Raw genomic sequence first — 56,196 nt, 5'->3', positions numbered from 1 at the left:
GAACAGGCCGCCGACATTGATGCCCGCATAGAAGAGGGTGAAACCCGAATCGCGGCGCGGATCGTCTTCGGCGTAGAGCTTGCCGACGATCGTCGAGATGTTCGGCTTGAGGAAGCCCACGCCCATGATGATCAGCGCGAGCGATCCGTAGAACACCTGCAGCGCGCCGGCGTCGCGCACCATCACGCCATTCACCATGCGCGCCTGGTCGCCTTCGACCGCCATGCCCAGGTGCCCGAGGCAAAGCAAAATGCCGCCGAGCACGACCGCCTTGCGCATCCCGAGCCAACGGTCGGCGAGCAGGCCGCCGATCACCGGCACCGCGTAGACCAGGCCGCCGTAGGCGCCGATCAGGTCGTAACCCGCGTCGTCGTCGAAGCCGTGGTGCTTCAGCAGGTACAGCAACAGCAGCGCCTTCATCCCGTAGAACGAGAAGCGCTCCCACATCTCGGTGAAGAAGCAGACGAAGACGCCCTTGGGGTGCCCGAGGAAGTCCTCGCTGCGCGGAATGTCGCTGTAAGCGGTGACGGACGACGACATCGCGCTGGCTCCCCCCGGGGCCGGACAGGCGAGGCGAGTATAGGCTGCGGGCCCCGCAAGTCGGTCGCGCTGGACGGATTGGCGCCCCGTCGCTTACTTTCGGCGTTTTCGTGGCCCCGGGGACTTCCGATGAACCAGCCTGCGGCCGTGCCGCAATTGACCTTCCGCGCCGTCTTGCTCGCCATCGTGCTGGCGATGATCCTGGCCGCGGCCAACGCCTACCTCGGCCTGTTCGCCGGCCTGACCATCGCGACCGCGATTCCCGCGGCGGTGGTGTCGATGGGCGTGCTCCGCCTGCTCGGCGGCGGCACGATCCTCGAGAACAACATCGTGCAGACCGGCGCGTCCGCCGGTTCGTCGATCGCGGCCGGTGTGATCTTCACCATTCCCGCGCTGATCATCCTGGGCTATTGGGATGACTTCCGGTACTCGTGGGTGCTCGCGATCGCAGGCCTCGGCGGCCTGCTCGGCGTGCTGTTCTCGGTCCCCCTGCGTCGTTCGATGATCGTCGACGATCCGCTCCCGTTCCCCGAGGGCAAGGCCGCGGCCGAAGTGCTCAAGGCCGGCGAGAACCCGGGCCCGGGTTTGAAGATCCTCGGCATTTCCGCCGCACTCGGCGGCATCGTGAAGTTGTTCGCCGAAAGCGGCCTGCGCCTGATTCCCGACAACGCGGCCGGCGCCGGCTTCTTCGGCAAGTACCTCGGCTACATGGGCACTGGCCTGTCGCCGGCGCTGCTCGGCGTGGGCTACATCGTCGGGCTCAACATCGGCATCGTGGTCGTGTCGGGCAGCATCCTGTCCTACAACATCGCGATCCCGATCTACCACGCGTTCTTCCTCGGAAGCGATCCGGCGATGGCCGCGGCCGTCGCGGGCCAGAGCGCCTTCGACACCGCCGGGATCCTGCGCGGCGAGCGCATCCGTTACCTCGGTGTCGGCGCGATGCTGGTCGGCGGCATCTGGACCTTGTTCTCGCTGCGCAAGTCGCTCGCCTCGGGCATCAAGAGCGGCATCGCCGCGGCCCGCAAGGGCAGCGGTGCGATCGTCGCGGAAACCGAACGCGACCTGCCGATGAAGTGGATGCTCGTCGCGCTCGTACTCTTCGTCCTGCCGCTGCTCGGTCTGTACCAGGCGATCGTGTCGAACTGGGGCGTCAGTATCCCGATGACGCTGATCATGATCGTCGCCGGCTTCCTGTTCGTGTCCGTATCGGCCTACCTTGCCGGTCTGGTCGGTTCCTCGAACAATCCGGTGTCGGGCATCACGATCGCGACGATCCTGTTCGCATCGGTCGTGCTGATGCTGCTGCTCGGTCGCGATTCCCAGATCGGCGCGGTCGCCGCGATCATGATCGGCGCGGTGGTTTGCTGCGCGGCGGCGGTCGGCGGCGACAACCTGCAGGATCTCAAGGCCGGCTACATCGTCGGCGCGACGCCGTGGAAGCAGCAGCTCATGCTCGGCATCGGCTCGTTCTCCTGCGCGCTGATCATGGCCCCGGTGCTGAACCTGCTGTCCCAGGCCTACGGCATCGGCCCGGCGACGCCGGAGCATCCCAACTCGCTCAACGCACCGCAGGCCACGCTGATGGCGTCGGTGGCCAAAGGCATGTTCGGCGGCGAATTGCCCTGGAACATGATCATCGCCGGCGGCGTCATCGGCGCGATCATCATCGCGATCGACGAGGTACTGAAGAAGCGCGGTTCGCACTTCCGAGTGCCCGTGCTCGCCGCGGCGATCGGCATCTACCTCCCGCTCGAACTCATGGTGCCGATTTTCCTCGGCGGCCTGCTGTCGTGGTTCGTCGAGAAGCGCCTGCACATGCATGCCGACACCGAGGAAGGCCGCGACCGCATCCACCGCCCGGGCGTCCTGTTCTCGGCTGGCCTGATCACCGGCGAAGCGCTGATGGGCATCCTGATCGCGGTCCCGATCGTCGTGAGCAGCCGTGGCGACATCCTCGCGCTGCCCGAGACGCTGCGCACGGGCGAAGGCATCGCGCAGCTCATCGGCCTGGCTGTGCTGGCGTTCGTCGCCTGGCTTCTGTTCCGCACCGCGATTCGTTCGCACGCACACACCTGATCCACGGAGTCTTTTAGATGAAGTCTGTCCATTCCATCCTCGCGCTGGCGTTGCTCGCCGCATTGCCCGCGCTCGCTCACGCCGAGCGCGGCTTCGAAGTGCGCGATCTCGCCAAGCTCGATCGCGTGTCCGCACCCGTGTTGTCGCCCGACGGCCGCAAGGTCGTGTTCGCCAAGCGCGTCGTGGATTTCGCGGCGAACAAGAGCGCGACGTCGCTGTGGATCGAAGACCTGTTCGCACGCGACGCCGCGCCGCCGGTGCGCCTCACGCCCGAAGGCTGGAGCGTCAACTCCGCGACCTTCTCCGACGACGGCACGCGCGTGTACTTCCTCAGCGCGAAGGGCGGCTCGATGCAGCTGTATTCGATCGCGGTCGCCGGTGGCACGCCGGTGCAGCTGACGGACCTGGCCGTCGATGTCGGCGGCTACGTCGTTTCGCCCGACGGCAAGCGCGTCGCGCTCGCGCTGGAAGTGTTCGCCGACTGCAAGGCCGACCTGCAGTGCAACGTCACGCGCAGCAAGGAGCGCGAAGAGCGCAAGGCCTCGGGCGTCGTGTTCGACCGCCTCTTCATCCGCCACTGGGATGCCTGGAACGAAGGCAAGCTCAATCGCGTGTTCGTCGCGCCCTTCGCCGCCGATGGCGCGAAGATCACGCAGGCCACGCTCGTCGGCAGCGATGTGATCGGCGACGTGCCGTCGCGTCCGTTCGGCGACACGAGCGAGATGGCGTGGTCGCCCGACGGCAAGTCGCTCGTGTTGTCCGCGCGCAAGGCCGACAACGTCGAACCGTGGTCGACCAACTTCGACCTGTACATGGTCAACGCCGACGGCACGGGCGCCGCGAAGAACCTCACCGCCGCCAACAAGGCGTGGGACACCAACCCGGTGTTCGCCAACGACGGCAAGACGCTGTACTACCGCGCGATGAAGCGCCCGGGTTTCGAAGCCGACCGCTTCGCGCTGATGGCGATGGATCCTGGTACAGGTAGCACCCGCGAGATCGCGTCGAAGTGGGACGCCTCCGCGAACGGTATTTTGCTTTCAGAAGACGGTAAGTCCATCTACACCACCGCCGAAGAACTCGGCCAGGCCCCGCTCTTCTCCGTCGACATCGCGAGCGGCGAAGTCACGTCGATCATCAAGGACGGCACCGTGACCGCGGTCGATCTCGCCGGCCCGACGCTCGTCTACACGCGCAACTCGTTGCAGTCCGGCGATCAGTTGTTCGCCGCGCAGCCCGATGGTGCGACGCCGCGTGCGATCACGCAGAGCGCCGGCGAAATGGTGCCCGACGTGAAGTTCGGCGAAGCCACGCAGTTCAAGTTCGCCGGCTGGAACAACGAGACCGTGCACGGTTACGTCGTGAAGCCCTGGAACTACCAGCCGGGCAAGAAGTACCCGGTCGCGTTCCTGATCCACGGCGGCCCGCAGGGCAGCTTCGGCAACGGCTGGAGCTATCGCTGGAATCCGCAGACCTACGCCGGCCAGGGCTACGCGGTGGTCATGATCGACTTCCACGGTTCGACCGGTTACGGCCAGGCCTTCACCGACGCGATCAGCCAGCATTGGGGCGATCGCCCGCTCGAAGACCTGCAGAAGGGTTGGGACGCGGCGCTCAAGCAGTTCGACTTCCTCGACGGCTCGAAGGCCTGCGCGCTCGGCGCGTCGTACGGCGGCTTCATGGTCAACTGGATCGCCGGCAACTGGAATGCGCCGTGGAAGTGCCTGGTGTCGCACGACGGCGTGTTCGACCAGCGCATGATGGGTTACGCGACCGAAGAACTGTGGTTCAGCGAATGGGAAAACGGCGGCACGCCGTTCGAGCATCCGGAAAACTACGAGCGCTTCAATCCGGTCAACCACGTCAAGGATTGGAAGAAGCCGATCCTCGTGGTGCATGGCCAGTTGGACTTCCGCATTCCGGTGGAGCAGGGCATCGGCGCATTCACCGCGGCGCAGCGCCAGGGGATCGAGTCGAAGTTCCTGTACTTCCCCGACGAGAACCATTGGGTGCTCAAGCCGCAGAACAGCGTGCTCTGGCACGACACGGTCAATGCGTGGCTGAAGCAGCATATCGGCCAGTAATCCGGCCGATTCGACCGACCAAAGGCCCCGCGGTTGCGGGGCCTTTTGTTTTCACGCAGCCTCGACGGTGGCCACACGAGCGTGGCCGCTCCGACTAGGGGAGGCGGCATGTACGAGATCGACCACGGGGGCGAGTTCAAGGCGTATCGCGGGCCGGACCGTCGGAAGAACGTCGAGCGGCGCAAGTCGAACGATCGCCGCGAGATGATCCGATTCGAGCCGGACAAGGCCGACCGGCGTTGCGGCAAGGATCGAAGGAAGGCGGCGGCGTGGGGGACGATCGCGTCGCGCACCTGACGTGCGCGACGCTTCAAACCGTCTTTCAGTACTCGAACACGCGCGCGCACGGCGTCGGATTGACCACGCCGGCACCGTTGTTGAGTGCATCGAGGTAGTTCTTCAGGACTTCCTGTTCCGCGCGATCGGGATGGCCCGACGGCGTGTACGGGCTGTCGGCAAGCGAGGCGTTCGCCACCGCGATCAACTCGTTGATCGTTCCACCGAAGGGCGCGTAGATGCGCGTGCCGTCGACGAATCCCGCTTCGACGTTGAGCCGCATCGCCGCCAGGTGCGTCGACAACTTCCACGCCATGTTGGTCGCGTTGCTGTCGAGCAGCCACGTGGCGAACTGCGGGTGGTTGGTCGGATCGAATGCGCTGCCGCTCGCGCCGACGAGATTGAGCGCCGACAGGATCGCGAACTCCGGTGCGAGCGAGCCGCCGTCCATCAACGTCGCCAGGCCGTTCTTGTTGTGCCAGTACCCCGGCGTCTTGCCGCCGCTCGGCTTGGTGCAGTAGTTGCCGAACGTCAGTTGCGTCGTCTTGCCGACTTGCACGGCGATGCCGGTCTGCGGGTTGATCGGATGGCCCTGCGCATCGACGGGCGCGGACTGCACCCAGTTGCCGCCGAGCGGGGTGGCTTCGGACACGATGTAGTCCGTGCCGATCGGGATGTTCGAGAACTGCGCGTAGCCGAAGCTGTCGGTCGGCAGCACGCCGAGCGTGCCGAGCGATGCGGAGCCGAGCGTCATCGGCCAGCCCGCAAGGCGGACTTCACCGACGTCGTGCACGCCGTTGGCGTTCTTGTCGTAGAACTTCTTGACGATGATCGTGCCGGTCGAGCAGTAGCAGGCCCACGCCGTGCCGGTCGCGAGTGCCGCGACGACCAAAGCTGTGAGAAGCGGCGTCGTGCGAGACGCCTTTCGAGTCCGTTCCATGTGTCCACCCCTTGGGTTGTTGGTCGGGGAGGTCTCCCCGTCGCAACACACTCAACGGATGAGGTTGGACCAAACCGGACAGCCGCTTGTCGCGGCGAAAAATTTCACGCGACGCTCACGTCAACAGCAGCGCGAACGCCCTTTTCCGTAACGCGCCTGCATGCGTTCGATCGCGAAGGCTTCGCGCGTCATCGGTGTCGCATCAGGGTGCTGCGCGCGCATGTGCGCGACGTACGCGTCGTAATCGGGTAGCCCGATCGCCAGGCGCGCGGTGGCGGTCGCGGCCGACCACGCGTCGCGCAATTGCTCAACGAGTCGCGTCGAGCGCCACATGCGGCGTCTCCATCGCGGTCGGCGTGCTGCTGCGACGCGCACGCAAGGCGGCGCGCACCGCGAACACCAGCGTGAGCACCACCACGCCCATGAACAACGCGCACAACGCCGCGTCGACCTGGTAGTTGAAGATCACGCGGCGCATTTCGTCGAGCGACTTCGCCGGCGCGAGCACCTCGCCACGCGCCAGGGCGTCGCCGAAACGGCGCGCGTTGGCGAGGAAACCGATCTTCGGATCGGCGTGGAAGAGTTTTTGCCAGCCCGCGGTCAGCGTGCAGACGAGCAACCACGTCGTCGGCACCGCGGCGACCCACAGGAACCGCTCGCGCTTCATCTTCACCAGCACGGCGCACACGAAGATCATCGCCAGGCCCGCGAGCATCTGGTTCGCGATGCCGAACAACGGCCACAGCGTGTTGATGCCGCCGAGCGGATCGACGACGCCCTGGTAAAGGAACCAACCCCAGCCCGCGACCGCGAGCGCGGTACACACCAGGTTCGCGGTCCAGCTCTCGGTGCGCTTGAACGAGGGCACCGCCAGGCCGACGAGATCCTGCAGCATGAAGCGCGCCACGCGCGTGCCCGCGTCGATCGTCGTGAGGATGAACAAGGCTTCGAACAGGATCGCGTAGTGGTACCAGAAGGCCATCATCCCGGTGCCGCCGGCGATGCCGTGGAGGAGTTGCGCCATGCCGACGGCGAGCGTCGGTGCGCCACCGGTGCGCGAGAGGATGGTCGTTTCGCCGATCTCGCGCGCGGTTTGCGTCAGCACGTCCGGCGTGACGACGAAGCCCCATTGCGCGATCGCCTGCGCGGCCGATTCGGCCGTCGTGCCGATCGCGGCGGCCGGTGCGTTCATCGCGAAATACACCGCCGGGTCGAGCACGCAGGCCGCCACCAGCGCCATCACAGCGACGAAGGCTTCCATCAACATGCCGCCGTAACCGATCGCGCGGATCTCGCGTTCGTTCGAAATCATCTTCGGCGTGGTGCCGGAAGCGATCAGCGCATGGAAGCCGGAGATCGCGCCGCACGCGATGGTGATGAACAGGAACGGGAACAGGGCGCCGGCGAACACGGGGCCCGTGCCGTCGACGAAGCGCGTCACCGCGGGCATCTTCAGTTCGGGCATCGCGACCAGGATCGCGACGGCGAGCAACACGACCGTGCCGATCTTGAGGAACGTGGAGAGATAATCGCGCGGTGCGAGCAGCATCCACACCGGCAACACCGCGGCGATGAAGCCGTAGGCGATCAGCATCCACGCCAGGGCCTTGCCGTCGAAGGTGAACACCGGCGCCCATTCCGGCGACGCCGCCACGTGCCCGCCGAGCCAGATCGACGCGAGCAGCAACACCAGGCCGATGATCGAAGCTTCGAGGATGCGCCCCGGGCGAAACCACCGCAGCCATGCGCCCATCAACAAGGCGATCGGAATCGTCATCGCCACGGTGAACGTGCCCCACGGGCTTTCGCCGAGCGCTTTCACCACGACGAGCCCGAGCACCGCGAGCAGGATCACCATGATCGCGAGGATGCCGATCATCGCGGTGACGCCCGCGGCGGCGCCGAGTTCGGTGCGGATCATCTCGCCGAGCGAACGCCCGTCGCGCCGCACCGAAAGGAACAGGACCATCATGTCCTGCACCGCGCCGGCGAGCACGACGCCGAACAGGATCCACAACAGGCCGGGCAAGTAACCCATTTGCGCGGCGAGGACCGGGCCCACGAGCGGACCCGCGCCGGCGATCGCGGCGAAGTGATGCCCGAACAACACCGACTTCTGCGTCGGCACGTAGTCCAGGCCATCGTTGCGGCGCCATGCGGGCGTCGCGCGCGTGGGATCGATGCCGAGCGCCTTCTCCGCGATGTAGCGCGCGTGGAAGCGATAGCCGATGAAGAACACCGACACCGCGGCCGACACGATCCACAACGCACCGACGGATTCGCCGCGCGACAACGCAAGCGTCGCCAGGCAGAACGTTGCGAACAGCGCGAGCGCGCCCCAGCCGAGCCAAGCCATCTTCCGCATCGCGTGCTTCTCCCCGGCGCGGCCTACAGCCAGCGCACTTTCTTCAGGTAACGGTACAGCGCGATCACGACCACGCCGACGACGCCGACCAGGATCGCGTAGCTCCAGCGGCCGTGCAGTTCGGGCATGTGGCCGAAGTTCATGCCGTACCAACTGGCGATCAGCGTCGGCGCGGCGAGCAGCGCGGCCCAGCCGGCGAGCTTCTTCACCACCTCGCCCTGGTTCACGGTGACCAGCGAGAGGTTGACGCTCATCGCGGCGGTGAGCATCTCGCGCATGGTGTCGGTGGATTCGTTCACGCGCATCGCGTGGTCGAGCACGTCGCGGAAGTACAGGCGCACTTCGTCGGGCACCAGCGCGCCGTGCATGCGGGTGAGTTGCGCGAGGATGTCCTGCATCGGCGAGACCGCCAGGCGCAGTTGCGTGAGTTCGCGCTTGAGTTCGTAGAGCTTGATGATCGTGTCGCGGCGGAAGGTCTCGGCGAAGATGTCCTGCTCCAGCGCGAACAGCGAATCGCGGAAGCCTTCGACGATGGGCTGGTAGTTGTCGACGACGAAGTCGAGCACCGCATACAGCCCGTAGGCGGGGCCGAGCGCGAGCAGTTCGGGTTCGCGCTCCACGCGCGCGCGCACCGGCGCGTACGACAGCGATGCGCCATGGCGCACGGTGACCAGGTACCGCGGCCCGAGGAAGGCGTGCGTTTCGCCGAAGCGGATCTTGTCGTCGACCAGTTGCGCGGTGTGGACCGCGACGAAGATCGAATTGCCGTAGGCCTCGATCTTCGGGCGCTGGTGCGCGTGCAGCGCGTCCTCGACCGCGAGCTCGTGCAGGCCGAACTCTTCCTGCAGTTTCTCGAGCAGCGTGTCTTCCGGTTCGTACAGGCCGACCCAGACGAAGCTGCCGTCGTCGACCGACAGCACGTCGCTGATTTCATCGAGCGAGATGTCGCGGCGCTGACCGTGGCGATCGTAAGTCGCGCAGTTGATGACGCAGGGAGGCATGGTGGCGGGCGCGGTCATGCCCGCATGCTGCCTCAAGCGCGCCGGGCGGGAAAGGCCAGCGCGGCGTGGATGGGCAGCAGCAGCGCGATCCACGGGGCCTGGAACTGCGCGCCCGCGGGCAATTGCAGGAAACAGGCGAGCACGCCGCCGGCGACGATCGCGATGCGGACCCACTGGTGGAAGCGCGTCGTCGCACGCCCGCGCAGCAGCGCCCATGCGCCCGGGAGCAGCAACAGGCAAAGCGGCGAGAACAGCAACAGGTTGTGGTTCGCCCAACCCGCGATGTGCGCCGTGCAGCACCAGAGGAAGGCCATGACCAGGCCGAGCGCGCCGCACGCGGACCACAAGGGCAGCGCGACGGCGCCGAGGACGCGCGGCTTGTGCGTCATCAACCAGCGCAGGCCGATCGCCAGCAGCAGGCCCGCGATCAACCACGGCCACCAACGACGCTGCGCATCCGGCGGTTCGGGCGGGAGGCGATGCGGCAGCAGTTGCGTTTCGGCGAGTACGAGCGGACGCCCTTCGCTGTTCTTCATCTCGCGCAGGCTCGCGGCCAGGCGCATCGGCACGAAGGCGTCTTCCCAGCGCGAGAGCGGTCGGTCCGCGTACGGGCCCAGGCCGATGTCGAATCCGAGCCACATCCACGACGCGGGCGAGGCCAGGCGCACCGATTCGCTGCGGAACGTATCGCCCGCCGAACGCACGGCGAGCTGCTTGCGCAAGGCGCCGCCCATCGCGCGATCGAGCGCATCGCGCACGCGCGTGGAGCAGTTGTCGGTGAAGTAGTCGTAGCGGTAGCGCGCGTTTTCCGGGCGCGCGTTGAGCGCGAGCGCATCGGCGAGCGCGGTCGCCTGCGCGGGTGGCAGGTCGAGCCATTGGATCGATACGCCGCGGCCCACTTCGCGGTAGTAAGTCAGGTCCTCCGACATCGGCAGCACGGCGAGCAGGTAACGCATGTCGCCCTGCACGAAGCGGCCGATGAAGCCGGGTTCGCCCGGATCGAAGAAGCCGAAGTTGTAGGACAGCGGCGCGGGCGCATCGGGATCGTCGACGACGATCGCGTTGTGGCCGAAGCGTTCGAAGAAGATTTCGCCGGGCTGCATCGTCATCACGCCGATGCGCGGCGTGGCGGCACTCGCCGCCGTGGCGAAGAGCCACAGCAGCAAGGCGATCAGCGCGAATGCGCCCTTATGCGTCCGCATGCACGCTGACGTGGAGGGCATGCAGGCGGCGTGCGTCGGCCCGCGCGACGCGGAAACCGAAACGGCCCAGCGTGAGTTCCTCGCCGGCTTCGGGCAAATGCCCGATCGCCGCGGTGAGCAGGCCGCCGATGGTGTCGTATTCGTCGTCGTCGAAATCCGAACCGAAGCGTTCGTTGAAATCGGAGATCGGCGTGAGCGCGTCGACGACGAAGTGGCCATCGGCCTGCGCGGAGATCAGCGCCGTTTCGTCGACCGCTTCGTCGTGCTCGTCGTCGATGTCGCCGACGATCTGTTCCAGCACGTCCTCGATCGTGACCAGGCCGGCGACGCCGCCGTACTCGTCGATCACGATCGCCATGTGGTTGCGCGACTGGCGGAACTCGCGCAGCAGCACGTTGAGTTTTTTCGACTCGGGGATCAGCACGGCCGGGCGCAGGAATTCGCGCACGCTGTTGCGGGCATGGTCGTTCGCGTGGGCGTGTTGGGCCACGACCACGCGCAGCAGGTCCTTGGCGAGCAGGATGCCGAGGATCTCGTCCTTGCCTTCACCGTGGACCGGGAAGCGCGAATGGCCCGATTCGACGACCAGGCGCATCAGCGTTTCGAGCGAGGCGTCGGCCGAGAGCGCGACCATCTGGGCGCGCGGGATCATCACGTCGCCCACCGTCAGGTCGGACACCGCGATGGCGCCTTCCATCATCCGCAGGGTGTCGGCCGCGATCAGGCCGTCGGCCTGCACGTCGCGCAGCAGCTCGACCAGATCCTCGCGGGTGGTGGGTTCGCCGGACAGCGCGGCGGTGATGCGATCGAGCCAGGTGCGGCGGCTCTTGTCTTCGGTTTGCGGGGGACTGTCGTCGTCGGCCATGGGGGTGGGGAAGAACGCTCCGGAGACGTGGAGCGACCGTAAGGCGAGTCTAGCGCAGGCGGGGGTCGGGCCGGTGAATCGCCGCTGGAAGCCGCGATCAGCCTTCGGCGTAGGGGTCTTCGATGCCCATTTCGGCGAGGATTTCGCGCTCCAGCTGCTCCATGCAATCGGCTTCGCGGGCGTCTTCGTGGTCCCAGCCGAGCAGGTGCAGCGCGCCGTGGACGGTGAGATGGGCGTAGTGGTCGATCAGCGCCTTCTTCTGTTCGCGCGCCTCGCGGGCGATGACCGGCGCGCACAGGACGATGTCGCCCAGCAGCGGAAGGACCACGCCTTCGGGCAATTCGGCCGGGAAGCTCAGCACGTTGGTCGCGTAATCCCGCCCGCGGTAGTGGCGGTTGAGGGCGCGGCCTTCCTTGGTGCCGACGATGCGGATGGCCAGGTCGGCCTCGCGGATGCGGCCCTTGAGCGCGGCGGCCACCCACTTGCGGAAGCTCACCGCCGCGGGCAGGCCGAGGCGGGGCAGGGCGTATTCGACCGAAACGTCGAGACGAACGGGACCTCGTGTCATCGCATTCCGTCGCGTGCGCGGGAGGGGCGCGACATCTTATCCCCGTACGCGTTCAGGCGTTGGCTCCGGTCGACGTGTCGTCCGCGTCGCGTGCGTCGTAGGCATTGACGATGCGCGCCACCAGCGGATGGCGCACGACGTCGCGCGACTGGAAGAAGGTGAAGCTGATGCCGTCCACGGCACGCAGCACGTCGACCGCATCGCGCAGGCCCGACTTGATGTGCTTGGGCAGGTCGATCTGCGTCAGGTCGCCGGTGACCACGGCGGTCGAGCCGTAGCCGATGCGCGTCAGGAACATCTTCATCTGCTCGATGGTGGTGTTCTGCGCCTCGTCGAGGATCACGAACGCATCGTTGAGCGTGCGACCGCGCATGTAGGCCAGCGGCGCGATCTCGATGACGTTCTTCTCCAGCAGCTTGACCACTTTTTCCACGCCGAGCATTTCGTACAGCGCGTCGTAGAGCGGGCGCAGGTAGGGATCGACTTTCTGCGTCAGATCGCCGGGCAGAAAGCCCAGCTTTTCGCCGGCTTCCACCGCCGGGCGCACGAGGATCAGCCGCTGCACGCGCGATTCGTTCAGCGCTTCGACCGCCATCGCCACCGCGAGGAAGGTCTTGCCGGTGCCCGCGGGGCCGACGCCGAAGTTGATGTCGTGCGTGGCGATCGCGTGCAGGTACTTGGCCTGGTTGGCGCCGCGGCCGCGAATCGTGCCGCGCTTGACGCGAATCGCCACGTCCTGCGGTTCGATGTCGGGCGTGGCCTGGTCGTCGGCGTTCACGGCGTTGAGGCGCACGTTGATCGCGTGGCCGTCGAAGCGCTCGTCGCCGGCTTCGGCGTAGAGCGCGCGCAGGAATTTTTCGGTGCGCGCGACCGCCGGTTCGGGGCCGGTGACGCGGAAGATGTTGCCGCGATTGGCGATCTCCACGCCCATGCGCAATTCGATCTGCCGCAGGTGCGCGTCGAAGGCGCCGGCCAGGTTGGCCAGGCGTTCGGTGTCGTCGGGTTCGAGGATGAAGTCGCGATGCGAGGGGTCGTTCATGCGGGGAAAGGGTAGCGCGCTCGCCGTGCGACGCGCGATGAACGCCGCCGTGCGTGGATAAGTAGGTCAAAAAAGACGGCCGTCCGATGCAATGCAATGCGTGGTCCTGATCAGGGCCCGGGCGACCGCCCGTCGGCCATCGCTTGCGTTAATTAATTACAGAATTAATATTGCCCCCCTATGACGCCGTTGCCTGCCAAATCCCGCCGGAAACCCGCCCCCAAAACGTCGGAAGTCGTTGAAACGGCAGAGCTTCCCGCCGCGCGTGGCCGCAAGCCCGGCAGCCGCGCGGTCGGCCGCCCGACCGGCGAAGGCGGCGATCTGCGCGCCCGCCTGCTCGATGTCGCCGTCTCCTGTTTCGCGCGCCAGGGCATCGCCGCGAGCACGCTGCGCGAGATCGCCCAGGAAGCGGGCGTGAACCCCGCGCTCGTCCACTACTACTTCGGCGACAAGCTGCAACTGCAACAGGCGGTGATCTCCGAACGCCTGATGCCGGTGTTCGCCGAAGTGCGCAACGCCACGCTGCAGGGCGGCGACGACATCTCGAGCGTGATCGCCGGTTTCGTGCGCGGCATGTGCGAGACCGTCGACAAGCATCCGTGGCTGCCGCCGCTGTGGGTGCGCGAAGTGTTGTGCGAAGGCGGCGCGCTGCGCGAGTTGCTGTTCACGACCATGGCGCCGCAGATGCCGCAGATCCTGGCGGCGAAGTTCGCGCAGGCGCAGGCCGACGGCCAGCTCAATCGCGAACTCGATCCGCGCCTGCTCGTCGCATCGCTGATCGGATTGACCCTGTTCCCCGCCGCGGGCGCGCCGATCTGGCGCCGCCTGTTCGACGCCGACGACATCGACGCCGTCGCCATGAAGAACCACGCCATCGCCCTGCTGGACACCGGCATCGGCGTCCCCTGACCACGAGCCCGCCCCATGACCCTCCGCCCCCGACTGCTCGTCCTGTGCACCTTCGCCGTCCTCGCCGCCTGCCGTAACGACGCTCCGCAAGCGCTCGGCACGCTCGAATACGACCGCATCACCTTGCCCGCGCCCGCGGCGGAAAAGATCGTCGCGATCGGCGTGCGCGAAGGGCAGCAGGTCAAGGCCGGCCAATCGCTGCTGCAACTCGAACTCGACCGCACGCGCGCCAGCACCGAAGCGATGCGCGCGCAGGCGGCGCGCCAACGCGCGACGCTCGCCGAGCTCGAAGCCGGCCCGCGCGCCGAAGAGATCGCCCGCGCACGCGCCGAACTCGCCGCCGCCCGCGCGCAGGCGAACGACACACGCATCTACTACAACCGCGTGCGCCAGTTGGGCGCGCAGCAGTTGATGGCCGCCTCCGACATCGACCGCGCACGCGCATCCGCCGACAACGCCGCCGGCACCGCGCGCGCATTGGAAGCGGCGCTGAAGGAACTGGAAGCCGGCACGCGCATCGAACAGATCGCGCAGGGCGAAGCCGCGCTGGCCGCATCGGAAGCCGATGTCGCCGCGCAACAGGTCACGTTGGGCAAGCTGTCGGTCGTCGCGCCGCGCGACGGCCTCGTCGACAGCATTCCCTACAAGCTCGGCGACCAGGCCGCGGTGGGACAGCCGCTCGCGATCCTGCTCGTCGGCCAACCGTTCGCGCGCGTGTACGTGCCCGAACCGATCCGCGCGAATGTCGCCGTCGGCACGAAAGCCAAACTCTTCATCGATGGGAAAGACGACGCGATCCCCGGCACCGTGCGCATGATCCGCACCGAGCCGACGTTCACGCCGTACTTCGCACTCATCGGAAAGGACGCCGCGCGCATGTCGTACATCGCCGAAGTCCTGGTCGACGACAAGAACGCCAAGCTCCCCGCGGGCCTGCCGGTGCGCGCGGAGTTCGCGGAGTGAGCGCGCAACCCGCCGCCGCGCAGGGGACCGCCGACCTCGCGATCCGCGCGCGCGGCCTGACCAAGCGCTTCAAGCAACTGGTCGCCGTCGACCACGTCGACCTGAGCGTGCCGAAGGCGAACGTCTACGGCTTCCTCGGCCCCAACGGCTCGGGCAAGACCACGACCATCCGCATGCTGTGCGGCCTGATGACGCCGACCGAAGGCGAGATCGAAGTGCTCGGCCTGCACCTGCCGAAGCAAGCCGAAGAACTGCGCCGCCGCATCGGTTACATGACGCAGAAGTTCTCCTTGTTCGACGACCTGAGCGTGCGCGAGAACCTGGAATTCCTCGCCGCCGTGCAGGACCTCCCGCGCGCGAAGGCGCGCACGCGCATCGACGAACTGATCGAGCGTTACCACTTCTCCGATCGCCAGGAACAACTCGCCGGCACGATGAGCGGCGGACAGAAGCAGCGCCTCGCGCTTGCCGGCGCCGTGATCCATTCGCCCGAATTGTTGTTCCTCGACGACCGACCAGCGCGGTGGATCCCGAATCGCGCCGCGACTTCTGGGAAAAACTCTTCGAGCTCGCCGATGGCGGCACCACCATCCTGGTCTCCACGCACTACATGGACGAAGCCGAACGCTGCCATCGCATCGCGATCCTCGACCGCGGCGTGCTCGTCGCCGACGGCAGCCCGGCCGAACTCACGGGCGCGATCACCGGCCGCACGCTCGCCGTGCAATCGAACACGCCGCGCCGCGTTCGCCGCGCGCTGATGGACGTGCCGGGCGTGATCAGCGCCGCGCAGGTCGGCAATACGCTGCGCGTGCTCGCCACCCAGGGCGACATGGTCGATCGCCTGCAACAGGCGATCGCCGCCGCGGGCCTGCACGGCGAGATCACCGAGTCCGAACCGAATCTCGAAGACGTCTTCGTCTCCGCCACGCGCAGCCGCGAAGCGGCGCAGACCGGAGCCGCCGCATGAGCTTCCGCCGCCTGTTCGCGATCATGGTCAAGGAGTTGCGGCAGATGCGCCGCGACCGCATCACGCTGGCGATGATCGTCGGCATCCCGGTGATGCAGTTGGTGCTGTTCGGCTACGCGATCAACTTCACGCTGCGCAATCTGGACACGGCGATCGCCGACCAGGCGAACACCGCCGGGTCGCGCGCGCTGATCATGGACCTGCAGAACACCGGCGTGCTCAACCCCGTGCGCGATGCGAGTTCGCCGCAGGAATTGATGACGATGCTCCGTCGCGGCGAGATCAGCGTCGGCGTGGTCGTGCCGCCGGATTTCGAACGTCGCCGCATCGACGGGCGCGAAGCGGTGCAGATCCTCGTCGACGGCAGCGACACGGCGGTGCAGGGCGCGGCCGCGCAACTCGCGCAAACGCCGATCGACAGCGCATCGACGGTGGACAAACCCCCTGCGCAGATCAGCGTCGTCGGGTTCTACAACCCGGAGCGTCGCTCGGCGATCAACATCGTGCCCGGCCTGATCGGCATCATCCTGACGATGACCATGGTGATGTTCACCGCGGTGTCGTTGGTGCGCGAACGCGAGCGCGGCAACATGGAGTTGCTGATCGCAACACCGGTGAGCAGCAGCGAGTTGATGATCGGCAAGGTGCTGCCGTTCGCGGGCATCGGGTTCATCCAGACCACGCTCGTGCTGATTCTCGGCGCGTGGCTGTTCGAAGTGCCCGTGCGCGGCTCGCTGCTGGACGTCTACATCGCCGCGGTGCTGCTGATCCTGGCGAACCTCTCGCTCGGCCTGATGATCTCGACGAAGGCGCAATCGCAGTTCCAGGCGATGCAGATGACGTTCTTCGTCTTCCTGCCGTCGATCCTGCTGTCGGGCTTCATGTTCCCGTTCGCGGGCATGCCGAAGATCATCCAGTGGCTGGCCGAGGTGTTGCCGCTGACGCACTTCCTGCGGCTGGTGCGCGGGATCATGTTGCGCGGCGCGAGCCTGTGGGAGCTGTGGCCGTCGATGCTGGCGCTGATCGCCTTCACCGCCGTGATGATGACGGCGGCGATCCTCCGCTTCCAGAAGAAGCTCGACTGAGCGAGCGTTACGTCCGGACGCGCGCGCGCAAGGAATTCGTCATCGCTTCGGTGATGACGACATCGACGAACTGCCCGATCAGGCGCGGGTGGCCGGCGAAGTTCACGGAGCGCATGTTCTCGGTCTTGCCGGTCAACTCGTTCGGGTCTTTTTTCGACGGGCCTTCGACGAGCACCGTCTGCACGCTGCCGACCATCGCCTGCGAAATCTGCGCCGCGTGCACGTTGATTTGCGCCTGCAGGCGCTCCAGGCGCGCGTGCTTCTCCGCATCGGTCGTGTCGTCCGACAGATCGGCGGCCGGCGTGCCGGGACGGCGCGAGTAGATGAAGGAGAACGACTGGTCGAAGCCGACGTCTTCGATCAGCTTCATCGTCTTCTCGAAATCCGCGTCGGTTTCGCCGGGGAAGCCGACGATGAAGTCCGACGAGATCGAGATGTCCGGGCGTACCGCGCGCAGCTTGCGGATCTTCTGCTTGAACTCCAGTGCCGTGTAGCCGCGCTTCATCGCCGCGAGCACACGGTCGCTGCCGGCCTGCACGGGCAGGTGCAAATAGTTCGCCAATTGCGGGACGTCGCGATACGCCTCGATCAGCGAGTCGGAGAACTCGAGCGGATGCGAGGTGGTGAACCGAATGCGGCCGATGCCGTCGATGCCGGCGATCGTGCGAATCAGCAGGCCGAGATCGGCGATCTCGCCGTCGCCGAAGGGACCGCGGTAGGCGTTGACGTTCTGCCCGAGCAGGTTGATTTCGCGCACGCCCTGCGCGGCGAGTTGCGCGACTTCGACGAGCACGTCCTCGAACGGCCGCGAGACTTCTTCGCCGCGCGTGTAGGGCACGACGCAGAACGAGCAGTACTTCGAGCAGCCTTCCATGATCGAAACGAACGCGCTGGGGCCTTCGGCGCGCGGCTCGGGCATGCGGTCGAACTTCTCGATCTCCGGGAAGCTGATGTCGACCTGCGGCTGGCCGCTCGCGCGGCGTTCGCGGATGAGCTCGGGCAGGCGATGCAGGGTTTGCGGGCCGAAGACCAGGTCGACGTAGGGCGCGCGCTTCACGATCGCCGCGCCTTCCTGCGACGCCACGCAGCCGCCCACGCCGATCAGCACGGGCTTGCCGTCCTTCTTGAGCGCCTTCCAGCGGCCGAGCTGGCTGAAGACTTTTTCCTGCGCCTTCTCGCGGATCGAGCAGGTGTTGACCAGCACGACGTCCGCTTCCTCGACGTTGTCCGTCAGCTCCAGGCCTTCGGTCGCGGCGAGCACGTCGGCCATGCGGGCCGAGTCGTACTCGTTCATCTGGCAACCGTGGGTCTTGATGAAGAGCTTGCCGCGCGGGGCGGGGCGGGGGGCGTCGGCGGCGGGCGCGACGTCCGGAAGGACAGTCAATTCGGTCATGTCAGGTCCGGGAGGGCGGCGGTTAGTCCGCGCCGGCAGGTGGGTCGTGTGAAGGGGCGAAGTCTAACGCGCTGTTCTCACGTCCGGTTCGCGACGGGGGTCTCGTTCACATCGATCAAGGGTCTGTTCATATGAATCAAGAACTTGTCAAGCCTCACATTTGAGAGCAGCATGCCGGCCATGACTAGGGGATGGGGATTCTCGCGCGGCCTCGCCGCACTCGTATTCGTCGTCGCGGCCTCCGCGGCGATGCCGGCGTTCGCGGGCACGCTTTACCGTTGCGACACGGCCGACGGCGCGCGCAGCTACGTCAGCAAGCGCATCCCCGGCGCGAAGTGCACCGTCATCAGCTACGCGAAGTCCTCGCACGCGCCGGCCGCACCGCGCGCCGCGGCGGTGGGCAGCGCGACGACGCCGAGTTCGGTCGCCGGTTCCCCGATCTCGGAAACCGTGTCGACCAACGCCGTCGCACCGACCCCCGCGCCCGCCGCACCCGCGCTCAAGCCCTACCACGCGCCGCGCCTCGTGCAGGGGCAGGTGTATTCGTACATCCAGGATGGCGTTCGCCATTACACGAGCAAGGCGCCCAAGGGCGTCGCGGGCGCCACGTCGCTGCGCACGATCCGCTACAGCTTCATGGAGACGTGCTACGCCTGCGGCACGCGTCCGGGCGTCAACTTCAATACGCTGCGCCTCAACACCGATGCCTACGCGGCTGAAATCCGCGCGGCCGCCAAGCAGCACGGCGTGGACGAGGCGATCGTCCGCGCGATCATCCATGCCGAGTCGGCCTACAACCCCAATGCGCTCTCGCGCGTCGGCGCACAGGGCCTGATGCAGCTGATGCCGGCCACCGCCCGCCGCTTCGGCGTGGGCAACGCCTTCGACGCCAGCCAGAACATCTCCGGCGGCGTGCAGTACCTGGCCTGGTTGCTCAAGCGCTTCAAGGGCGATCTCACCCTGGCCGCTGCCGGTTACAACGCCGGCGAGGGCGCGGTGGACAAGTACCGCGGCGTTCCGCCGTACAACGAGACCCGCCGCTACGTCGAGCGCGTCTCGGTGCTGGCCGACCGTTACCGCGGAGCCATCGCCAGCAGCGCGCTGGCCACCAAGTAATCCCGGCGCCGGCACGGCCGGCGCGCGCCCCGGTCGACGATACGATTGTCGGCCGATTAAGCGTTCCGTTACACTTCCCCGTCTTTGTTGGCCCCCTCCACGCACGCTGCGCGAGGACGGCCAGTGCATCGGTTCAGCGTCTTACTGCGGAGTGTCGGATGGCCAATGTTGGAGTAGGGGTCAACGATCCCGCTCATGTCCACGACGGGGAACCCGTCAACCAGGGCCGTCGCCGGTTCCTGACCGCCACCACGGCCGTGGTCGGTGCGGTCGGTGTCGGCTTCGCGGCCGTGCCCTTCATCAAGTCCTGGAACCCGAGCGCGCGCGCCAAGCTCGCCGGCGCCCCGGTGACCGCCGACATCAGCGCACTGGCCGAAGGCACGCGCATGGTGCTCGAGTGGCGCGGCCAGCCGATCTGGATCGTCAAGCGTTCCAAGCAGATGCTCGACATCCTGCCGACGCTCGATCCCAAACTGCTCGATCCGACGTCCGAGAACCTCGACCAGCAGCCGGCGTACGCGCGCAACGAGCTGCGTTCGATCAAGCCGCAGATCTCCGTCCTCGTCGGCCTGTGCACCCACCTGGGCTGCTCGCCGGAAATGAAGGCCGAGATCAAGCCCGAGCCGTTCGATCCGGAATGGAAGGGCGGTTACTTCTGCCCGTGCCACAAGTCGCGCTTCGACATGGCGGGCCGCGTGTTCGCTGGCGTGCCGGCGCCGATCAACCTGCTCGTGCCGCCGCACCACTACGAAACCGAGACGTCGATCGTCATCGGTGTCGATCAGAAGGCAGGGGCATAAGCCATGGCCAATCTCCTGACGCGGACCGCGAACAACGTGATGGACTGGGTCAACGCGCGCGCGCCCGGCATGATGCCGGTGTACCGCAAGCACATGACCGAGTACTACGCGCCGAAGAACTTCAACGTCTGGTACTACTTCGGCTCGCTCGCGATGGTCGTGCTGGTCAACCAGATCCTGACCGGCATCTTCCTGACGATGCACTTCAAGCCGTCCGCGGCCGAAGCGTTCTCGTCGGTCGAATTCATCATGCGCGACGTGGAGTGGGGCTGGCTGATCCGGTACATGCATTCGACCGGCGCCTCGCTGTTCTTCATCGTCGTCTACCTGCACATGTTCCGCGGCCTGATGTACGGCTCGTACCAGAAGCCGCGCGAACTGGTGTGGGTCATCGGCATGGTGCTGTACCTGGTGCTGATGGCCGAAGCCTTCATGGGCTACGTGCTGCCGTGGGGCCAGATGTCGTTCTGGGGCGCGAAGGTGATCATTTCGCTCTTCGGCGCGATCCCGGTCATCGGCAACGGCCTGACCGAATGGATCATGGGCGACTACCTGCCCGGCGACGCCACGCTCAACCGCTTCTTCGCGCTGCACGTGATCGCGCTGCCGCTGGTGTTGCTGCTGCTGGTCGTGCTGCACCTGGGCGCGCTGCATGAAGTCGGGTCCAACAACCCCGACGGCGTGGACATCAAGAAGGGTCCGAAGGGCAATCGCTGGTCCACGACCGCGCCGGCCGACGGCATCCCGTTCCACCCGTACTACACGACGGGCAAGGATCTGTTCGGCGTCGGGTTCTTCCTGATCCTGGCGGCCTTCATCATCTTCTTCGCGCCGACCTTCGGCGGCTTGTTCCTGGAGCACGACAACTTCACGGAAGCCAACCGCCTGGTGACGCCGGAGCACATCAAGCCGACGTGGTACTTCACGCCGTACTACGCGATGTTGCGCGTGATCCCGTCGTGGTTCGCCATCAAGCTGTGGGGCGTGCTGGTGATGTTCGCCGCGATCGCCGTGCTGTTCCTGGTGCCGTGGCTCGACAAGTCGCCGGTGAAGTCCTACCGCTACCGCGGCAAGCTGTCGTGGGCGATGTTGCTGATGCTCGCCGTGTGCTTCGTCTGGCTCGGCAAGATCGGCGGCGGCCCGGGCACGGACCCGTCCGAAGTGATCATCGGCCGCGTGCTGACCTTCCTGTATTTCGTTTTCTTCATCACCATGCCGATCTGGACGAAACTGGATCGGACCAAGCCGGTGCCGGAACGGGTGACGATGCATGACTAACTTCTTCGTCCGCGCCGGCAAGGCCGCGGTGCTCGCCGCGGGTCTGCTGACCGCTTCGCTCGCCTTCGCAAACGAAGGCGGCAACCTGCAGCAGTCGGGCGTGCGCCTCGACGATCGCGCATCGCTCCAGCGCGGCGCGCAGCTGTACATGAACTACTGCAGCGGCTGCCATTCGCTGAAGTACCTGCGTTATTCGCGCATGGCCGAAGACCTCGGCCTGTCCGAAGACGACGTGCAGGCGAACCTCAACCTGACGGGCGTCAAGGTCGGCGAGACCATCGGCACGTCGATGACGGCGGCGCACGCGCAGCCGGCCTTCGGCAAGATGCCGCCGGACCTCAGCCTGATCTCGCGCGTCCGCGGCAGCGACTGGATCTACACCTACCTCAAGTCGTTCTACCTCGACGAAACCCGCCCGGTCGGCTGGAACAACACGCTCTTCCCGAACGTGTCCATGCCCAACCCGCTGTGGGAAATGCAGGGCCTGCAGCACGCCGTGCTCTCCAAGCCGAACGAAGCCGGCGAGCAGCACGTCGAGCGCCTGGAATTGCGTTCGCCCGGCACGCAGTCGGCCGAGCAGTTCGACCAGAGCGTCCGCGACATCAGCGCATTCCTCGAGTACGCCGGCGAGCCGGCCGCCCTCAAGCGCCAGAGCCTCGGCGTGTGGGTGGTCCTGTTCCTTGCGGCATTCACGTTCCTCGCGTATTTGGTCAAGAAGGAATACTGGAAGGACGTGCACTAAGCGCGCGCGGCCGGATCCGACCCCTGCCCTGACGGGCAGAGTCTGATTCGGCCACCGGAAGCAGGCGCCAGGGGTGGCGACTTTTTCCGGAACCGGCGCTAGGCTCGGGAAGTCGTGGCGACCGTCCGCAAGGGGTGGGCGGCGCCAAGCCGACGTACGGGATCTCCCTGTGGGGTCCCGTCCGCGATCGGCGCTGCGATCGATGGAGAGATCGATGATGGCCGCGAGCCCGCGTATGCGTAATGCCCTGACGTTGTTCTCGTCGACCGACGACGTGCTGTGCCACCGCGTGCGCCTGGTCCTGGCGGCCAAAGGCGTCACCTACGACCTGATCGCGGTCGATCCGCAAAATCCGCCGGAAGACCTGATCGACCTCAATCCGTATCACTCGGTGCCGACCCTGGTCGAGCGCGAGCTGGTGCTGTACGCGGCGTCGGTCGTCACCGAATACCTCGACGAGCGCTATCCGCATCCGCCGCTGATGCCGGTCGACCCGCTCTCGCGCGCCCGCCTGCGCCTGGCGATGCTCCGCCTGGAGCACGATTGGGTCCCGCAGGTGCAGGCCATCCAGCTGGGCAACCGCCAGCAGGCCGAAGCCGGCCGCAAGCGCCTGAAGGAACTGCTCACCGCCTCGGTGCCGCTGTTCAAGGCCAGCAAGTTCTTCCTGAATCCGGAAATGAGCCTGGCCGACTGCGCGATGGCCCCGATCATCTGGCGCCTGGAGGCGCTCGACATCCCGCTGCCGAAGGACGGCAAGGTGATCGAGGATTACGGCAACCGCATCTTCCGCAATCCCGGCTTCCTCCGCAGCCTCACCGACCAGGAAAGGAAGTTGCGCGTCGTCCCGGCCTGAGGACGTACGAAGCGGCTAGACTCGATTCATGGAAGACGAACGTACCGGCACCGGCGACTCCGGCCCTTCGATGACCAGCCACCGCCCGTACTTGTTGCGGGCGCTCAACGAATGGATCGCCGACAACGGCATGACGCCGCATCTGCTCGTCGATGCGACGCGCTCGGGCGTGCAGGTGCCGCCGCAGGCGGTGAGCGATGGCAAGGTCGTGCTCAACATCGCCGAGCGTGCCGTCGCACGATTGCTGATCGACAACGATGCGGTGACCTTCACCGCGCGCTTCGGTGGCGTGAGCCATCCGGTGATCGTGCCGATCCACGCGGTGCTTGCGATCTACGCCCGCGAAACAGGGCAGGGCATGGCGCTGCCCGACGATCCCTCCGGCCCGCACGACGAACCCACGCCGCCGCCGACCGATGCGACGCCCGAAACGCAAGGGCAGTCGCCGCCGCGTCGCGGCCACCTGCGGGTGATCAAGTAACGCTCAGTGCAATTGGATGACGTTCGCCGCCCGCGTCGGGCCGACGAACGACACCAGCCGACCCTTGCGCAACACCAGCCGGCCGATGTGCCGGTCGCTGCCGTCGTAGGAATACTCGAAACGGAACGTGCGCTCGAACCCGAGCCACCCGTCTTCGCCGCGCTGCAGCCGCAAGCCCGATGCATGCACCGATTGATCGAGCCATTGCACGCCCGCGGCACTGCAGGCGTCGCGCCCGAGCGCTTCGGCGCGTTCGGCCGCCGCGCGGCCCGCGCTCCAGTACGCGAAGGCGAGGCCTGCGACGATCATCACAACTAGAAGACTTCCCATCCCCCTAATGTGACGGCGCGCTGGCGGCCCTGCAAGGCTGCAGGCGGGGGAATTCAAATGACGTCACACACGCAGGACGCGATGGAGCCACACGCATGAAACTCGTCTTCCCAGGCGGCGAACACCCGCAGGTGTTGCTCGGCCCCGGCGTCAATCGCGTGGGGTCCGATCCGCAGGCGACCATCGTGCTCGATCGCCCCGGCGTGCGACCGCAACATTGCCAGCTGCATGTGACGCCCAGTGGCGTGATGCTCGACGTGCCGCAGGGCACGACGGTGTCGGTCAACGGCCGCCAGGTCGATGGCCTGATCGCATTGCGGCCCGGCGACAGCGTCGCGTTCGACGGTGTCGAAGCCAAGCTCTCGTCGATGGAAGCGCCGGCCGCCGTGCGTCATCGCGCGGGCATTCCGGGTCGTTTGCCGGAATCGGCGAACGACGATCCGGGCGCGACCGCGGTGCGCCCCGTGCTGCCGCGTTACGTGTTGCGCGGTGTCTCGGGCGAAGCCTTCGGTCGCACCTATGCCGTGCTCGGCAGCACCACGGTCGGCCGCGCCGACGAATGCAACATGCGCATCGACGAACCCGGCCTGTCGCGCATGCATGCGCGCCTGTTGCCCACCGACGACGGCGTGCTGCTCGAAGACCTCGGCTCGACCAACGGCAGCTTCCTCAACGGCAAGCGCGTGTTGCGCGGTGAAGCGCGCATCGGCGACGAGATCGGTTTCGACACGCTGCGCTTCCGGCTGATCGCGCCGGGCATGGCCGAGACGCACCACGACGAAGTCGCGGCGGATGCATCGACGCCGAACCGGATGTGGATGCTGATCGCGGGCATCGCGGTGGTTGCCGCGGCGGTGCTGGTGTTCGCGTTCCGCTGAGCGGGTTCTAGCCGCGCCGGCCCAACTTCATCGACAGGTCGATCGCGCGGACGTGCTTGGTCAGTCCGCCGATCGAGATGCAATCCACGCCGTCCTGCGCGATCGCGCGCACGGTGTCGAGGTCCACGCCGCCCGAGACTTCCAGCGGAATGCGCCCCGCCGCGCGACGCACGGCTTCGCGGCGCGTGTCGGCATCGAACTCGTCGATCAGGATGCGCGTGCAACCTTCGCGCAGCGCTTCGTCCAACTGCTCCAGCGTTTCCACTTCCACGATCAGCGGCAGCGACGGTTGCGCGGTGCGCGCATTGCGGATCGCCGCCGTCAGCGAACCCGCGGCACGCACGTGGTTTTCCTTCAGCATCACCGCGTCGAACAGGCCCATGCGATGGTTGACGCCACCGCCGACGTGCACCGCGTACTTCTGCGCGACGCGCAGGCCGGGGATCGTCTTGCGCGTGTCGAGGATCTTCGCGCCGGTGCCGGCGACCGCGGCGACGTAGTCGGCCGTGACGGTGGCCGTGCCGCTCAGCGTCTGCAGGAAATTGAGCCCGGCGCGTTCGGCCGACACCAGCGCGCGTGCGCGGCCTTCGAGCGTCGCGACCACCGTGCCGGCGCGCACGCGGTCGCCTTCGGCGACGTGCCAGGCGATCGCCACTTCCGGGTACAGCGCGCGATGGCACGCATCGAACCACGGGCGCCCGCAGACGACCGCCGATTCCTTGCACAGCACGTACGCGGTGTCGCGGATGTCGGGGAGCAGGGCGGCGGTGACATCGCCCGTGCCGAGGTCTTCGGCCAGCGCGCGCGCGACGTCGGCCTCGACGATGGCGCTCGGCGGCGGCGCGACGTCGATCATGCCGGCGGGAAGTCGGCCACCTGGCCGGTGCCGATCGCCTCTTCGGCCAGCAGCACCGGGATGCCGTCGTCGATGCGGTAGACCAGCTTGCGGTCGCGGGTGACGAGCGCTTCACGCAGCGCCTCGGTCTGCGGCTGGCCGTCGGCGCGCTGGATGCCGCCTTCGGCGATCACGGCGTTCAGCGCCGCCAGGCCGCGCGCATCGAGCATCGCCAGCGGCTGGCGCGTGATGGGGCAGGCGAGGATGTCGAGCAACTTGCGATCCATGGGCGCGCGCGGGGCAGGGTTTCGTAAGGCCCGCTAGAATACCCCCCTTCGCAGAAGGCGCCAGCCGCACGGGAACGCCATGGCCTCAAGGGAAGACGCGGGCAACGCCGCGCCGCTGGTTGGCATCGTCATGGGCTCGCGCTCGGACTGGGAGACGATGCAGCACGCGGCACAGAAACTCGAAGCGCTGGGCGTGCCGCACGAAGTGCGCGTCGTCTCCGCGCATCGCACGCCGGACGTGTTGTTCGACTACGCCGCCACGGCGCAGCAACGCGGGCTGCGCGCGATCATCGCCGGCGCCGGCGGTGCCGCGCACCTGCCGGGCATGCTCGCGTCCAAGACCGCGGTGCCCGTGCTCGGCGTGCCCGTGCAGAGCAAGGCGCTCAACGGCATGGACTCGCTGCTGTCGATCGTGCAGATGCCGGCCGGCATTCCGGTGGCGACGTTCGCCATCGGCAACGCGGGCGCATCGAACGCGGCGCTGTTCGCCGCCGCGATGCTCGCCACCACACACCCGGCCATCGGCGCAGCGCTCGAGCAGTTCCGCGCGCGCCAGACCGACGACGTCGCCAACAACGACGATCCGCGAAAGTAGATTCGAATGACGACCGTAGGCATCCTCGGCGGCGGCCAGCTGGCCCGCATGCTCGCTCTTTCCGGCGCGCCGCTCGGCCTGCGCTTCCTGGTGATGGACACGGTCGCCGATGCGTGCGCCGGGCAGTTCGCGCCGATGATCGTCGGCGACTGGCGCGACGAACGCGCGTTGTCGGAGTTCGCATCGAAGATCGATGTCGCGACGTTCGATTTCGAAAACGTCCCCGCCGAATCCGCGCAATGGCTGGCCGAACGCGTGCCGGTGTTCCCGAGCCCGCGCGCGCTGGCCGTCGCGCAGGATCGCCTCGCTGAAAAGACCTTGTTCCGCGAACTCGGCATCCCGGTGCCGCCGTTCTCCGCGATCGATTCGCGCGAAGGCCTCGACGCCGCGCTCGCGACGATCGGCACGCCGTGCATCCTCAAGACGCGTCGCCTGGGCTACGACGGCAAGGGCCAGTTCCGCCTGAAGTCGCTCGCCGACGCCGACGCCGCGTGGGATGCGCTCGGCGGGCAGGCGCGCACGGTGGGATTGATCCTCGAAGGCTTCGTCGCGTTCGACAAGGAAGTGAGCGTGGTCGGCGTGCGCGGTCGCGATGGCGAATTCCGCGCGTGGCCGCTGACGCAGAACTGGCATGTCGACGGCGTGCTGTCCGCGAGCCTGGCGCCCGCGCCGGTGTCGCAGGAATTGGAAGACAAGGCGATCGCGCATGCGCGCGCGCTGGCCGATGCGCTGGATTACGTCGGCGTGTTCGCGCTCGAGTTGTTCTGCCGCGATGGTGAGTTGCTCGCCAACGAACTCGCGCCGCGCGTGCACAACTCCGGCCACTGGACCATCGAAGGCAGCGAGACCTCGCAGTTCCAGAACCATCTGCGCGCAGTGCTCGGCTTGCCACTCGGCGCCACGCGCATGGTGGGTGAGGCGTGCATGCTCAACTGGATCGGCACGATGCCCGATCCGAACGCCGTGCTCGCAGAACCCGGCGGCCACTGGCACGACTATGGCAAGGAAGCGCGCGCCGGCCGCAAGGTCGGGCACGCGACGCTGCGGGCGAATACGCCGCAGGAACTTGCGCAAACGCTTGCGCGCGTCGGAAAAAAGCTGGGCCGCGAATCCCAGGTCGAACCCGTGATCGCGGCCCTGCGTTGATGTCGCAACCGGTGCGGCTTTAGCGCATCTGGCTCGAAACGAAGTCCCAGTTCACCAGGTTCCAGAACGCTTCGACGTACTTCGGACGCGCGTTGCGATAGTCGACGTAGTACGCGTGTTCCCACACGTCGCACGTCAGCAGCGGCGCGTCTTCGCCGGTGATCGGCGTGGCGGCGTTCGGCGTGCTCGCCAGCGCGAGCGAACCATCGGGGCGCTGCACCAGCCACGCCCAACCCGAACCGAAGGTCTTGATCGCGGTATCGGTGAACTGCTCCTTGAACTTGCCCACGTCGCCGAAGGCCTTGGCGATCGCATCGGCCAACTTGCCCTGCGGCTCGCCGCCGCCGGCGGGCTTCATGCAGTTCCAGTAGAAGGTGTGGTTCCAGACCTGGGCGGCGTTGTTGAACATGCCTCCCTGGGACTTGCGCACGATCTCCACCAGGTCCATCGACTCGAACTCGGTGCCGGCGATCAGCTTGTTGAGGTTGTCCACGTAGGCCTTGTGGTGCTTGCCATGGTGGTAATCCAGCGTTTCGGCCGAAATGTGGGGTTCCAGCGCGGTGCGGTCGTAGGGCAGGGGCGGCAGCTCGATCGCCATGACGGACTCCATGTGGGGGGCGGTGAAGACTTACAATTCTAGCCCCACGTCGCGTCAACGCTTTTACGGAGCCACCATGTCCCTGCAGTCCGTGCCCATCCAGGAGCGCATCCGGGCCGAAGTCACCGGCCATCCCATCGTGCTCTTCATGAAAGGCACCCCGCAGTTCCCGATGTGCGGCTTCTCCAGCCGCGCGGTGCAGGCCCTCAAGGGTGCCGGCGCCTCGCAGCTGCATACGGTCAACGTGCTCGAGGAGCCGGAGATCCGCGCCAACCTGCCGCGTTACTCGGATTGGCCGACGTTCCCGCAGTTGTTCATCAACGGCGAGCTCATCGGCGGGTGCGACATCACGTGCGAACTCGCCGAGGCCGGCGAGCTGGCGCGGATGATCGCCGAAGCGCAGAAGGCGTGAGTTTCCCCATCGAACACGCGCCGCTGGCCGGACGCGTCGTCCTGGTGACGGGCGCGCATGGCGGGCTCGGCACGGCGGCGTCCAAGGCCATCGCGCAGGCCGGCGCCACGGTGGTGCTGCTCGGTCGCAACGTGCGCCAGATGGAAAAGCTGCACGACGCGATCGCGGCGATGGCGAAGGCGCCGGTGCTGTATCCGCTCGATCTGGAAGGCGCATCGCCCGATGATTTCGCCGAACTCGCGCATCGCGTCGACGACGCCTACGGGCGCCTCGACGGCATCCTGCATTGCGCCGCCGATTTCCGCGGGCTGACGCCGCTGGAACACACCGAGCCGGCCGCGTTCGCGCGCGCGATGCACGTCAACGTCACCGCGCCGGCGTGGCTCACGCAGGCGTGCCTGCCGGTGCTGCGCAAGTCGAACGACGCCTCGGTGGTGTTCGTCGTCGATGATCTCGAGCGCGTGTCGAATGCGTATTGGGGCGCGTATGGCCTGGCGCAGCACGCGCGCGTCGGCCTGGTGTCGATGCTGCATGCCGAACTTGCGAACTCGCCGATCCGCGTCGCCGGCCTGCAGCCGGGCCCGATGCGCACCGGCTTGCGCGCGCGGGCCTTCGTCGACGACATGGATCGCGACGCGCGCGATCCCGCATTCGCCGCACAGGCTTGCGTGGAATTGCTGTCGCCGATGGGCGTGGCGTTCAACGGCGAGATCGCGCGGGGCGCGACCGGTTCGCTCGAATGACGATTGCGTCGGCCGCACTGCTGCTGTTCCTGATCCTCGATCCGCTCGGGAACATCCCGGTGTTCCTCGGGCTGCTCAAGCCCCTGACGCCCGCGCGTCGCCGCGTCGTGCTCGCGCGCGAGTTGCTCATCGCGCTGGTCGTGCTGATGCTGTTCCTGTGGGGCGGCAAGTACGCGCTGGAGTTGATGCACCTGCGGCAGGAATCGGTGTCGATCGCCGGCGGCATCGTGCTGTTCCTGATCGGCCTGCGCATGATCTTCCCGCCGCCGGAAGGCCTGATGGGCGACCTGCATGGCGGCGAGCCCTTCATCGTGCCGATGGCGATCCCGCTGGTCGCAGGGCCTTCGGGCATGGCGGCGGTGATGCTGATGGGCAGCAACGAACCCACGCGCCTGCCCGAATGGAGCCTGGCGCTCCTGATCGCCTGGGGCGCCACGGCCGCGATCCTGTTCTCGGCGACCGTCGTCTACAAATGGCTCGGGACCAGCGTGTTGATCGCGCTCGAGCGCCTGATGGGCATGCTGCTCGTGGCGATCTCCGTGCAGATGTTCCTCGACGGGCTGGGCACCTACGTGACCAGCACGATCAGCCCGGGGGCCTGACCCCCGGCGCGTGGCCTTTCGGTGGCGCCGATCCCTGAAAGATTCAGGCCGGCGCACCGCCCCGACACTGTCCCGCAGCCGTCATTTCCCGGTCATCCGCGGAATCTATGGTGTTAAACTGTCGTTAGCCCAAGCGGTCCACGCGAAGGGCGGGGCACCCCCAATCTGTTGGGTCTCAGGCGCGCATATGGACATGCGGGCGTGGGACTGCGTCTGTTCAAAAAACTCCCATCCAAGGTGATCCAAGATGACTGATCGAAATCGCGTCCGGCTGTCGAAGCTGTCGGTTGCGCTGATCGCGGCCCTCGCAGCCGCGCCCGTGTTCGCACAGAGCACGTCCGCCGGTGTCGGCGGCCGCGTCGTCGATGCCTCCGGCCAGCCCGTCGCGGGCGCCGAAGTCACGATCGTGCATGCCGAATCGGGCACGGTCAGCAAGGCGGTCACCGATGCCAACGGTCGTTACGCAGCGCGCGGCTTGCGAGTCGGCGGCCCGTACACGGTCACGGTCAACAAGGCCGACGCCGGCACGAAGACGCAGCAGAACGTCTACCTGCCCCTGGACAAGGTGGCGCAGGTCGACATGTCGATCGCCCCGCAGGAACTCGCCGCCGTCACGGTGACGGGCTCGTCGGTCATCCAGCCCGACAACAAGGGCATCTCCACGACGCTCTCGCGCGAAGACATGGACCGCATGCCGGCCCCGGATCGCTCGATCCAGAACATCGTGCGTGCCGATCCCCGCGTCGTCATCACCGACCGCGACCGCGGCGCGTTCTCGGCCAACGGCCAGAACTTCCGCTACAACAGCATCACCGTCGACACCGTAAACGCGGGCGACCCCTTCGGCCTGAACGACAACGGCCTGCCCACCAAGGGCACGCCGATCTCCCAGGACGCGATCCAGGAATACAACATCTCCACCGCCAACTACGACGTGGCCACGCGCCGCGGCGTGGGCGCGACGATCAACGCCGTCACCAAGTCGGGCACCAACGACCTGCACGGCTCGGCGTACTTCGTCTACCAGAACGCCGCGAGCATGGTCGGCGACAACGCCTCGGGCAAGGGTTGGGAAGGCTACGACAAGGACCGCACGTTCGGCCTGACCGTCGGCGGCCCGATCGTCAAGGACAAGCTGTTCTTCTTCGTCTCGGCTGAGAAGCAGAAGAAGGACGGCATCGGCTCGATCACCGGTCCGGCCGAATCGGCCGCCACGCTGAAAGTCCCCGGCATCTCGCAGGACTTCATCAACGGTGTCACCGCCGCCGCCACCGCCAAGGGCATGACGCCGGGCGACAACGGCGAAGCGCCGGACATGGAGACCGACCGTTACCTCGCCAAGCTGGACTGGAACATCAACGACGCGCACCGCGCCTCGCTGCGCCTGAGCCAGACGAAGGAATTCGAACCCATCGTCGTCAACGGCACGGTCACCGGTTCCAACCCGCGCCTCGCGCTGTCGTCGAACTGGTACACGCTCGACAAGAAGTCCACCGCCTACGCGCTGAGCTTCTACGACGACTGGGCGGACAACTTCAGCACCGAAACCTCGATCGCCTACAGCGAGTTCAACCAGGACCGCGACCCGATGGTCGGCGGCCACCAGCCGTCGGTGCTCGTGCGCACCGGCACGGGCAACAGCGGCCCGGGCATCTTCCTCGGCACCGAACCGCCGACCCATGCCAACCGTTTGAACGTCAAGACCTGGAACGCGTACTTCGCCGGTAGCTACTACCTCGGCGACCACGTGCTCAAGGGCGGCGTGGATTACCAGAGCGACGAGCTCTACAACCTGTTCCTGCAGAACTACAACGGCGCGTACGAGTTCAACGGCCTGCAGAACTTCATCGACGGCAACTACAACCGTTACCAGCTCGCCACGCCGGCGCCGGGTTACGACTTGAACAACGTCGCCGCGGTGCTGACCACCAAGCAGTACGGCCTGTTCCTGCAGGACACCTGGCAGGTCAACGACCGCCTGTCAGTGCAGTACGGCCTGCGCTACGACATCCCGCAGATCAACGACACGCCGACGTTCAACCCGTGCTTCGCCGCGGCCCCGGGCACCACCGGCGACCTCGGCCCGTGCGGCCTGCGCAACAACCCGGCGAACCCGAATGCCGCCGTCGGCGGTTACGGCTTCAGCAACCAGGGCACGATCGACGGCAACGACATCCTCCAGCCGCGTGCGTCGTTCAACTTCATGATCGACGACAAGTCGCAGATCCGCGGTGGCGCGGGCCTGTTCGTGTCGAACACCCCGGCCGTGTGGCTCGGCAACCCGTTCTCGAACAACGGCGTCGCCGTGGCGACCTACGACGTGGGCGCGTTCGACCCGACCACGCCGAACGTCACCCCGCCGTTCAACCCGAACGGTTCGACGCAGACCCCGCCGGACGTCGCGCTGACCAAGCCGGGCCTGGGCCGTTCGACGATGTCGCTCGCGATCGTCGATCCGAACTTCCAGCTGCCGACCGTCGCCAAGTACACGCTGGGCTACGACTACCAGCTGCCGTTCCTGGATTCGGTGTTCACGGTCGAAGCGCAGCACATCGACACGATCAAGGGCATCAAGTACGACAACATCAACCTGGGTGCGCCGACCGGCGTGCTGCCGGATGGTCGCCTTGCGTACCAGCAGACCCCGAACGGCACGACCACCGGCACGTCGGGTGCGAACCCGGCGCGTTGGAACGCCAACCCGTCGTTCGGCCAGAACATCCTGCTGACCAACACCGACAAGGGCTACGCCGACAACCTGACGTTCCAGTGGCGCAAGCCGTTCGCGAACGACTGGTCGGCGTCGGTGTCGTACACCCTGGCGCAGGCCAAGGACGTCAACCCGGGCACCAGCTCGGTCGCCAGCAGCTCCTACGGCAACCGCGACTGGATCAACCCGAACGACGACTACCTGGCCACGTCGAACTACTCGATCCCGCAGCGCCTGCTCGCCACGTTCGCGTGGGAACACGCGTTCTTCGGTGAGTACGCGACCAAGTTCTCGGCGATCTACGACGGCCACTCCGGCGCGCCGTACAGCTGGGTGTTCGGCAACGACGTGAACGGCGATTCGTCGTTCCGCGACCTCGCCTACATCCCGATGAACCGCGACGAAGTCACCTTCATCGCCGGCACCTCGCAGGCTTCGATCGATTCGTTCTTCACGTACATCGCGAACAACGACCAGCTCGTGCGCCAGCAGGGCAGCATCTTCGACCGCAACGAAGGCCGCGCCCCGTGGGTGAACCAGCTCGACCTCTCGTTCGCCCAGGAAATCCCGGGCTTCGGCGAAGGCCACAAGGGTGAAATCCGCCTCGACATCTTCAACTTCTTCAACCTGCTCAACAAGGATTGGGGCGTCGAGCACCGCGCCAGCTTCCCGCTGGAACGCACCCTGGCCAACGTGTCGAACGTGACGCCGGACGGCAAGTACGAGTACGACATCCGCCCGTACCTGGATGCCAACGGCAACTACGCGCCGACCGCGCTGCCGGTGAACGAGAACTTCGCGCCGTCGCAGCGTTGGGCCGCCAACGTGACCCTGCGTTACGAGTTCTGATGCGTTAGACCGCAGTACACGTCGTGAAGGAAACGGCCGGGGAAACCCGGCCGTTTCCGGTTTTGCGCTACCCTTTCGGCATGAACGAAGAAGCCCGGAACATGCTCCCCACCGTCAACGCCCGCATCTATCCGCGCGGCGGCCTCGACGTGTTGTCGCGCGCCGAAGTCGCGCGCCTGCGCGATGCCTCCTCCGGCGGCATGCACGACCTGCTGCGCCGCTGCGCGCTCGCCGTGCTCACCAGCGGCAGCGCCTCGGACGATCCGCGCGCCGCGCAGGAGCTCTATCCCGATTTCGACATCCAGGTCCTGCAACAGGACCGCGGCGTGCGCATCGACCTGCACCACGCACCGGCGATGGCCTTCGTCGATGGCGAGATCATCCGCGGCGTCGCCGAATTGTTGTTCGCCGTCGTGCGCGACCTTGCGTACACCGCGATCGAACTCAACGAGCGCGACCTCGACACCGGCGATGCGATCACCGACGCGGTGTTCGGCCTGCTGCGCAACGCGCGCGTGCTGCATCCGACCGAACCCAACCTCGTCGTGTGCTGGGGCGGCCATTCGATCGGCCGCGACGAATACCTGTACACCAAGCAAGTCGGCTACGAGCTCGGCCTGCGCGGCCTGGACATCTGCACGGGCTGCGGCCCGGGTGCGATGAAGGGCCCGATGAAGGGCGCGACGATCGCGCACGCCAAGCAGCGCCGCCGCACGATGCGTTACATCGGCATCACCGAGCCCGGCATCATCGCGGCCGAATCGCCGAACCCGATCGTCAACCACCTGGTGATCATGCCGGACATCGAGAAGCGCCTCGAAGCCTTCGTCCGCATGGGCCACGGCATCATCGTGTTCCCCGGTGGCGTGGGCACGGCGGAGGAAATCCTCTACCTGCTCGGCATCCTGTTGCGCGAAGAGAACGCGGACCTGCCGTTCCCGCTGATCCTCACCGGCCCGACCGCGGCCGCGCCGTATTTCGAACAGATCGACCAGTTCCTGCGCCTGACGCTCGGCGAGGCCGCGACCTCGCGCTACGAAATCATCGTCGGCGACCCGGTCAAGGCCGCCAAGCGCATGGCGGCCGGCGTGCGCAAGGTGAAGGACTACCGCATCGCGCAGAAGGATTCGTTCTTCTTCAACTGGGCGATGAAAGTGCCGCTGGAATTCCAGAAACCCTTCGTGCCCACGCATGAAGCGATGGCCGCGCTCGACCTGCACCACGGCCGCAAGCCGCACGCGCTCGCCGCCGATTTGCGCCGCGCGTTCTCCGGCATCGTGGCCGGCAACGTCAAGGAAGACGGCATGCGGCGCGTCGAGCAACACGGGCCGTTCGAAATCCACGGCGACCGCGACATGATGGATGCGCTGGATGGCTTGCTGCGCGCGTTCGTCGAACAGCGCCGCATGAAGATCGCGGGCGAATACCGCCCGTGCTATCGCGTGGTGACGTAACTACTTGCGCCAGCAGTAGTCGGCGTCGCCGGTGCTGACGCCCTTGGTCACGACGCCCGCGACCATCGTCATCGTGAAGTTGCCGCACTTGGGGTCGGAGGCCATCTCGCCCTTGCGCGTGGCCGTGAGCGTGTAACCGGTGCCCGTGTTGCCGGACACGCTGACCGTGTAGTGCTTCAGCCCGTTGTTGTAGGCGGTGGTGTTGGCCGCGCTGCCGGTGAGGTCGTTGAGCACGCCGTAAGTGGGATGGTCCGCGCGCCAACTTTCCTGGCGCAACTGCATGTCGCCGAGCGCCTGCGCGGCCTCCGCGCGCTTTCCCTTGCGCGTCTGCTCGGTGTACATCGGCAGCGCGATCATCGCGAGAATCGCGACCACCGCGACGACGATCATCAACTCGATCAGCGTGAATCCGACTTCGCGACGCATCGCGGTGCGCTCCCTGGCAGGCGTGCGAACGATGCTACGCCTGCCCATTCGCTCGCCCGGAACCGTTGGGGCCCCCATCCGTTCCCGCTCGTCGGTCTGGGCTGGCATGCGCGCCGGAACGCCGTGCTACACCGACTCGCCATGGACAACACGGAGGAGGCACGGATGCCTCGAGACAAGCGCGCCCGGCGGGCGCCCGGATTCACGCTGGTCGAACTCATCGTCGCGATGACGGTGTTCGCGATCCTCGCGACATTGGCGGTGCCTGCGTTCACGGTTTACTTCGAAAAGGCACGGTTGCGGGGCGCCGCGGATGCCGTCGTCGCGCTCGTCGCGGAAGCCAGGCTGGCGGCGGTCACGCAGGCGCGCGCGGTCTCGGTTCGGTTTTCGGGGCAGGGTGCGCAGTGGTGCGTAGGCGCGCGCGAGGCGTCGTTGCCGTCGGTTGGGATGCCGATGACGGGGCTCGATGCTTGCGACTGTCTTGCCGGCGGCGACACATGCGTGGTGGATGCGCGGCGTGCGGTGGTGGCAAGCGCGCTGCATCGCGGGGTCCTGCTGCCTTCGCCGATGGAGGCATTCGCGTTCGATGGGGCGACCGGCATGCGCGCCGGCGACGCTGACGCAGTGCGCCTGGTTTCGCGCAGCGGGCGCTTTGCGCTGCGCATCGCGATTTCGCCGCTCGGGCACGCATCCGTATGCAGCAACAGCGGCACGATTGCCGGAATCCGGTCATGTTGACGCGCGGCTTCACGCTGGTGGAGTTGCTCGTTGCGCTGGCGCTCGGGCTGCTGGTGATCGCGGCGGCGCTCGGCTTCTTCCTGCAATTGGTGCGCGCCGGGAGCGAGACCGTGTTGTCCACGCGCCTGCAGCAGGAGTTGCGGACGACGATGGGCTTGATCGTGATGGAAGTGCGGCGCGCGCGTGGACCCGGAACCGAGATTGCCGTATCGCCCGGTTGTCTTCGTGGCGCGGGCGTCGCGATCCGCGAGCATGCGGGCAAGATCGAATTGCGCCGTGGGCCCGGAGTGGATTGCGGAAGTGCGGGCCTGGTCGTCGGCAGCGATGCCGTGCGTGTGACCACGCTGCGTTTCGTCCACGACACGACCGTGAACGATCGTCGCGTCGAGATCGCGCTGACTGCCACGTTGCGCAATCCGCCGGCGTTCCTGTCCGGGCGCGAAGCCACGCTGCGGCACGTCGTCGCGCTGCGTTCGAACGGAGGTTGAGCGATGCGACCTTCGAAAGGCAATGCGCTGGTGGCCGCCATCGTGGTGTTGTTGCTGGCGAGTGTCGTCACGCTGATGACGCTGCATGTCGGCGTTTTCGAACAGCGGGCGTCGGGAAATGGCGTGCGGTCGCGCGTGGTCGGCGAACTCGCAGAGGCGGCTGTCGCGCAAGGCGTCGCGTGGCTCAATGGGGATCCGACGCGATTGGCGCACGGCTCGCAGTGGCAGCCGTGCGCAGGCCTGGCGCAAGCGGTGGCGTTTCCGTGTGGTGCGATTCCGGATGCTTCGCGGCGTGCGTCGATGTACTACTGGACGGAGTCCGGTGGCGATCGTGACAGCGACGGGGTCGTGGATGTGTTCGACGAACGCATGCTGCCGCTGGTCGATGGACGTATCGCGCAGGTGGGTGCGTTCCAGCGCATCGCGTATGGCGCAGGCGTCGTCCTGTGCCGCGTCGCTCGGGAAGATGCGGCGCGCTGCACGACGGAACCGGCCGACGCGGGCGAGGACTTGCAGTACACCGTCGTCGGTGTCGCGCGGCTACCGGATGAAGGTGCGCGCGCGACAGTCGCGCAGACGTTCGCGCGCGTTGAAGTCGTTACGCCGAACCTGCGCATGCCGCCGGTCGTCGCAAGCGGTACGGTCGACCTGCGGGCGCCGCTGCATGTCGTCGCCAATCCCAACGCAGGAGGCGCGGGTGTTCCCGTGTCCGCGTGGAGTCGCAAGGACGTGCGGAAATCCGTGGCGAACACCTGCCACGCCGGCGAGTTCTTCGATGGCGGTGCGCCGGCGCTGGAGGACGGCGTCGCGACCTGCGACACCTGCCGATGTCCCGCCGACGGCAGCCTCGTCGACAGTCGCGATCCGGAAGGCATCGACGTGCTCGATGTCGACGGAAGCGATGGCGCCAATGGACTCGGATTGAACGTCGATGTCGCGCCCGGCGCGTTTCCCTGCGATCTATTCGCGCAAATGTTCGGCGTGGTCGCTCGCAGCGATTCCGACGGGGATGGATTCTGCGAAACACGCACGCCGACGGTGCCATTCGTCGCACCAACGACGATGGGCCGCGTCGAGCTTCCCGCAGACGAGGCCTTCCTTTACCGCCATGCGAGGCGCATCGTGCCGCGCGATCCCGCTTCGCTCGCATTGATGCGGCCGGATCAGACGCTGCAGGAATCCTTCCCGTCGACCGCCCTCTCCGGCTTGCTCTGGTGCCAGGCGAACTGCGACATCGGCGCCGGAGATCAACTCGGCACGCCGAATGCGCCCGTGCTGCTCGTTGCCGATGGCCCGTTGCACATTCGCGGGCGCGTCTTCGGCGTCGTGTTCGCACGCGCGCGCGAGGAGGCGCCCGACCCCGCGACAGGCGGCAGCGCGCAGTTGCGATTGCAGTCCGGCGCTGCGGTCTATGGCGCCGTCGTCGTGCAGGGCGCGATGGAACAGGCCAGCGGCGACAGCGCGATCGTGTCCGCGCCCGACGTCATCGCCAGGCTCCGCGACACCATCCCCGCCGCACACGCGCCGATTCCCGGCGCGTGGAGCGACGGCGTGTCGTATTGATGGAGGCCACGATGAAAGGATCGAACGCCGGCTTCTCCCTCCTCGAAGTCCTCGTCGCCGTCGCGCTGCTCGCAACGGGCTTGCTTGCGCTCGCGGCCCTGCAGGGCGCACTCGCCCGCAGCACCGCGGAAGCGAAGGGCAGGGCACGCGTGCTCGCACTCGTGTCGACCGAAATCGACGCCTTGCGCGCGACACCCTTTGCGGATATCGCATCGCTCGACGCGCCCATCGACGCGCGCAATGTCGCCTGCGGTACGCCAGCCAACGAGGCCGAGCACGCGGCGTGCGACAGCGGCCTCCGCGGGTTGCTCCTGCACCGCACGGTCGCGCCATCGGCCGGCGGTGCGTTGAAGTCCGTCCGTGTTTCAGCCGAGTGGACCGCGCCGACCGGCGAAACGCGCACGGTGGAACTGCGCACCGTGCTGGGCGAGCTCGCGTTGGCGCCCAATCGTGTCCACGCCGTCGCGCAGGCGCCGCTGCATGCCCAGGCGCGACGCGCGACATCGAGTGCATCGGCCCTGGAGCCCGGCATGGTCCCGATTCCCATCGGCGAGGGCAGCGTAAGCGCCACCACGCAGCCGTCGATCGACCCGATCGGCAGCACGCGTTTCGACACGGTGACGTACACCGACGATGGCTCGGGTGCCCGTCTCGACAATCGCATCGAAACCGAGATCGTGAAATGTGCTTGTCGCTACGGGGCCGGTGGCGCGCAACTCGGGACACTGCATCGCAACGCGCGCTGGCCCGCCGTATGGACCGGTCATCGCTACGCCGTCCACGTGCCGGAAGACAACGCGCAGGCGCCGGGCGAGCGTTACGTCGCGGGCCCGAACCCCGATGCCGTCCAGAGCCCGCGCTGTCGCGAATGTTGTCGCGACCGGCACGACGCGCCCGGCCCATCGCTGCATCCGAAGTTCGACACGGCCAACACCGACCTGGTCTACCGGAAGTACGCCCTCGATGACATCGGCGCGTTGGTTCCCGTGCACGACACGAGCTCGGGCGACTACATCGACAGTTGCCGCCTGGTTCGCATCGACGGCTGGTGGCGCACCGCCGCGGATCTTCGCGCGCGCCATTTCGGTTTGTTGCAAACCCAAACCGTCGATGGTGTCGCCGCAGCCTCGCGCAAACCCGATCCGCAAGCGGCCGAACGCTACGCGCAATTCCTTCGCGACTATCTCGCCCAATACGCCGACACCGACACGCCAGGCAACGCAAACGCGTTGCATGACGAAACCGCGCGCGGCCTCAACCAACCAGAGCGCATCACGATCCCCGCGCCGTCGCCGACCGACCGCCGTCACCTCCACGCACGCGCGCTCTACGTCGACCACCTCGAACCGCAGGCGCGCGCAAGCCTCGACGCCGCCATCGACGCACGCCGCGCGCACGGCGGATGCGCGCCGGGCCATGCGAACCTCGCCGACTGCGTCCTCCCGTTCCTCCCGTTCATCACACTGGACCTCACCGACCTCGCGGCCTGGTCCGCGCGCGATCCGGACGTCCTCGCCGTCGATTCGCGCGATCCCGCCGCGGCCGATGCAACGCCCGGTGGACGCGTGCAGGCCCTCGCGCCGGGCGTGTCGGATGCCATCGCCAGCGCGCGCATGTCCAATTCCGGCGCCGCCGTCAGCGCGCAACTCCCCGGCGCAACCGACCTGCAAGGCGACGAAACCACGCTGGAGGACGCGCAATTGTTCGAAATCGGCGAAAGCGGCGTCGCGCGGATTGACGGCGCCCCGCACTGGCGGCCAGAATATGCGCCCCCGCCCGAATAGCTCAGCCGGTTAGAGCACTTGACTGTTAATCAGGGGGTCGTTGGTTCGAGTCCAACTTCGGGCGCCAGATTCGATTGACAAAAGGCCTGCAGCGATGCAGGCCTTTTTTCTTGCCTGCACGTCCGCCTGCACCTACATCGGCGCCATGCACGCCTGCGCCTGCGCAGCAGTGGCGGTCGTCGCCCGCAACGCGCCCGTGTTGTTCATCACCAGCGCCACCGCGCGTTGTGGCCCGCGGCCGTCGCACAAGGTGAACGTGACGTTCGAGCCCGACGCGCTGCCATCGGGCTGGAACACGAGCCGCGTGCGCCCGGCCGTCGTGCGCAAATGCGCGCGACCGCCGGCCGGGCCCGCGCGATGGATCAAGGTTTCGCTCGCGGGATCGCGCACGCGATCGCCGTCGCGGTCCGCGAAGACGATCCAGCCCCCGCTCCAGTCGTGCGTGCCCGCGCATCCGGTGGGCGTGCCCGGGCAGACGACCACCTCCGCGCCGGTCGACGCCGCATGCGTCGGCGCGACCATCAGCGACGCGAGCAGCGCCTGGTGCGCCGCGTTGCTGCGCGCGGCCTCGCGCGCGGCGCCCAGGCGCGGGACCGCGAGGGCGGCGAGCGTCGCAACGGCCGCCACCACGATCGACGCCTCGATCAAGGTGACACCGCGCACGCGGCGGCCGCCGTTGAATTCCGCGGGAAGGGCACGCATATCGAAGACCTCGCAACCGGGCCTTCCGATGCTGCGTCGCACGCATTGCGACCACCGTCCGCGAAGCTCGCGACCCAGCATCAGATAACCCCGCGCCAGCGCCTCAGGCTTCATCCCGCCGGCGCTACACTCGCCCGATCCCCCGCTGCACCCTCGCTGCCAGAGCCCGATGCGCCCAGAGTCGTCCGACCTCACGCCGTTCCAACTCGTCTCGCCCTATTCGCCGGCCGGCGACCAGCCGCAGGCGATCGAAAAACTCATCGCCAATTTCGAATCCGGCCTGGCGCGCCAGACGCTGCTCGGCGTCACCGGGTCGGGCAAGACCTACACGATCGCCAACGTCATCAACCGCGTGCAGAAGCCCACGCTGGTCATGGCGCCCAACAAGACGCTGGCCGCGCAGTTGTACGGCGAGTTCAAGGCCTTCTTCCCGCACAACGCGGTCGAGTATTTCGTCAGCTATTACGACTACTACCAGCCCGAGGCGTACGTGCCCTCGTCGGACACGTACATCGAGAAGGACAGCTCGATCAACGAGCACATCGAGCAGATGCGCCTGTCGGCGACCAAGGCGCTGCTGGAACGGCGCGACGCGATCATCGTCTGCACCGTCTCGGCCATCTACGGCCTGGGCGATCCGAACGAATACTTCAACATGGTGCTGCACATGGTGCGCGGCGAGCGCATCGAGCAGCGCGAGCTGATCCGCCGCCTCACCGAGATGCAGTACACGCGCAACGAGTTCGAACTCCAGCGCGGCCATTACCGCGTGCGTGGCGAAACCATCGACGTGCATCCGGCCGAAAGCGACATGGAAGCGCTGCGCATCGAGTTGTTCGACGGCGAGATCGAAACGCTGTCGATCTTCGATCCGCTCACCGGCGAAGTGCTGCGCAAGGTGCCGCGCTACACGATCTATCCGAAGTCGCATTACGTCACCACGCGCCGCACGGTGTTGCAGGCGGTGGACCTGATCAAGGCCGAATTGCGCGATCGCCTGGAATACCTGTACGCGCAGAACAAGCTGGTCGAAGCGCAGCGCCTGCAACAGCGCACGACCTACGATCTGGAAATGCTGGCCGAAGTCGGCTACTGCAACGGCATCGAAAACTACTCGCGCCATCTCACCGGCCGCATGCCGGGCGAGCCGCCGCCGTGCCTGTACGACTACTTGCCGCCTGATGCATTGCTCGTCGTGGACGAATCGCACGTCACCGTTCCGCAGATCGGCGCGATGTACAAGGGCGACCGCTCGCGCAAGGAAACGCTGGTGGAGTTCGGTTTCCGCATGCCGTCCGCGATGGACAACCGGCCGTTGAAGTTCGAGGAATGGGAGTTGCGTTCGCCGCGCAGCATCTACGTGTCGGCAACGCCCGGTCCGTACGAGTTGCGCGAGTCCGCCGGCGAAGTCGTCGAACTCGTGGTGCGCCCGACGGGCCTGATCGATCCGGAAGTCGAAATCCGCCCGGTCGCCACGCAGGTCGACGATCTGCTCGGCGAGGTCAATCTGCGCGTTGCGATGGGCGATCGCGTGCTGGTCACGACGCTGACCAAGCGCATGGCGGAAAACCTCACCGAATATCTCGGCGAACACGGCTGTCGCGTGCGTTACCTGCATTCCGACGTCGACACGGTCGAACGCGTGGAGATCATCCGCGACCTGCGCCTGGGCCGGTTCGACGTGCTGGTCGGCATCAACCTGTTGCGTGAAGGCCTCGACATGCCCGAGGTCTCGCTGGTCGCCATCCTCGATGCCGACAAGGAAGGGTTCCTGCGCAGCGCCGGCTCGCTGATCCAGACCATCGGCCGCGCCGCGCGCAACCTCCGCGGCAAGGCGATCCTCTACGCGGACAGCGTCACGCGTTCGATGAAGATCGCGATCGACGAAACCGATCGCCGTCGCGCGAAGCAGGTCGAATACAACACCGAGCACGGCATCGTGCCGGTGTCGGTGTCCAAGCCCATCGTCGACATCATGGAAGGCGCGCGCACCGAGCCGGGCGAGGCGAAGAAGCGGGGCAAGGGCAGGGTGGCCGCCGTGGCCGAGGAACGCGTCGATTACGGCGCGCTCGACGCCTCGCAGATCGCCGCCAAGCTCAAGCAACTCGAAGACCGCATGTACAAGCACGCGCGCGACCTGGAATTCGAGGACGCCGCGCGCGTTCGCGATCAAATCCGCAAGCTCAAGGACGCCAGCCTCGCGACCTGAACGGGGCAGGCGGCCGATCCCGCCGTATATCGGCACGTTTCCTCCTGACAAATGGCCCTGTCCGCGCCCGCGGACTTGGCTAAGATGCGCGCTGCGGTGGGTTCACAGCGGTGGGTTTCGATGGGGATGGTCAAGGGGGCGGCGGCCTGCACGCTGGTCGCGGCAGTCGTGGGTCTTGCAGTCTGGAATTCGCACGCGGAGCACGCGCGCGAAAGCGCGCCCGCGTCCCTGCAGTCGTCCGTCATCGAAGACGCCGTGCCCACCCTGCGCCTCGGCGAAGGCGGGCAGGGGATCCAGCTCGATGCCGCCATGGCGCGCCGCGCGTTGCGCGACGGCACGCTCGACGTCGTGCTGGCCGACGGCAGCTCGTATCCGGTCAAGATCGAACGCCAGGAAACGCATGGCGGCGGGCACTGGTCGCTGGTCGGTCGCGTGCAGACGGTCGCCGGTTCGCAATCGATGGTGCTCACCTTCGGCCCCAACGCGGTGTTCGGCCAGTTGCCGATGCCCGACGGCCACGCGATGCAGATCGAAACCGAAGGCAACGGCATGGTGACTGTCGCGCCCGCGCGCAATCTCGTGCCGCGTGGCCAGCAGGGTCGCCCGGGCACGCCGGACTATCGCGTTCCGCCGGGTGGCGAATTCGATACCGAATACTTCAAGGCCATGGCCGATCATCCGATCCGCCTGGACGATCGCTCGCAGGTCCGCATCGACGTGCTGGGGCTGTATTCGCCCGAGCTCGTTGCGCTGCGCGGCAGTGTCGCGGCGGCGGAAACGCAGGTCGCGCATTTGATCGCCGTGGCGAACCAGACGCACCGGGACAGCGGCACGCGCGTGCGCCTGCATATGGTCGGCGCGCAGGAAGTCGCGATTCCCGCGACGCTCACCAACGCCGAAGCGCTCGACGTGCTCACGTCCGGCACGTTCGACGACATCGACTTCGAAGCGATGCGCGACAAGACCTCCGCCGATCTCGCGGCGTTCATCCGCCCGACGCCGGATGCGAAGGACGATACCTGCGGTGCGTCCTGGTTGAACGGCGCGAACCAACAGGGCGACGTGGACCTCGATCCGCGCCACGGTTATGTCGTCGCGAACGTCGCGCCCTGCGGTGCGTACGTGCTCGCGCACGAACTCGGTCACGCGATGGGCGCCGCGCACGACATTGCCGCGCAGACCGCACCCGACGGCACCGTGACCTACGGCGCCTTCGCGTTCTCCTTCGACCTGCGCACGCCGATGTTCGGCACGCTCATGACCGATCCCGGCAACGGCATCTGGCTGGGCCGCTTCTCCGGCCCCGCGCCGACCGCGTGCGACGGCGCGCCCTGCGGCGTCGCCGGGCGCATCGACAACGCGCGCGGCATCGACTTCATGGCGCCGGCGATCTCCCGCTTCCGGGAGTGATCAGCGGATTCACCGAAAACCGCGCGCGCCCGTTGTGGCAACGCAACGGCTCCGCTAAACTGCGCAGCCCCGCTCGGCCGTCAGGTCGGGTGGGGCACTACGGGCGGTTAGCTCAGCGGTAGAGCACTACCTTGACATGGTAGGGGTCACAGGTTCGAACCCTGTACCGCCCACCACGCTTTTCTGGCGTGGATGGCACCCAATCGATACGATCGCGACAAGACTTAGATGAGGTAGCCCGCGGAAACGCCGGCTTAGCGTGCGACATGAACACTACGCGCATCCAACCCTGAGCCTTCCCGAGTCGCAGCGACAGCAGGCGCCCTCGGGCGCTTTTTTCATTTCTGGTGCCCCGCAATGAATGCAGAAGTCCAATCTCCCGTCGCGATCACGCTGCCCGACGGCAGCGTCCGCAGCTTCGACCATCCGGTGACCGTCGCCGAAATCGCCGCCTCCATCGGCGCGGGCCTGGCGAAGGCCGCGCTCGCGGGGAAGGTCGACGGCAAGCTGGTCGACACCAGCTACCGGATCGACCGCGACGCCGCGCTCGAAATCGTCACCGACAAGCATCCCGATGCGCTCGACGTGTTGCGCCACTCCACCGCGCACCTGCTCGCGCAGGCCGTGCAGCGCCTGTATCCCGGCGCGCAGGTCACCATCGGCCCGGTGATCGACAACGGCTTCTACTACGACTTCGCGTACGAGCGTCCGTTCACGCCCGACGACCTGCCCGCGATCGAAGCGGAAATGCAGAAGATCGTGAAGGAAGCGCAGCCGGTTTCGCGCAGCGTCAAGTCGCGCGATGAGGCGGTGCAGTTCTTCCGCGGCATGGGCGAGGACTACAAGGCGCAGATCATCGAATCGATCCCCGCCGACGAAGACCTCTCGCTGTATTCGCAGGGCGAGTTCACCGATTTGTGCCGCGGCCCGCACGTGCCCGGCACGGAAAAATTGCGCGCCTTCAAGCTGATGAAGGTGGCCGGCGCCTATTGGCGCGGCGACCACAACAACGCGATGCTCAGCCGCATCTACGGCACCGCGTGGCTCAACGACAAGGACCTCAAGGCGTACCTGACGCAGCTCGAGGAAGCCGAGAAGCGCGACCACCGCAAGATCGCCAAGCAGCAGGACCTGTTCCACCTGCAGGAAGAAGCACCGGGCCTGGTGTTCTGGCATCCGAAGGGCTGGTCGATCTGGCAGGTCGTCGAGCAATACATGCGCAAGGTGTATCGCGAGTCGGGCTACCAGGAAGTGCGTTGCCCGCAGATCCTGGACGTGTCGCTGTGGAAGCGCTCGGGCCACTGGGACAACTACCAGGCCAACATGTTCTTCACCGAGTCGGAGAAGCACACCTACGCGGTCAAGCCCATGAACTGCCCGGGTCACGTGCAGGTGTTCAACCACGGCCTGCACAGCTACCGCGACCTCCCGATCCGCTACGGCGAATTCGGCGCCTGCCATCGCAACGAGCCCTCCGGCGCGCTGCACGGCATCCTGCGGGTGCGCGGCTTCACCCAGGACGACGGGCACATCTTCTGCACCGAGAATCAGATCGAGGCCGAAGTCACCGCGTTCCACAAGCAGGCGATGGATGTCTACGCCCGCTTCGGCTTCGAAGACGTGCAACTGAAGATCGCGCTGCGCCCCGAACCGCGCCTGGGCGACGACGCCACCTGGGACAAGGCCGAGGACGCCCTGCGCTCGGCGCTGCGTGCCGCGGGCGTGGAATGGCAGGAGTTGCCGGGCGAAGGCGCGTTTTACGGCCCGAAGATCGAATATCACCTCAAGGACGCCATCGGCCGCACCTGGCAGCTGGGCACGATGCAGGTCGACTTCATGATGCCCGGCCGCCTGGGCGCCGAGTACGTCGACGAGCACAGCGCCAAGCGCCACCCGGTCATGCTGCACCGGGCCATCGTCGGCTCGATGGAGCGCTTCATCGGCATCCTGATCGAACACCATGCCGGCCAATTCCCGGCCTGGCTGGCCCCGGTGCAGGCCGTGGTGATGAATATCACCGACGCCCAGGCCGATTGGGTGGACGAGGTTCGGAAAACCCTTACGAATCAAGGCCTCCGGGTCAATGCCGATTTGCGGAACGAAAAAATCGGCTATAAGATTCGCGAGCACACGCTGCAGCGCGTGCCATACCTGCTCGTGGTCGGCGATCGCGAGAAGGAAAATGGCGCCATCGCGGTGCGCACGCGCAGTGGCGAAGACCTGGGCACCATGTCCGTCGCCGACTTCGCACAGCGCCTGCGCGACGAGCAGTAGCGTCAAACCAAAGTTCCGCGGGCGGCCCCAGCCGCGCGCGGCTCGATACTCCACGGAGATTGCGACATCAGCACCCCCGAAAAGCAGAATCGAAAGAACAGCGAAATCCGCGTGCCGCGCGTCCGCGTGATCGGCAGCGACGGCGAAATGATCGGCGTGCTCACGCGCGACGAAGCCCTGCGGATGGCCGAAGACGAAGGTTTGGATCTCGTGGAGATCCAGCCGAACGCCGATCCGCCGGTGTGCCGGATCATGGATTTCGGCAAGTTCAAGTTCGAGACGCAAAAGAAGGCCGCGGCTGCCAAGAAGAAGCAGAAGCAGGTCGAGATCAAGGAAGTGAAGTTCCGCCCCGTGACCGACGAGGGCGACTACCAGATCAAGCTGCGCAACATGCGCCGCTTCCTGGAAGAGGGCGACAAGATCAAGGTCAACATCCGCTTCCGCGGCCGCGAGATGAGCCACCAGGAGCTGGGCCAGCAGATGGCCAAGCGCATCGAGCTGGACCTGGGCGAGGACATCGTCATCGAGTCGCGGCCCCGCCTGGAAGGCCGGCAGATGGTGATGATGATCGCGCCGAAGAAGAAGACGTAATCGATCGACCGACGGGCCGCGCAAAGCGGCCCGTTTGTTTTTGGGGCCTCGCGACGCCGGCCCCGAGGCCAGTCGCGTCGACCGCTGAGACGCAGTCGCCCATCACCGGCACGGCGCCCAACTAACGTTTTGAATTGCAACGCATTCGCCGGGCCTGCATAATGCCGGGCCCGGTTCGCCGGGGTTGTTGTTCAAGGATCCCGTCGTAGCCCCCAGGGGCACGCGACACAAGCCGGCGCAGGCACGGACGGAAAGAGTGGCTCACGCCACCGCCACGCCAGACATCGTTTCGAAACGGACTACACCCATGCCCAAGATCAAGACCAATCGGGCGGCGGCCAAGCGCTTCCGGAAGACTGCTTCCGGCAAGTACAAGTGCGGCCACGCCAACAAGAGCCACATCCTCACCAAGAAGGCGACCAAGCGGAAGCGCAACCTCCGGCAGACGAACCATGTTCGTGCCGAGGACGCGGGCCGTCTGGACCGCATGCTTCCGTATCTCTGAGGAGGGCTGACAAATGGCACGAGTCAAACGTGGTGTGACGGCCCGCCGTCGTCATAAGAAAATCCTGAAGCAAGCGAAGGGCTACTACCACGCCCGCCGCAAAGTCTTCCGCGTCGCCAAGCAGGCGGTCACGAAGGCGCTGCAGTACGCCTACATCGGCCGCAAGCAGAAGAAGCGCAACTTCCGTTCGCTGTGGATCACGCGTATCAACGCGGCGGCCCGCATCAACGGCATGAGCTACAGCCGCTTCATGAACGGCCTGCTGAAGGCCGGCATCACCCTCGACCGCAAGGTGCTGGCCGATATCGCCGTGCACGATGCGGTGGGTTTTGCGGCGCTGGCCGAAAAGGCGAAGAGCGCGCTCGCGGCGTAAGCAACATCCGCGAAAGCCCGCGCTCCTTGCGCGGCTTTCGATGGAAAGCAACGCAGGGGGGAAGGGCGCAGGTCCTTCCCCCCTTTTTTGTTTATCGGTGTGCCCGTTTTTCAGGGAATTGAAATGGACGGAATCGATTCGCTGTTGCAGCAGTCCCTCCGCGAGATCGCGGACGCCAACGCGTCCGATGCGCTCGAAGCGCTGCGCGTGGGGCTGCTCGGCAAGCACGGCAGCATCACCACGCAATTGAAGTCGCTCGGCACGTTGCCGGCCGACGAACGCAAGGCCGCGGGCGAAGCGATCAACCGCGCCCGCGATGCCATCGGCGATGCACTCTCCGCGCGCAAGCACGCGCTCGACGAAGCGGCGCTGGAACACAAGCTCGCCACCGAATCCATCGACGTCACGCTGCCCGGCCGCGACGCCGCGCGCGGCGGCCTGCATCCGGTGTCGCGCACGCTCGAACGCATCGCCGACATATTCGGCCGCCTGGGCTACGAGTTGTCGGCCGGCCCCGAGATCGAAGACGACTGGCACAACTTCGAAGCACTCAATTTCCCGCCGCACCACCCGGCGCGCGCGATGCACGACACGTTCTACTTCGGCGACGGTCGCCTGCTGCGCACGCACACCAGCGGCGTGCAGATCCGCTACATGAAAGACCTCATGTCGATTGGGAGCGGGCCGCCGCTGCGCATGATCGCGGCCGGCAAGGTGTATCGCAGCGACAGCGACCAAACGCACACGCCGATGTTCCACCAGGTCGAAGGCCTGCTGGTCGACGAGCATGCGAGCTTCGCGGACCTCAAAGGCACGCTCGCCGAATTCGTGCGCGCGTTCTTCGAACGCGACTTCGAAATGCGCTTCCGCCCGAGCTACTTCCCCTTCACCGAGCCGTCCGCCGAAGTCGACATCGCCTGGCACCAGCCCGATGGCACGACCAAGTGGCTCGAAGTGCTCGGCTGCGGCATGGTGCATCCGTCCGTGCTGCGCAACGTGGGCATCGATCCGGAGCGCTACACCGGCTTCGCCTTCGGCCTGGGTGTCGAACGCTTCGCGATGCTGCGTTACGGCGTCGACGACCTGCGCAGCTTCTTCGACAACGACGTGCGCTTCCTGCGCCAGTTCGCCTGAGGACTTGAACCAATGAAGTTCCCCGAAAACTGGCTCCGCCAGCACGTGCGCACCGATGCCACGCGCGAACAACTCTCCGCCACGCTGACCGCCATCGGCCTGGAAGTGGAAGAGATGGGCGTGTTGGGCGAAGGCCTCGACGGCGTCGTCGTCGCGCGCATCGTCGAATGCGTCAAGCATCCGGAAGCCGACAAGCTGCAGGTGTGCAAGGTCGACATCGGCACCGGCGCGTTGCAACAGATCGTGTGCGGCGCGCCGAACGCGCGCCCGGGCCTGGTCGCGCCGCTCGCCACCATCGGCACGCAGGTCGGCACGTTGACGATCAAGGCCGCGAAACTGCGCGGCGTGGAGTCCAACGGCATGCTCTGTTCGGCGAAGGAACTCGGCCTCGACGCCGACGCCTCCGGTTTGCTCGAACTGCCCAACGACGCGCCCATCGGTGTCCCGCTCGCTGAATACCTCGGCCTGCCCGACGCGCGCTTCGAACTCAAGCTCACGCCCAACCGCGCCGATTGCTTCAGCGTGCGTGGCATTGCGTACGACGTCGCCGCCGCCTTCGGCAGCGAAGTCGTGCCGTTCGATGCAACGCCGATGCCCGCGCTCAACGACGCAGCGATGACGATCAAGCTCGATGCCGGCGCCGAGGTCCCGCGCTTCGTCGGTCGCGTGATCGAAGGCATCGATGCGCAGACGCAAACGCCGATCTGGATGGCCGAACGCCTGCGCCGCAGCGGCATCCGCCCGATCAGCCTGCTCGTCGACGTCACGCAATACGTGATGCTGGAAATCGGCCAGCCGATGCACGCGTTCGACCGCGACCTGCTGACCGGCCCGATCAGCGTGCGCCGCGCGCGCGCCGGTGAAGCGCTGAAGCTCCTCGATGGCCGCGACGTCGCACTCGACGATCAATTTCTCGTCGTCGCCGACAACGACCGCGCCGTCGCGCTCGGCGGCATCATGGGCGGTTTCGACACGCGCGTGACCGACACCACGCACAACGTGTTCCTCGAAGCCGCGCACTGGATCCCGAGCGCGATCATCGGCCGCGGCCGTCGCCTCGGTCTGCACACCGATGCCGGCCATCGTTTCGAACGCGGCGTCGATCCCGACCTCCCGCGCCAGGCGATCGAAATCGCCACGCGCCTGATCGTCGAGATCGCCGGCGGCGCGCCGGGCCCGGTCACCGAAGCCGTGCTGCCCGAACACCTGCCGCAGCGCCAGTACGTCGGCTTGCGCCGCGCGCGCCTGAAACGTGTCCTCGGCACGCAGGTGCCCGACGCCGAAGTCCAGCGCATCCTCCACGCGCTTGGCCTGGCCGTCGTCCCGACCAACGATGGGTGGAACGTGCTGCCGCCGACGCGCCGCTTCGACATCGCGATCGAAGAAGACCTCGTCGAGGAAATCGCGCGCATCTTCGGCTACGACAACATCCCCGCGACGCTCCCCGGCGGCGGCACGCGCCTGGCCGCGCCGACGGAAACGAAAGTCGAAGAATCCACCGTGCGCAGGCACCTGGCATCGCGCGATTACCTCGAAGCGGTGAACTACGCCTTCGTCGACGAAGCGCTGCTCACCACGTGGCACGCGACCGACAACGCCGTGCCGCTCGCGAACCCGCTGAGCGCCGAACTCGGCGTGATGCGCACGCAGTTGCTGCCGGGCCTGGTCGCCGCACTCGCGCGCAACACCGCGCGCCAGCAGACGCGCGTGCGCCTGTTCGAGATTGGCCGCGTGTTCCATTCCGCGAACACGGGGTTTGAGGGGGCGTTGCCCCCTCACGCAACGCAATCGCAGGCCCCGACAGAAACCCAACGCATCGCCGCAGTCGCCATCGGCAGCGCAACGACCGAGCAATGGTCCGACCGCCCGCGCCCCGTCGACTTCCACGACCTCAAGGCCGACCTGGAATCGATCGCGCTGCTGTCCAACGCACCGCTCGCCTTCCGCCCCTCGACCGCCCCGCACGGCCACCCCGGGCGCTCGGCCGACGTCTTCCGCCTGACGGAAGAGGGCGAGGCGCGCATCGGCTGGATCGGCCAGTTGCACCCGCGCCTGGCGAAGGCCCTGGACCTGCACGGCGACGTGATCGCCTTCGAACTCGACCTGGACCCGATGCTGGCCCGCAACATTCCGCGCGCCGCGGGCCTGTCGAAGTTCCCGTCCGTCCGCCGCGACCTCGCGTTCGTCGTCCCCGAAAACGTGCGCTGGGCCGACGTCAGCGACACCGTGAAAGCGGCCGCAGGCGCATTTTTAAGGGACTTGGTGCTGTTCGACCGCTACAGCGGCGCGGGCGTCGAATCCGGTTTCAAGAGTCTCGCTATGGGCTTGATTCTCCAAGATGAATCGCGCACCCTGACCGACCGCGACGTGGAGCAAGTAGTGACCGAGGTGGTCTCGGCACTGCAGGCAAAACACCACGCCGCGATCCGCAGCTGAATCGTCAGGGGGACGAGATGGCGTTGACCAAAGCGGAAATGGCCGAACGATTGTTCGACGAGGTCGGCCTGAACAAACGCGAGGCGAAGGAATTCGTCGACGCGTTCTTCGACGCGCTCCGCGAAGCGCTGGAGCAGGGCAGGCAGGTCAAGCTGTCCGGCTTCGGCAACTTCGACCTGCGCCGCAAGAACCAACGCCCGGGCCGCAACCCGAAGACCGGCGAAGAGATCCCGATTTCCGCCCGCACGGTGGTGACTTTCCGCCCCGGGCAGAAGTTGAAGGAACGCGTCGAGGCTTACACGGGGGCGGGCAATGCTTGATCCGGGCAGTAACAAGGAACTTCCGCCGATTCCGGCCAAGCGCTACTTCACCATCGGTGAAGTCAGCGAGCTGTGCGACGTCAAACCGCACGTGCTGCGTTACTGGGAAACCGAATTCCCGAGCCTGAAGCCCGTCAAGCGCCGCGGCAACCGCCGCTACTATCAGCGCCACGACGTGCTGATGGTCCGCCAGATCCGCGGCCTGCTGTACGAACAGGGCTACACGATCGGCGGCGCCCGCCTGCGCCTGGAAGGCGAGGGCGCGAAGCAGGAGAGCGCACTGAGCACGCAGATCATCAAGCAGGTGCGGATGGAGCTCGAAGAAATCCTCGTCCTGCTGCGTCGCTGAATTCGCAGATCTGGGCCGAAATGCGGCGATGCGGTATGATCGCCGGCCTACCCGGGGTATAGCGCAGCCTGGTAGCGCACCAGTCTGGGGGACTGGTGGTCGTCGGTTCGAATCCGGCTACCCCGACCAAATAAACAAGAAGCCTCGCCGATTTGGCGGGGCTTTTTTTTGCGTTTGAGTAGCTGACGGTGTGTTTCAGCAGCTCCTTCGCCCAAGGGCGGACCACTAGGATTGGGGAAGCGCTGGTAGGTTTCGCTTGCCCTTGCTGCCGCTCGATCGGCATCAATGGGCTGAACTAGGCTTGGGTGAGATCAGCATGACTGTCGAGACGAGAGAACCGATCTGGCCGACGTATCTGGCTAACGAAGATGTGCAGAAGGCCTTGGCGATCGCGGACGAATTTGACGTGTGGACCGAAAGCAGCGGACTCCATAGCTTGGCGCTCAATGACCAAGCCACCTACCAGGAACGCATGGCCATCGTGGCTTTCCTGATGGTCCACGAGCACCAGCGGTCGATGATCAAACTCTTGGAGTTCTCGCTCGCCGGATCTGCGGCGACGCTCATGCGCCCGGCGTTTGAAGCCTACGCCAGAGGCCTGTGGCTACTGCACGCCAGCGACGCGCAAATGGAGCATTTCCGGAGCGGCGGGTCCCAAGACGTGGAAAGGTTGATCCGGACGGTTGCCAAGCTGACAAAGGACGAGAAGTTCGCATTTTTACTCGACACCTGGGAGCAATCGAAGCGATCGTTGCATGGATTCGTGCATGGGTCGTACCAATCACTGTTGCGACGAACAAGGGATATCGATTTTCCGGAATCCGAAGTCGCGGACATGCTTCGGTTCATGACTGGCATGGCATTGCACGCCACTCTAGAAATGCTAGGCCTGGCGCAACGAAGGACACCCCACGCGGACCGGGCATTGCACAGTGTGCTCATCGAAGTCTTGCGGCGCGATGTTGTGCTGAAGTTGTATCGCATGGATCTGGCACTAGTGGCCCATCCCGCGATGGAAGGGGACGAGACGACATAACGCTGTCTTGTGCCGCGATAACCACGGTCACTTCAGGGGGGCTGGTCTCGGGACGTTAAGGAGCCCGACGTTCAATGTCGGATCGAAAAGAGAACGCGGGGCTAGTGGCACGCAATACGATCTATCGAAGGCGATTCCGCGGCTACTTTGACCAAAGAGGCCAAGGATTGTCGAGATCCGGATTCGGATTGCGTCGCTCCGCTTCTGCGTGTCCGTAGTCGTCTCGGAGTCGCTCGATGACTTGGAGCGCATAGGTTGCCGCTGCTGCCAGGTCGGTGCTGACGCTGCGGCCGGTCAGCTCGAAGAGCCGGCTTCGTAGAGAAACGACCGGATTTGCAAGCAATTGGAATGATCCCTGCCAATGCTCATCAGGCTCTTCGGCAATTGCTAGCTTCCGAATCGCAATGTGAAGCTGACCATGCAGTCGCTGTCCTTGTGAAATGCGTTCCACAATTAGAAGAACACCGTCGTCATCTGGCGCCATCGCTACCGCGCTAGAAAGCATGTGCAGAAGTGGGCCATCGGACAAGTTGCGAATTAGATCGTATACGCGAGAGCGGACCATCGCGTCATCCAAGCAAAATGCAACTACCCTTGGGGTCATATTGCCGAGGTGACCTTCGAGATAGGAAGGGTCGAAGGTCGAATCCGCAAACGAATCGATCAGCGACATCGCGATCCAGGCGTTGGAACGCGCGACGGCTGCGCGCCACCATTCATACGATCGCAGAAAGCGAGGGTCGATCTTCGCTAGCTCCACCAAGAGCCGGTCGTTGTCTGGATTTGTTGCGCTCTCGATGCTTTTCAGCAGAGGCCCCTGCTCATGTGGTGCGCGACCTTCAACTGGAAACTCGCCGAGAGCTGAGAGCGCTAGCAGAGGGCTGTCGCTGTGTGGGAACAGCGCAACCCAGTCGTGGATGGGCCCGTTGCGAAAGGTTCCTTTACCACCTCGCGCCAAGTCGGCGAAGTGACGCACTTGATCCAGAATGTCAGTCGCGGAGATGGCTCCTCCTGACGCAGCAAAGTACACCAGTAGTCGATGGCGCACGGAGGCTGGAAGTTCCTTGGAAAGTAGCTCGCCAACCAAGGCCGAATGATCGTCACCTGAGATGCGGAGAGCCTCGCACATCAGCCGTGCGGACAACTCGACCTCATTCTCTGCGAGGTGGCTTGCAACGGCTTGGATAATGCGCGTGGACGTCACAGAGTTCCGAGCGCTACCTTCCGTTGGTTCGCGGCGATTTGCGGCAATAAATGATGCGGGCGTCCAAAACTGCGATTCCACGAGATTCCGTTTATCCGTCATGCCAACCAATACTCGGGCGGCTTCAACAGTGAAGTCAGGTCCCGCGAGAAGGTCCAGCATGGCGCCGACAACCTTGTCGCCACCGATGGAAGATAACGCCTCCACATACTGTCGAGAAAAGTCCCAGCGAGAGCGATCTCGCATTGTTCTATCGCCCCGATCGCCCTGCGCCCTCTCTTCCTGTCGTCGCGCGATGTCGAAACGCAGCAGATCGAGTAATGCGTCTGATAGGTCGGCATCGGCTAGGCCGCCGATCGCCAGCGCTACTTCGTAAGCCAGTTCGCGGCTCTGCTGCGTGATTGCCACGCGAGCCGAATTCTTCAAGTAGCGCACGAGCGATGCGCGCGAGTCATTGTCGAGTCTTCGATTCCTCCACTCGCCGCTATCCTCTGACCTAATCAACTCCACAACGTACCCAATGCGGTCTAGGTTCGTCTCCTCGCAGTGGTCCGAAAGGGCGGCGCCTATCGAGGCTAGGGGCGCAGCTCGTAAGGTGTCGTAGATCTTGGGGTGCTCGCGTCGTCCTCCACGCACATACTGCTCAAACAGGACGCGAACAATGTTGGGCCCCGCCGCCGCGGCAGCAAACGACGACCGCGGAGAGGAGGGGCCAGACAACAGAATGTCGCGTACGGCATCGCTGTCAACGATGAAGTTATTCTCAACCGCGACCCGGTCAGTCCCATAGGGAACCTCCAATCCCGCCTCTAGGCGCGCCAGCCACGCGCGCAGTGCGACTTCCGGGTCTTCCACCATGACGAATGACCCAACCACGTGCGTTGACAGATCTAGTCCTGGATCGACGAGCGCCTTATGCAGCTGCTCTTCCCTGTTCTCTACTGGAAATGAATTGTCCAGGAGGACGCGCAGCCGTGCGGCAGGGGAGGCGGTCTCGATCGCATACACACGCTCTTCTCGCAGCCTCTTTGAGAGCATCGGAGTAGCAAAAGAGTCGTCGTCGATGTGCCAGATTAGGCGCGAAATGGCGTCATCACGACTTTCGAGTAACCGCACAAGCTCGGAATCGTGCCTGTAGAAATACAAGTACTCGGCTACCGCGTCTAAGGCCGCTTGCCGTGACGTCTGCACAGCGATCGCAGTGGCGAGTTGGACGCCGGAGACGCCGCCGCGTTGAATGAGTTCGATGAGAAGGTTTACTTGGACCTGATCTGGCAGCTCATTGATCCAGGCGGTTGGGTCGGGGCCAAGCAGGGATGGCGGAAACCGGTCGCCTGCCGAAAGAGCCGTCGACTGTAGATCGGTGTCGGACGAGCCAGTCAAGGCCCTAACTTCTTCCCAGAAGTCAGGTTGAGCAATCGTGTTTACAAGTGCCAACGCGAGATCGGGCTGGCCCGCTACGTGGTGCTTTTGTATTAGCTCGGTAACTAATTGCCGGAGCAGTTGCCAACTTTTTGGACAGGCGTGGATTATGTTCCCTGCAAGGACAGGATCAAGATCGAGTGCGAGTTTGGCCGCAGTCGCCACTACTTTCTCTTCTCCTACCGCGCACAGACGTTCGCTCGCAAACAGAACCGCCTCATCCCATCTGCGCCAATTCAGGACA

Annotated in this window: 52 protein-coding genes, 3 tRNA genes and 1 pseudogene (2 of these 56 cut by a window edge); 39 read left to right on the top strand and 17 right to left on the bottom strand. The window is 66.2% G+C overall.

Features of this window, described 5'->3' with window-relative positions; genetic code table 11:
- Positions 1-540: the start of a peptide MFS transporter gene (locus GN331_RS15255; protein WP_156643142.1), read on the bottom strand. Its footprint begins 1,194 nt before the window's first position; the window shows 540 of its 1,734 coding nt (coding positions 1-540); it begins with the start codon at positions 538-540; its stop codon lies off the left edge, out of view.
- Between the two features lie 129 nt (positions 541-669).
- Here GN331_RS15255 and GN331_RS15250 point away from each other — a divergent pair, with 129 nt between their 5' ends.
- The 3 genes from GN331_RS15250 (at position 670) to GN331_RS15240 (ending at position 5,000) form a co-directional block, all read left to right on the top strand.
- The gene (locus GN331_RS15250) at positions 670-2,619 is read left to right on the top strand and encodes an OPT family oligopeptide transporter (protein ID WP_156643141.1); all 1,950 of its coding nucleotides are present in this window, start codon (positions 670-672) and stop codon (positions 2,617-2,619) included.
- Positions 2,620-2,636: 17 nt separating this feature from the next.
- Positions 2,637-4,703, top strand: a complete 2,067-nt coding sequence (locus tag GN331_RS15245) for an alpha/beta hydrolase family protein (protein ID WP_156643140.1) — start codon at positions 2,637-2,639, stop codon at positions 4,701-4,703.
- 108 nt (positions 4,704-4,811) lie between these two features.
- Positions 4,812-5,000, top strand: coding sequence for a hypothetical protein (locus GN331_RS15240; RefSeq protein WP_156643139.1), 189 nt, complete (start codon positions 4,812-4,814; stop codon positions 4,998-5,000).
- 25 nt (positions 5,001-5,025) lie between these two features.
- Here GN331_RS15240 and GN331_RS15235 read toward each other — a convergent pair whose 3' ends face one another.
- The 8 genes from GN331_RS15235 to GN331_RS15200 form a co-directional block, all read right to left on the bottom strand.
- Positions 5,026-5,919, bottom strand: a complete 894-nt coding sequence (locus tag GN331_RS15235; protein ID WP_156643138.1) for a hypothetical protein — start codon at positions 5,917-5,919, stop codon at positions 5,026-5,028.
- A gap of 120 nt (positions 5,920-6,039) precedes the next feature.
- Positions 6,040-6,252, bottom strand: coding sequence for a YbdD/YjiX family protein (locus GN331_RS15230; RefSeq protein ID WP_156643137.1), 213 nt, complete (start codon positions 6,250-6,252; stop codon positions 6,040-6,042).
- Positions 6,227-8,284, bottom strand: a complete 2,058-nt coding sequence (locus tag GN331_RS15225; protein ID WP_156643136.1) for a carbon starvation CstA family protein — start codon at positions 8,282-8,284, stop codon at positions 6,227-6,229. Before GN331_RS15225 ends, GN331_RS15230 begins: the two co-directional genes overlap by 26 nt.
- 23 nt (positions 8,285-8,307) lie before the next feature.
- On the bottom strand, positions 8,308-9,303 hold the full coding sequence (corA, locus tag GN331_RS15220) for a magnesium/cobalt transporter CorA (RefSeq protein ID WP_156643135.1): 996 nt from the start codon (positions 9,301-9,303) through the stop codon (positions 8,308-8,310).
- 14 nt (positions 9,304-9,317) lie between these two features.
- The gene (locus GN331_RS15215; protein ID WP_231734533.1) at positions 9,318-10,487 is read right to left on the bottom strand and encodes a lipoprotein N-acyltransferase Lnb domain-containing protein; all 1,170 of its coding nucleotides are present in this window, start codon (positions 10,485-10,487) and stop codon (positions 9,318-9,320) included.
- Positions 10,474-11,352 carry a CorC family transporter gene (locus GN331_RS15210; RefSeq protein WP_156643133.1) on the bottom strand — a complete coding sequence of 293 codons (879 nt, stop codon included), beginning with the start codon at positions 11,350-11,352 and terminating at the stop codon, positions 10,474-10,476. Before GN331_RS15210 ends, GN331_RS15215 begins: the two co-directional genes overlap by 14 nt.
- Before the next feature lie 97 nt (positions 11,353-11,449).
- Positions 11,450-11,920, bottom strand: a complete 471-nt coding sequence (gene ybeY / locus GN331_RS15205; protein WP_156643132.1) for an rRNA maturation RNase YbeY — start codon at positions 11,918-11,920, stop codon at positions 11,450-11,452.
- A gap of 52 nt (positions 11,921-11,972) precedes the next feature.
- Positions 11,973-12,959, bottom strand: a complete 987-nt coding sequence (locus tag GN331_RS15200; protein ID WP_156643131.1) for a PhoH family protein — start codon at positions 12,957-12,959, stop codon at positions 11,973-11,975.
- A 189-nt stretch (positions 12,960-13,148) separates the two neighbouring features.
- Here GN331_RS15200 and GN331_RS15195 point away from each other — a divergent pair, with 189 nt between their 5' ends.
- The 4 genes and pseudogenes from GN331_RS15195 (at position 13,149) to GN331_RS15180 (ending at position 16,886) form a co-directional block, all read left to right on the top strand.
- On the top strand, positions 13,149-13,868 hold the full coding sequence (locus GN331_RS15195; protein ID WP_231734532.1) for a TetR/AcrR family transcriptional regulator: 720 nt from the start codon (positions 13,149-13,151) through the stop codon (positions 13,866-13,868).
- A 15-nt stretch (positions 13,869-13,883) separates the two neighbouring features.
- Entirely contained in the window at positions 13,884-14,831 is a 948-nt protein-coding gene (locus tag GN331_RS15190; protein ID WP_156643129.1) for an HlyD family secretion protein, read from the top strand.
- 41 nt (positions 14,832-14,872) lie between these two features.
- A pseudogene (locus GN331_RS15185) lies at positions 14,873-15,801 on the top strand (ABC transporter ATP-binding protein).
- Entirely contained in the window at positions 15,798-16,886 is a 1,089-nt protein-coding gene (locus tag GN331_RS15180; protein ID WP_156643128.1) for an ABC transporter permease, read from the top strand. Before GN331_RS15185 ends, GN331_RS15180 begins: the two are co-directional and overlap by 4 nt.
- Positions 16,887-16,893: 7 nt before the next feature.
- Here the strand turns inward: GN331_RS15180 and miaB are convergent, their stop codons facing one another.
- The gene (gene miaB, locus GN331_RS15175; protein ID WP_156643127.1) at positions 16,894-18,279 is read right to left on the bottom strand and encodes a tRNA (N6-isopentenyl adenosine(37)-C2)-methylthiotransferase MiaB; all 1,386 of its coding nucleotides are present in this window, start codon (positions 18,277-18,279) and stop codon (positions 16,894-16,896) included.
- A 249-nt stretch (positions 18,280-18,528) separates the two neighbouring features.
- Here miaB and GN331_RS15170 point away from each other — a divergent pair, with 249 nt between their 5' ends.
- The 6 genes from GN331_RS15170 to GN331_RS15145 all read left to right on the top strand — a co-directional run bounded on the left by GN331_RS15170 (position 18,529) and on the right by GN331_RS15145 (position 23,549).
- Positions 18,529-19,395 carry a lytic transglycosylase domain-containing protein gene (locus GN331_RS15170; RefSeq protein WP_425489307.1) on the top strand — a complete coding sequence of 289 codons (867 nt, stop codon included), beginning with the start codon at positions 18,529-18,531 and terminating at the stop codon, positions 19,393-19,395.
- Between the two features lie 158 nt (positions 19,396-19,553).
- Positions 19,554-20,195: a ubiquinol-cytochrome c reductase iron-sulfur subunit gene (petA, locus tag GN331_RS15165; protein ID WP_156643125.1), complete on the top strand. Its 642-nt coding sequence runs from the start codon at positions 19,554-19,556 to the stop codon at positions 20,193-20,195.
- 3 nt (positions 20,196-20,198) lie between these two features.
- Positions 20,199-21,473 (top strand): cytochrome b, encoded by a 1,275-nt coding sequence (locus GN331_RS15160; RefSeq protein ID WP_156643124.1) that lies wholly within the window; start codon positions 20,199-20,201, stop codon positions 21,471-21,473.
- Positions 21,466-22,215: a cytochrome c1 gene (locus GN331_RS15155; RefSeq protein WP_156643123.1), complete on the top strand. Its 750-nt coding sequence runs from the start codon at positions 21,466-21,468 to the stop codon at positions 22,213-22,215. Before GN331_RS15160 ends, GN331_RS15155 begins: the two co-directional genes overlap by 8 nt.
- Before the next feature lie 217 nt (positions 22,216-22,432).
- Positions 22,433-23,068 (top strand): glutathione S-transferase N-terminal domain-containing protein, encoded by a 636-nt coding sequence (locus tag GN331_RS15150; protein WP_156643210.1) that lies wholly within the window; start codon positions 22,433-22,435, stop codon positions 23,066-23,068.
- Between the two features lie 28 nt (positions 23,069-23,096).
- Positions 23,097-23,549 (top strand): ClpXP protease specificity-enhancing factor, encoded by a 453-nt coding sequence (locus GN331_RS15145; protein ID WP_156643122.1) that lies wholly within the window; start codon positions 23,097-23,099, stop codon positions 23,547-23,549.
- 3 nt (positions 23,550-23,552) lie between these two features.
- Here GN331_RS15145 and GN331_RS15140 read toward each other — a convergent pair whose 3' ends face one another.
- Complete coding sequence (locus GN331_RS15140; RefSeq protein ID WP_156643121.1) at positions 23,553-23,879, bottom strand: DUF3301 domain-containing protein; 327 nt, start codon at positions 23,877-23,879, stop codon at positions 23,553-23,555.
- Between the two features lie 95 nt (positions 23,880-23,974).
- On the opposite strand from GN331_RS15140, the gene GN331_RS15135 reads away from it, so the two are divergent.
- Complete coding sequence (locus tag GN331_RS15135) at positions 23,975-24,757, top strand: FHA domain-containing protein (RefSeq protein WP_156643120.1); 783 nt, start codon at positions 23,975-23,977, stop codon at positions 24,755-24,757.
- A gap of 7 nt (positions 24,758-24,764) precedes the next feature.
- Here GN331_RS15135 and nadC read toward each other — a convergent pair whose 3' ends face one another.
- Together nadC and GN331_RS15125 are read right to left on the bottom strand one after the other, a co-directional pair.
- On the bottom strand, positions 24,765-25,613 hold the full coding sequence (gene nadC, locus GN331_RS15130; protein ID WP_156643119.1) for a carboxylating nicotinate-nucleotide diphosphorylase: 849 nt from the start codon (positions 25,611-25,613) through the stop codon (positions 24,765-24,767).
- Complete coding sequence (locus GN331_RS15125) at positions 25,610-25,879, bottom strand: Trm112 family protein (protein WP_156643118.1); 270 nt, start codon at positions 25,877-25,879, stop codon at positions 25,610-25,612. Before GN331_RS15125 ends, nadC begins: the two co-directional genes overlap by 4 nt.
- 79 nt (positions 25,880-25,958) lie before the next feature.
- Here GN331_RS15125 and purE point away from each other — a divergent pair, with 79 nt between their 5' ends.
- Both purE and GN331_RS15115 read left to right on the top strand, forming a co-directional pair.
- Positions 25,959-26,474 carry a 5-(carboxyamino)imidazole ribonucleotide mutase gene (purE, locus tag GN331_RS15120; RefSeq protein WP_156643117.1) on the top strand — a complete coding sequence of 172 codons (516 nt, stop codon included), beginning with the start codon at positions 25,959-25,961 and terminating at the stop codon, positions 26,472-26,474.
- A 6-nt stretch (positions 26,475-26,480) separates the two neighbouring features.
- Positions 26,481-27,620 (top strand): 5-(carboxyamino)imidazole ribonucleotide synthase, encoded by a 1,140-nt coding sequence (locus GN331_RS15115; protein ID WP_156643116.1) that lies wholly within the window; start codon positions 26,481-26,483, stop codon positions 27,618-27,620.
- A 19-nt stretch (positions 27,621-27,639) separates the two neighbouring features.
- On the opposite strand, the gene GN331_RS15110 is transcribed toward GN331_RS15115, so the two are convergent.
- Entirely contained in the window at positions 27,640-28,218 is a 579-nt protein-coding gene (locus tag GN331_RS15110; protein ID WP_156643115.1) for a superoxide dismutase, read from the bottom strand.
- 91 nt (positions 28,219-28,309) lie between these two features.
- Between GN331_RS15110 and grxD the strand changes: the two genes are divergently transcribed.
- The 5 genes from grxD to ppnN all read left to right on the top strand — a co-directional run bounded on the left by grxD (position 28,310) and on the right by ppnN (position 34,988).
- Positions 28,310-28,630: a Grx4 family monothiol glutaredoxin gene (gene grxD / locus GN331_RS15105; protein ID WP_331713516.1), complete on the top strand. Its 321-nt coding sequence runs from the start codon at positions 28,310-28,312 to the stop codon at positions 28,628-28,630.
- Positions 28,627-29,373, top strand: coding sequence for an SDR family NAD(P)-dependent oxidoreductase (locus GN331_RS15100; protein ID WP_331713506.1), 747 nt, complete (start codon positions 28,627-28,629; stop codon positions 29,371-29,373). The genes grxD and GN331_RS15100 overlap by 4 nt, the downstream gene beginning before the upstream one ends.
- Complete coding sequence (locus GN331_RS15095) at positions 29,370-29,975, top strand: MarC family protein (protein ID WP_156643113.1); 606 nt, start codon at positions 29,370-29,372, stop codon at positions 29,973-29,975. Before GN331_RS15100 ends, GN331_RS15095 begins: the two co-directional genes overlap by 4 nt.
- A gap of 247 nt (positions 29,976-30,222) precedes the next feature.
- Positions 30,223-33,534: a TonB-dependent receptor gene (locus GN331_RS15090; RefSeq protein WP_156643112.1), complete on the top strand. Its 3,312-nt coding sequence runs from the start codon at positions 30,223-30,225 to the stop codon at positions 33,532-33,534.
- Between the two features lie 80 nt (positions 33,535-33,614).
- On the top strand, positions 33,615-34,988 hold the full coding sequence (gene ppnN / locus GN331_RS15085) for a nucleotide 5'-monophosphate nucleosidase PpnN (protein WP_156643111.1): 1,374 nt from the start codon (positions 33,615-33,617) through the stop codon (positions 34,986-34,988).
- Here ppnN and GN331_RS15080 read toward each other — a convergent pair whose 3' ends face one another.
- Positions 34,989-35,414: a type IV pilin protein gene (locus GN331_RS15080; RefSeq protein ID WP_197427179.1), complete on the bottom strand. Its 426-nt coding sequence runs from the start codon at positions 35,412-35,414 to the stop codon at positions 34,989-34,991. It abuts the gene before it with no gap.
- A 141-nt stretch (positions 35,415-35,555) separates the two neighbouring features.
- Here GN331_RS15080 and GN331_RS15075 point away from each other — a divergent pair, with 141 nt between their 5' ends.
- From GN331_RS15075 to GN331_RS15060, 5 genes are all read left to right on the top strand, one after another.
- The gene (locus GN331_RS15075) at positions 35,556-36,152 is read left to right on the top strand and encodes a GspH/FimT family pseudopilin (protein ID WP_156643109.1); all 597 of its coding nucleotides are present in this window, start codon (positions 35,556-35,558) and stop codon (positions 36,150-36,152) included.
- Complete coding sequence (locus tag GN331_RS15070) at positions 36,146-36,640, top strand: prepilin-type N-terminal cleavage/methylation domain-containing protein (protein WP_197427177.1); 495 nt, start codon at positions 36,146-36,148, stop codon at positions 36,638-36,640. Before GN331_RS15075 ends, GN331_RS15070 begins: the two co-directional genes overlap by 7 nt.
- A gap of 3 nt (positions 36,641-36,643) precedes the next feature.
- Positions 36,644-38,203 (top strand): pilus assembly PilX N-terminal domain-containing protein, encoded by a 1,560-nt coding sequence (locus tag GN331_RS16600; protein ID WP_197427176.1) that lies wholly within the window; start codon positions 36,644-36,646, stop codon positions 38,201-38,203.
- 11 nt (positions 38,204-38,214) lie between these two features.
- On the top strand, positions 38,215-39,987 hold the full coding sequence (locus tag GN331_RS15065; protein WP_197427175.1) for a prepilin-type N-terminal cleavage/methylation domain-containing protein: 1,773 nt from the start codon (positions 38,215-38,217) through the stop codon (positions 39,985-39,987).
- Positions 39,978-40,054 (top strand) — tRNA-Asn (locus GN331_RS15060). Before GN331_RS15065 ends, GN331_RS15060 begins: the two co-directional genes overlap by 10 nt.
- A gap of 65 nt (positions 40,055-40,119) precedes the next feature.
- Here GN331_RS15060 and GN331_RS15055 read toward each other — a convergent pair.
- Complete coding sequence (locus tag GN331_RS15055; protein ID WP_197427174.1) at positions 40,120-40,689, bottom strand: GspH/FimT family protein; 570 nt, start codon at positions 40,687-40,689, stop codon at positions 40,120-40,122.
- A gap of 169 nt (positions 40,690-40,858) precedes the next feature.
- Between GN331_RS15055 and uvrB the strand changes: the two genes are divergently transcribed.
- From uvrB to GN331_RS14990, 13 genes are all read left to right on the top strand, one after another.
- On the top strand, positions 40,859-42,898 hold the full coding sequence (gene uvrB / locus GN331_RS15050) for an excinuclease ABC subunit UvrB (RefSeq protein WP_156643105.1): 2,040 nt from the start codon (positions 40,859-40,861) through the stop codon (positions 42,896-42,898).
- Positions 42,899-43,018: 120 nt separating this feature from the next.
- A complete protein-coding gene (locus GN331_RS15045) occupies positions 43,019-44,308 on the top strand; it encodes a reprolysin-like metallopeptidase (protein ID WP_197427173.1) in 1,290 nt (429 codons plus the stop codon).
- 101 nt (positions 44,309-44,409) lie between these two features.
- A tRNA-Val gene (locus tag GN331_RS15040) sits at positions 44,410-44,484 on the top strand.
- Between the two features lie 181 nt (positions 44,485-44,665).
- The gene (thrS, locus tag GN331_RS15035; RefSeq protein ID WP_156643103.1) at positions 44,666-46,582 is read left to right on the top strand and encodes a threonine--tRNA ligase; all 1,917 of its coding nucleotides are present in this window, start codon (positions 44,666-44,668) and stop codon (positions 46,580-46,582) included.
- 66 nt (positions 46,583-46,648) lie between these two features.
- A complete protein-coding gene (infC, locus tag GN331_RS15030) occupies positions 46,649-47,173 on the top strand; it encodes a translation initiation factor IF-3 (RefSeq protein WP_331713515.1) in 525 nt (174 codons plus the stop codon).
- 307 nt (positions 47,174-47,480) lie between these two features.
- Positions 47,481-47,678 carry a 50S ribosomal protein L35 gene (gene rpmI, locus GN331_RS15025; RefSeq protein ID WP_027083463.1) on the top strand — a complete coding sequence of 66 codons (198 nt, stop codon included), beginning with the start codon at positions 47,481-47,483 and terminating at the stop codon, positions 47,676-47,678.
- Positions 47,679-47,691: 13 nt separating this feature from the next.
- On the top strand, positions 47,692-48,051 hold the full coding sequence (gene rplT / locus GN331_RS15020) for a 50S ribosomal protein L20 (protein ID WP_036169932.1): 360 nt from the start codon (positions 47,692-47,694) through the stop codon (positions 48,049-48,051).
- 123 nt (positions 48,052-48,174) lie between these two features.
- Positions 48,175-49,185, top strand: a complete 1,011-nt coding sequence (pheS, locus tag GN331_RS15015) for a phenylalanine--tRNA ligase subunit alpha (RefSeq protein ID WP_156643102.1) — start codon at positions 48,175-48,177, stop codon at positions 49,183-49,185.
- A 12-nt stretch (positions 49,186-49,197) separates the two neighbouring features.
- Positions 49,198-51,621, top strand: coding sequence for a phenylalanine--tRNA ligase subunit beta (gene pheT, locus GN331_RS15010; protein WP_156643101.1), 2,424 nt, complete (start codon positions 49,198-49,200; stop codon positions 51,619-51,621).
- A gap of 17 nt (positions 51,622-51,638) precedes the next feature.
- Positions 51,639-51,941: an integration host factor subunit alpha gene (locus GN331_RS15005; RefSeq protein ID WP_156643100.1), complete on the top strand. Its 303-nt coding sequence runs from the start codon at positions 51,639-51,641 to the stop codon at positions 51,939-51,941.
- Positions 51,934-52,290 (top strand): MerR family transcriptional regulator, encoded by a 357-nt coding sequence (locus GN331_RS15000; RefSeq protein WP_036169922.1) that lies wholly within the window; start codon positions 51,934-51,936, stop codon positions 52,288-52,290. The genes GN331_RS15005 and GN331_RS15000 overlap by 8 nt, the downstream gene beginning before the upstream one ends.
- A gap of 52 nt (positions 52,291-52,342) precedes the next feature.
- Positions 52,343-52,419 (top strand) — tRNA-Pro (locus GN331_RS14995).
- A gap of 127 nt (positions 52,420-52,546) precedes the next feature.
- The gene (locus tag GN331_RS14990; RefSeq protein ID WP_197427172.1) at positions 52,547-53,326 is read left to right on the top strand and encodes a DUF6988 family protein; all 780 of its coding nucleotides are present in this window, start codon (positions 52,547-52,549) and stop codon (positions 53,324-53,326) included.
- A gap of 142 nt (positions 53,327-53,468) precedes the next feature.
- Here the strand turns inward: GN331_RS14990 and GN331_RS14985 are convergent, their stop codons facing one another.
- On the bottom strand, positions 53,469-56,196 hold the 3' portion of the coding sequence (locus GN331_RS14985) for an NACHT domain-containing protein (RefSeq protein ID WP_156643098.1). It continues 1,124 nt past the right edge of the window; 2,728 of the gene's 3,852 nt are visible here — the last part of the coding sequence; its start codon lies off the right edge, out of view; the stop codon is at positions 53,469-53,471.

Source organism: Noviluteimonas gilva (assembly GCF_009740395.1).
In the GTDB taxonomy this organism is placed as follows: Bacteria; Pseudomonadota; Gammaproteobacteria; order Xanthomonadales; family Xanthomonadaceae; genus Noviluteimonas; species Noviluteimonas gilva.
Note: the sequence above shows the minus strand (reverse complement) of the source record. Positions and strands in the feature narration are given on the sequence as shown.

What these genes read in the sequence shown, in the direction of transcription:
- GN331_RS15045 (WP_197427173.1), top strand. Translation starts at nt 43,019, where the DNA reads ATGGGGATGGTCAAGGGGGCGGCGGCCTGCACGCTGGTCGCGGCAGTC.
- GN331_RS15145 (WP_156643122.1), top strand. Translation starts at nt 23,097, where the DNA reads ATGGAAGACGAACGTACCGGCACCGGCGACTCCGGCCCTTCGATGACC.
- corA (WP_156643135.1), bottom strand. Translation starts at nt 9,303, where the DNA reads ATGACCGCGCCCGCCACCATGCCTCCCTGCGTCATCAACTGCGCGACT.
- GN331_RS15125 (WP_156643118.1), bottom strand. Translation starts at nt 25,879, where the DNA reads ATGGATCGCAAGTTGCTCGACATCCTCGCCTGCCCCATCACGCGCCAG.
- petA (WP_156643125.1), top strand. Translation starts at nt 19,554, where the DNA reads ATGGCCAATGTTGGAGTAGGGGTCAACGATCCCGCTCATGTCCACGAC.
- GN331_RS15110 (WP_156643115.1), bottom strand. Translation starts at nt 28,218, where the DNA reads ATGGCGATCGAGCTGCCGCCCCTGCCCTACGACCGCACCGCGCTGGAA.
- GN331_RS15070 (WP_197427177.1), top strand. Translation starts at nt 36,146, where the DNA reads ATGTTGACGCGCGGCTTCACGCTGGTGGAGTTGCTCGTTGCGCTGGCG.
- GN331_RS15135 (WP_156643120.1), top strand. Translation starts at nt 23,975, where the DNA reads ATGAAACTCGTCTTCCCAGGCGGCGAACACCCGCAGGTGTTGCTCGGC.
- GN331_RS15065 (WP_197427175.1), top strand. Translation starts at nt 38,215, where the DNA reads ATGAAAGGATCGAACGCCGGCTTCTCCCTCCTCGAAGTCCTCGTCGCC.
- GN331_RS15055 (WP_197427174.1), bottom strand. Translation starts at nt 40,689, where the DNA reads ATGCGTGCCCTTCCCGCGGAATTCAACGGCGGCCGCCGCGTGCGCGGT.
- pheS (WP_156643102.1), top strand. Translation starts at nt 48,175, where the DNA reads ATGGACGGAATCGATTCGCTGTTGCAGCAGTCCCTCCGCGAGATCGCG.
- GN331_RS15140 (WP_156643121.1), bottom strand. Translation starts at nt 23,879, where the DNA reads ATGGGAAGTCTTCTAGTTGTGATGATCGTCGCAGGCCTCGCCTTCGCG.
- miaB (WP_156643127.1), bottom strand. Translation starts at nt 18,279, where the DNA reads ATGACCGAATTGACTGTCCTTCCGGACGTCGCGCCCGCCGCCGACGCC.
- GN331_RS15075 (WP_156643109.1), top strand. Translation starts at nt 35,556, where the DNA reads ATGGACAACACGGAGGAGGCACGGATGCCTCGAGACAAGCGCGCCCGG.
- nadC (WP_156643119.1), bottom strand. Translation starts at nt 25,613, where the DNA reads ATGATCGACGTCGCGCCGCCGCCGAGCGCCATCGTCGAGGCCGACGTC.
- uvrB (WP_156643105.1), top strand. Translation starts at nt 40,859, where the DNA reads ATGCGCCCAGAGTCGTCCGACCTCACGCCGTTCCAACTCGTCTCGCCC.
- GN331_RS15090 (WP_156643112.1), top strand. Translation starts at nt 30,223, where the DNA reads ATGACTGATCGAAATCGCGTCCGGCTGTCGAAGCTGTCGGTTGCGCTG.
- GN331_RS15180 (WP_156643128.1), top strand. Translation starts at nt 15,798, where the DNA reads ATGAGCTTCCGCCGCCTGTTCGCGATCATGGTCAAGGAGTTGCGGCAG.
- GN331_RS15240 (WP_156643139.1), top strand. Translation starts at nt 4,812, where the DNA reads ATGTACGAGATCGACCACGGGGGCGAGTTCAAGGCGTATCGCGGGCCG.
- ppnN (WP_156643111.1), top strand. Translation starts at nt 33,615, where the DNA reads ATGAACGAAGAAGCCCGGAACATGCTCCCCACCGTCAACGCCCGCATC.
- GN331_RS15250 (WP_156643141.1), top strand. Translation starts at nt 670, where the DNA reads ATGAACCAGCCTGCGGCCGTGCCGCAATTGACCTTCCGCGCCGTCTTG.
- GN331_RS16600 (WP_197427176.1), top strand. Translation starts at nt 36,644, where the DNA reads ATGCGACCTTCGAAAGGCAATGCGCTGGTGGCCGCCATCGTGGTGTTG.
- ybeY (WP_156643132.1), bottom strand. Translation starts at nt 11,920, where the DNA reads ATGACACGAGGTCCCGTTCGTCTCGACGTTTCGGTCGAATACGCCCTG.
- purE (WP_156643117.1), top strand. Translation starts at nt 25,959, where the DNA reads ATGGCCTCAAGGGAAGACGCGGGCAACGCCGCGCCGCTGGTTGGCATC.
- GN331_RS15080 (WP_197427179.1), bottom strand. Translation starts at nt 35,414, where the DNA reads ATGCGTCGCGAAGTCGGATTCACGCTGATCGAGTTGATGATCGTCGTC.
- GN331_RS15215 (WP_231734533.1), bottom strand. Translation starts at nt 10,487, where the DNA reads ATGCGGACGCATAAGGGCGCATTCGCGCTGATCGCCTTGCTGCTGTGG.
- GN331_RS15225 (WP_156643136.1), bottom strand. Translation starts at nt 8,284, where the DNA reads ATGCGGAAGATGGCTTGGCTCGGCTGGGGCGCGCTCGCGCTGTTCGCA.
- GN331_RS15115 (WP_156643116.1), top strand. Translation starts at nt 26,481, where the DNA reads ATGACGACCGTAGGCATCCTCGGCGGCGGCCAGCTGGCCCGCATGCTC.
- GN331_RS15000 (WP_036169922.1), top strand. Translation starts at nt 51,934, where the DNA reads ATGCTTGATCCGGGCAGTAACAAGGAACTTCCGCCGATTCCGGCCAAG.
- pheT (WP_156643101.1), top strand. Translation starts at nt 49,198, where the DNA reads ATGAAGTTCCCCGAAAACTGGCTCCGCCAGCACGTGCGCACCGATGCC.
- GN331_RS15005 (WP_156643100.1), top strand. Translation starts at nt 51,639, where the DNA reads ATGGCGTTGACCAAAGCGGAAATGGCCGAACGATTGTTCGACGAGGTC.
- GN331_RS15095 (WP_156643113.1), top strand. Translation starts at nt 29,370, where the DNA reads ATGACGATTGCGTCGGCCGCACTGCTGCTGTTCCTGATCCTCGATCCG.
- GN331_RS15200 (WP_156643131.1), bottom strand. Translation starts at nt 12,959, where the DNA reads ATGAACGACCCCTCGCATCGCGACTTCATCCTCGAACCCGACGACACC.
- GN331_RS15155 (WP_156643123.1), top strand. Translation starts at nt 21,466, where the DNA reads ATGACTAACTTCTTCGTCCGCGCCGGCAAGGCCGCGGTGCTCGCCGCG.
- GN331_RS15245 (WP_156643140.1), top strand. Translation starts at nt 2,637, where the DNA reads ATGAAGTCTGTCCATTCCATCCTCGCGCTGGCGTTGCTCGCCGCATTG.
- GN331_RS15230 (WP_156643137.1), bottom strand. Translation starts at nt 6,252, where the DNA reads ATGTGGCGCTCGACGCGACTCGTTGAGCAATTGCGCGACGCGTGGTCG.
- GN331_RS15190 (WP_156643129.1), top strand. Translation starts at nt 13,884, where the DNA reads ATGACCCTCCGCCCCCGACTGCTCGTCCTGTGCACCTTCGCCGTCCTC.
- GN331_RS15150 (WP_156643210.1), top strand. Translation starts at nt 22,433, where the DNA reads ATGGCCGCGAGCCCGCGTATGCGTAATGCCCTGACGTTGTTCTCGTCG.
- rplT (WP_036169932.1), top strand. Translation starts at nt 47,692, where the DNA reads ATGGCACGAGTCAAACGTGGTGTGACGGCCCGCCGTCGTCATAAGAAA.
- GN331_RS15170 (WP_425489307.1), top strand. Translation starts at nt 18,529, where the DNA reads ATGCCGGCGTTCGCGGGCACGCTTTACCGTTGCGACACGGCCGACGGC.
- GN331_RS15235 (WP_156643138.1), bottom strand. Translation starts at nt 5,919, where the DNA reads ATGGAACGGACTCGAAAGGCGTCTCGCACGACGCCGCTTCTCACAGCT.
- GN331_RS15160 (WP_156643124.1), top strand. Translation starts at nt 20,199, where the DNA reads ATGGCCAATCTCCTGACGCGGACCGCGAACAACGTGATGGACTGGGTC.
- rpmI (WP_027083463.1), top strand. Translation starts at nt 47,481, where the DNA reads ATGCCCAAGATCAAGACCAATCGGGCGGCGGCCAAGCGCTTCCGGAAG.
- GN331_RS15210 (WP_156643133.1), bottom strand. Translation starts at nt 11,352, where the DNA reads ATGGCCGACGACGACAGTCCCCCGCAAACCGAAGACAAGAGCCGCCGC.
- thrS (WP_156643103.1), top strand. Translation starts at nt 44,666, where the DNA reads ATGAATGCAGAAGTCCAATCTCCCGTCGCGATCACGCTGCCCGACGGC.